The sequence below is a fragment of the Flavobacterium aquidurense genome, from assembly GCF_031458035.1.
GTDB classification, from domain to species: Bacteria; Bacteroidota; Bacteroidia; order Flavobacteriales; family Flavobacteriaceae; genus Flavobacterium; species Flavobacterium aquidurense_C.
On record NZ_JAVDXR010000005.1, the window covers coordinates 57,672 to 115,342 of the forward strand.

General features: G+C 33.7%; 49 protein-coding genes (1 of these 49 only partly in view). 28 read left to right on the forward strand and 21 right to left on the reverse strand.

What is annotated here, in order from left to right; genetic code table 11:
• Positions 1 to 105: 105 nt before the first annotated feature.
• Both J2X17_RS09530 and J2X17_RS09535 read left to right on the forward strand, forming a co-directional pair.
• Complete coding sequence (locus J2X17_RS09530; RefSeq protein ID WP_310296887.1) at positions 106 to 1,017, forward strand: AEC family transporter; 912 nt, start codon at positions 106 to 108, stop codon at positions 1,015 to 1,017.
• A gap of 112 nt (positions 1,018 to 1,129) precedes the next feature.
• Positions 1,130 to 1,768, forward strand: a complete 639-nt coding sequence (locus tag J2X17_RS09535; RefSeq protein WP_026984920.1) for a peroxiredoxin — start codon at positions 1,130 to 1,132, stop codon at positions 1,766 to 1,768.
• A 102-nt stretch (positions 1,769 to 1,870) separates the two neighbouring features.
• On the opposite strand, the gene J2X17_RS09540 is transcribed toward J2X17_RS09535, so the two are convergent.
• The 3 genes from J2X17_RS09540 to J2X17_RS09550 form a co-directional block, all read right to left on the reverse strand.
• Positions 1,871 to 4,108: a cation:proton antiporter domain-containing protein gene (locus J2X17_RS09540; RefSeq protein ID WP_310296889.1), complete on the reverse strand. Its 2,238-nt coding sequence runs from the start codon at positions 4,106 to 4,108 to the stop codon at positions 1,871 to 1,873.
• A gap of 308 nt (positions 4,109 to 4,416) precedes the next feature.
• On the reverse strand, positions 4,417 to 5,763 hold the full coding sequence (gene purB, locus J2X17_RS09545; protein WP_310296891.1) for an adenylosuccinate lyase: 1,347 nt from the start codon (positions 5,761 to 5,763) through the stop codon (positions 4,417 to 4,419).
• A gap of 160 nt (positions 5,764 to 5,923) precedes the next feature.
• Positions 5,924 to 6,634 carry an SIR2 family NAD-dependent protein deacylase gene (locus J2X17_RS09550; RefSeq protein WP_310296894.1) on the reverse strand — a complete coding sequence of 237 codons (711 nt, stop codon included), beginning with the start codon at positions 6,632 to 6,634 and terminating at the stop codon, positions 5,924 to 5,926.
• Between the two features lie 101 nt (positions 6,635 to 6,735).
• On the opposite strand from J2X17_RS09550, the gene J2X17_RS09555 reads away from it, so the two are divergent.
• The gene (locus J2X17_RS09555) at positions 6,736 to 7,107 is read left to right on the forward strand and encodes a hypothetical protein (protein ID WP_310296897.1); all 372 of its coding nucleotides are present in this window, start codon (positions 6,736 to 6,738) and stop codon (positions 7,105 to 7,107) included.
• 64 nt (positions 7,108 to 7,171) lie between these two features.
• Complete coding sequence (locus J2X17_RS09560) at positions 7,172 to 7,834, forward strand: TrmH family RNA methyltransferase (RefSeq protein WP_310296899.1); 663 nt, start codon at positions 7,172 to 7,174, stop codon at positions 7,832 to 7,834.
• Positions 7,835 to 8,030: 196 nt separating this feature from the next.
• Here J2X17_RS09560 and J2X17_RS09565 read toward each other — a convergent pair whose 3' ends face one another.
• From J2X17_RS09565 to J2X17_RS09595, 7 genes are all read right to left on the reverse strand, one after another.
• Positions 8,031 to 9,626 (reverse strand): PepSY domain-containing protein, encoded by a 1,596-nt coding sequence (locus tag J2X17_RS09565; protein WP_310296902.1) that lies wholly within the window; start codon positions 9,624 to 9,626, stop codon positions 8,031 to 8,033.
• Positions 9,627 to 9,803: 177 nt separating this feature from the next.
• Positions 9,804 to 11,963, reverse strand: coding sequence for a TonB-dependent receptor (locus J2X17_RS09570; protein ID WP_310296905.1), 2,160 nt, complete (start codon positions 11,961 to 11,963; stop codon positions 9,804 to 9,806).
• A gap of 102 nt (positions 11,964 to 12,065) precedes the next feature.
• Positions 12,066 to 12,410, reverse strand: coding sequence for a hypothetical protein (locus tag J2X17_RS09575; protein WP_310296907.1), 345 nt, complete (start codon positions 12,408 to 12,410; stop codon positions 12,066 to 12,068).
• Between the two features lie 588 nt (positions 12,411 to 12,998).
• A complete protein-coding gene (gene secA / locus J2X17_RS09580) occupies positions 12,999 to 16,340 on the reverse strand; it encodes a preprotein translocase subunit SecA (RefSeq protein WP_310296909.1) in 3,342 nt (1,113 codons plus the stop codon).
• 87 nt (positions 16,341 to 16,427) lie between these two features.
• A complete protein-coding gene (locus J2X17_RS09585; protein WP_007138072.1) occupies positions 16,428 to 16,649 on the reverse strand; it encodes a DUF2795 domain-containing protein in 222 nt (73 codons plus the stop codon).
• 238 nt (positions 16,650 to 16,887) lie between these two features.
• Positions 16,888 to 17,457 carry a cob(I)yrinic acid a,c-diamide adenosyltransferase gene (locus tag J2X17_RS09590; protein ID WP_310296912.1) on the reverse strand — a complete coding sequence of 190 codons (570 nt, stop codon included), beginning with the start codon at positions 17,455 to 17,457 and terminating at the stop codon, positions 16,888 to 16,890.
• Between the two features lie 97 nt (positions 17,458 to 17,554).
• Positions 17,555 to 18,241: an ABC transporter ATP-binding protein gene (locus tag J2X17_RS09595; protein ID WP_310296914.1), complete on the reverse strand. Its 687-nt coding sequence runs from the start codon at positions 18,239 to 18,241 to the stop codon at positions 17,555 to 17,557.
• Positions 18,242 to 18,533: 292 nt separating this feature from the next.
• Here J2X17_RS09595 and J2X17_RS09600 point away from each other — a divergent pair, with 292 nt between their 5' ends.
• Positions 18,534 to 19,193 (forward strand): hypothetical protein, encoded by a 660-nt coding sequence (locus tag J2X17_RS09600; protein ID WP_310296917.1) that lies wholly within the window; start codon positions 18,534 to 18,536, stop codon positions 19,191 to 19,193.
• Positions 19,194 to 19,247: 54 nt separating this feature from the next.
• Here the strand turns inward: J2X17_RS09600 and J2X17_RS09605 are convergent, their stop codons facing one another.
• The 4 genes from J2X17_RS09605 to J2X17_RS09620 all read right to left on the reverse strand — a co-directional run bounded on the left by J2X17_RS09605 (position 19,248) and on the right by J2X17_RS09620 (position 23,431).
• Positions 19,248 to 20,039 carry an O-methyltransferase gene (locus tag J2X17_RS09605; RefSeq protein ID WP_310296919.1) on the reverse strand — a complete coding sequence of 264 codons (792 nt, stop codon included), beginning with the start codon at positions 20,037 to 20,039 and terminating at the stop codon, positions 19,248 to 19,250.
• Between the two features lie 111 nt (positions 20,040 to 20,150).
• Positions 20,151 to 20,693 carry a hypothetical protein gene (locus J2X17_RS09610; RefSeq protein ID WP_310296922.1) on the reverse strand — a complete coding sequence of 181 codons (543 nt, stop codon included), beginning with the start codon at positions 20,691 to 20,693 and terminating at the stop codon, positions 20,151 to 20,153.
• Between the two features lie 247 nt (positions 20,694 to 20,940).
• Positions 20,941 to 21,417 carry an FKBP-type peptidyl-prolyl cis-trans isomerase gene (locus tag J2X17_RS09615; RefSeq protein WP_310296925.1) on the reverse strand — a complete coding sequence of 159 codons (477 nt, stop codon included), beginning with the start codon at positions 21,415 to 21,417 and terminating at the stop codon, positions 20,941 to 20,943.
• A 151-nt stretch (positions 21,418 to 21,568) separates the two neighbouring features.
• Entirely contained in the window at positions 21,569 to 23,431 is a 1,863-nt protein-coding gene (locus J2X17_RS09620; protein ID WP_310296928.1) for an ABC-F family ATP-binding cassette domain-containing protein, read from the reverse strand.
• 625 nt (positions 23,432 to 24,056) lie between these two features.
• Here J2X17_RS09620 and J2X17_RS09625 point away from each other — a divergent pair.
• From J2X17_RS09625 to J2X17_RS09645, 5 genes are all read left to right on the forward strand, one after another.
• A complete protein-coding gene (locus tag J2X17_RS09625; protein WP_310296931.1) occupies positions 24,057 to 24,887 on the forward strand; it encodes a helix-turn-helix domain-containing protein in 831 nt (276 codons plus the stop codon).
• Positions 24,888 to 25,104: 217 nt separating this feature from the next.
• Complete coding sequence (locus tag J2X17_RS09630) at positions 25,105 to 25,578, forward strand: Dps family protein (RefSeq protein WP_310296934.1); 474 nt, start codon at positions 25,105 to 25,107, stop codon at positions 25,576 to 25,578.
• 118 nt (positions 25,579 to 25,696) lie between these two features.
• Positions 25,697 to 26,518 carry an alpha/beta fold hydrolase gene (locus J2X17_RS09635; RefSeq protein ID WP_310296937.1) on the forward strand — a complete coding sequence of 274 codons (822 nt, stop codon included), beginning with the start codon at positions 25,697 to 25,699 and terminating at the stop codon, positions 26,516 to 26,518.
• 144 nt (positions 26,519 to 26,662) lie between these two features.
• A complete protein-coding gene (locus J2X17_RS09640) occupies positions 26,663 to 27,574 on the forward strand; it encodes an alpha/beta fold hydrolase (protein WP_310296940.1) in 912 nt (303 codons plus the stop codon).
• Between the two features lie 69 nt (positions 27,575 to 27,643).
• Complete coding sequence (locus J2X17_RS09645; protein ID WP_310296942.1) at positions 27,644 to 28,093, forward strand: RidA family protein; 450 nt, start codon at positions 27,644 to 27,646, stop codon at positions 28,091 to 28,093.
• A 115-nt stretch (positions 28,094 to 28,208) separates the two neighbouring features.
• Here the strand turns inward: J2X17_RS09645 and J2X17_RS09650 are convergent, their stop codons facing one another.
• On the reverse strand, positions 28,209 to 29,177 hold the full coding sequence (locus J2X17_RS09650; RefSeq protein ID WP_310296945.1) for a helix-turn-helix domain-containing protein: 969 nt from the start codon (positions 29,175 to 29,177) through the stop codon (positions 28,209 to 28,211).
• Between the two features lie 96 nt (positions 29,178 to 29,273).
• Here J2X17_RS09650 and J2X17_RS09655 point away from each other — a divergent pair, with 96 nt between their 5' ends.
• Positions 29,274 to 30,602 (forward strand): amidohydrolase family protein, encoded by a 1,329-nt coding sequence (locus J2X17_RS09655; protein WP_310296947.1) that lies wholly within the window; start codon positions 29,274 to 29,276, stop codon positions 30,600 to 30,602.
• Positions 30,603 to 30,860: 258 nt separating this feature from the next.
• Here the strand turns inward: J2X17_RS09655 and J2X17_RS09660 are convergent, their stop codons facing one another.
• A complete protein-coding gene (locus tag J2X17_RS09660) occupies positions 30,861 to 32,042 on the reverse strand; it encodes a hypothetical protein (protein WP_310296950.1) in 1,182 nt (393 codons plus the stop codon).
• Positions 32,043 to 32,240: 198 nt separating this feature from the next.
• Positions 32,241 to 33,212, reverse strand: a complete 972-nt coding sequence (locus J2X17_RS09665; RefSeq protein WP_310296953.1) for a T9SS C-terminal target domain-containing protein — start codon at positions 33,210 to 33,212, stop codon at positions 32,241 to 32,243.
• Positions 33,213 to 33,342: 130 nt separating this feature from the next.
• Between J2X17_RS09665 and J2X17_RS09670 the strand changes: the two genes are divergently transcribed.
• The 15 genes from J2X17_RS09670 (at position 33,343) to J2X17_RS09740 (ending at position 46,455) form a co-directional block, all read left to right on the forward strand.
• Complete coding sequence (locus J2X17_RS09670; protein ID WP_310296955.1) at positions 33,343 to 34,752, forward strand: undecaprenyl-phosphate glucose phosphotransferase; 1,410 nt, start codon at positions 33,343 to 33,345, stop codon at positions 34,750 to 34,752.
• Between the two features lie 25 nt (positions 34,753 to 34,777).
• Positions 34,778 to 35,968, forward strand: a complete 1,191-nt coding sequence (locus J2X17_RS09675; protein WP_310296959.1) for a DUF5009 domain-containing protein — start codon at positions 34,778 to 34,780, stop codon at positions 35,966 to 35,968.
• Positions 35,969 to 36,074: 106 nt separating this feature from the next.
• Positions 36,075 to 37,259, forward strand: coding sequence for a BamA/TamA family outer membrane protein (locus J2X17_RS09680; protein ID WP_310296962.1), 1,185 nt, complete (start codon positions 36,075 to 36,077; stop codon positions 37,257 to 37,259).
• 30 nt (positions 37,260 to 37,289) lie between these two features.
• Positions 37,290 to 38,453, forward strand: coding sequence for a glycosyltransferase family 2 protein (locus J2X17_RS09685; protein WP_310296964.1), 1,164 nt, complete (start codon positions 37,290 to 37,292; stop codon positions 38,451 to 38,453).
• 84 nt (positions 38,454 to 38,537) lie between these two features.
• Positions 38,538 to 39,863, forward strand: coding sequence for a dihydrolipoamide acetyltransferase family protein (locus tag J2X17_RS09690; RefSeq protein ID WP_310296967.1), 1,326 nt, complete (start codon positions 38,538 to 38,540; stop codon positions 39,861 to 39,863).
• 194 nt (positions 39,864 to 40,057) lie between these two features.
• Positions 40,058 to 40,828 (forward strand): 3'-5' exonuclease, encoded by a 771-nt coding sequence (locus tag J2X17_RS09695; protein ID WP_310296970.1) that lies wholly within the window; start codon positions 40,058 to 40,060, stop codon positions 40,826 to 40,828.
• 93 nt (positions 40,829 to 40,921) lie between these two features.
• Positions 40,922 to 41,533 (forward strand): fumarylacetoacetate hydrolase family protein, encoded by a 612-nt coding sequence (locus J2X17_RS09700; protein WP_310296973.1) that lies wholly within the window; start codon positions 40,922 to 40,924, stop codon positions 41,531 to 41,533.
• The gene (locus tag J2X17_RS09705) at positions 41,533 to 41,877 is read left to right on the forward strand and encodes an Hpt domain-containing protein (protein WP_310296976.1); all 345 of its coding nucleotides are present in this window, start codon (positions 41,533 to 41,535) and stop codon (positions 41,875 to 41,877) included. The genes J2X17_RS09700 and J2X17_RS09705 overlap by 1 nt, the downstream gene beginning before the upstream one ends.
• Positions 41,878 to 42,099: 222 nt before the next feature.
• Positions 42,100 to 43,353 carry a CinA family nicotinamide mononucleotide deamidase-related protein gene (locus J2X17_RS09710; protein ID WP_310296979.1) on the forward strand — a complete coding sequence of 418 codons (1,254 nt, stop codon included), beginning with the start codon at positions 42,100 to 42,102 and terminating at the stop codon, positions 43,351 to 43,353.
• 71 nt (positions 43,354 to 43,424) lie between these two features.
• Positions 43,425 to 43,661: a 50S ribosomal protein L28 gene (rpmB, locus tag J2X17_RS09715; protein WP_007805815.1), complete on the forward strand. Its 237-nt coding sequence runs from the start codon at positions 43,425 to 43,427 to the stop codon at positions 43,659 to 43,661.
• A gap of 27 nt (positions 43,662 to 43,688) precedes the next feature.
• Positions 43,689 to 43,871 carry a 50S ribosomal protein L33 gene (rpmG, locus tag J2X17_RS09720; RefSeq protein ID WP_017495179.1) on the forward strand — a complete coding sequence of 61 codons (183 nt, stop codon included), beginning with the start codon at positions 43,689 to 43,691 and terminating at the stop codon, positions 43,869 to 43,871.
• Positions 43,872 to 43,944: 73 nt separating this feature from the next.
• Complete coding sequence (locus J2X17_RS09725; protein WP_121329246.1) at positions 43,945 to 44,097, forward strand: DUF4295 domain-containing protein; 153 nt, start codon at positions 43,945 to 43,947, stop codon at positions 44,095 to 44,097.
• Positions 44,098 to 44,264: 167 nt separating this feature from the next.
• The gene (gene ftsY, locus J2X17_RS09730) at positions 44,265 to 45,218 is read left to right on the forward strand and encodes a signal recognition particle-docking protein FtsY (protein ID WP_310296988.1); all 954 of its coding nucleotides are present in this window, start codon (positions 44,265 to 44,267) and stop codon (positions 45,216 to 45,218) included.
• A gap of 519 nt (positions 45,219 to 45,737) precedes the next feature.
• A complete protein-coding gene (locus tag J2X17_RS09735) occupies positions 45,738 to 46,178 on the forward strand; it encodes a hypothetical protein (RefSeq protein ID WP_310296990.1) in 441 nt (146 codons plus the stop codon).
• Entirely contained in the window at positions 46,159 to 46,455 is a 297-nt protein-coding gene (locus J2X17_RS09740; RefSeq protein ID WP_310297593.1) for a DciA family protein, read from the forward strand. The genes J2X17_RS09735 and J2X17_RS09740 overlap by 20 nt, the downstream gene beginning before the upstream one ends.
• 165 nt (positions 46,456 to 46,620) lie before the next feature.
• Here J2X17_RS09740 and J2X17_RS09745 read toward each other — a convergent pair whose 3' ends face one another.
• The 3 genes from J2X17_RS09745 to bshC all read right to left on the reverse strand — a co-directional run bounded on the left by J2X17_RS09745 (position 46,621) and on the right by bshC (position 50,205).
• A complete protein-coding gene (locus J2X17_RS09745) occupies positions 46,621 to 47,040 on the reverse strand; it encodes a nucleoside-diphosphate kinase (protein ID WP_026984871.1) in 420 nt (139 codons plus the stop codon).
• Between the two features lie 184 nt (positions 47,041 to 47,224).
• A complete protein-coding gene (locus J2X17_RS09750; protein WP_310296994.1) occupies positions 47,225 to 48,496 on the reverse strand; it encodes an acyltransferase family protein in 1,272 nt (423 codons plus the stop codon).
• A 119-nt stretch (positions 48,497 to 48,615) separates the two neighbouring features.
• Positions 48,616 to 50,205, reverse strand: coding sequence for a bacillithiol biosynthesis cysteine-adding enzyme BshC (gene bshC, locus J2X17_RS09755; protein WP_310296997.1), 1,590 nt, complete (start codon positions 50,203 to 50,205; stop codon positions 48,616 to 48,618).
• A 267-nt stretch (positions 50,206 to 50,472) separates the two neighbouring features.
• Here bshC and J2X17_RS09760 point away from each other — a divergent pair, with 267 nt between their 5' ends.
• A complete protein-coding gene (locus J2X17_RS09760; RefSeq protein WP_310297000.1) occupies positions 50,473 to 51,750 on the forward strand; it encodes an MFS transporter in 1,278 nt (425 codons plus the stop codon).
• 57 nt (positions 51,751 to 51,807) lie between these two features.
• On the opposite strand, the gene J2X17_RS09765 is transcribed toward J2X17_RS09760, so the two are convergent.
• On the reverse strand, positions 51,808 to 55,851 hold the full coding sequence (locus tag J2X17_RS09765; protein ID WP_310297002.1) for a DUF7948 domain-containing protein: 4,044 nt from the start codon (positions 55,849 to 55,851) through the stop codon (positions 51,808 to 51,810).
• A 121-nt stretch (positions 55,852 to 55,972) separates the two neighbouring features.
• On the opposite strand from J2X17_RS09765, the gene J2X17_RS09770 reads away from it, so the two are divergent.
• Positions 55,973 to 57,671 carry the 5' portion of a B12-binding domain-containing radical SAM protein gene (locus tag J2X17_RS09770; protein WP_310297005.1) on the forward strand. Its footprint extends 506 nt past the window's final position, so the window shows 1,699 of its 2,205 coding nt (coding positions 1-1,699); its start codon is at positions 55,973 to 55,975; its stop codon lies off the right edge, out of view.

Consider the following 57,671-nt stretch of genomic DNA (forward strand, 5'->3'; position numbering starts at 1 on the left):
ATGTTACAAATGTAAAGTGTTTTATTGAACAAAAAAAATATTTTAACGAATAATTTATGTCTCTCAACAATTTAGAAATCCCTATTTTTGTCGTGAACCTACGATATGAGCAACTTTATTCAGATATTCTTCTTTTTGTTTTTGGGATTGCTTTTGCAAAATGTAAAGCGATTTCCAACACATATTTACAAAAGCATCAATAAAATTGTCATTTATATTTGCTTACCCGCCATCACTTTATATCATATTCCGAAAATAAAATGGAGCAACGATTTATTGTTTCCGATAGGAGCGGGCTGGATTAGTTTTTTACTCGCTTTTGTTTTCTTTCATTTTTTAGGAAGGAGATTAGGTTGGTCCAATAAACTGATTGGGTGTTTGGTTTTGACAGCAGGATTAAGTAATTCTTCTTTTTTAGGGTATCCGATAGTAGAAGCTTTATTCGGAAAAAAAGGTCTTGAAACTGCTGTTTTAGTAGATCAACCAGGGACATTTGTTGTGGTTTCGACTTTGGGAGTTTTTGTGGCCGCTTTTTATTCGAAAGGAAGTCCAGATGCCTGGAGTATTTTTAAAAAGATAATTTTCTTTCCGCCTTTCATTACTTTTATTGTAGCGTGTTCGATGAATGTTTTTCAATACGATTTAGAATTAAATCTTCAATCTGCATTATTGAAAGTTGGAAGTTTGGTTACGCCTTTGGCTTTGTTTTCGGTTGGTTTACAACTTACTTTCGATAGAAAAAGCCAGCATTGGAAATTTCTGCGACTTGGGCTATTCTTCCGATTAGTCATAACACCATCCATTATTTTTGTTTTATATGTTTTCGTTTTCAATCAGCATTCTGAAGCTATCAAAATAACGGTAATCGAAATAGCAATGGCACCCATGATCACGGGAGCGATTTTAGCATCGACTTATGGCTTAAAGCCAAAATTGAGCAGTATGATGATTGGTTTTGGAATCCCGATTTCTTTCGTAACCCTTGCTATTTGGTACTTTATCGTTAGTTTTATTTAGAGTGGCTGTAGTTACTTTTACTCATTGGTGTTAAATTGATAGAAAAAGTAGAGTTTAGTTTTTTTTAATTATATTTTTTAAGTAATTTTAGATGAACTAAAAAAATATAATTATGTCAACATTAAGATTAGGCGATATAGCTCCGGATTTTCATGCAGAAACCACCGAAGGACCAATCAATTTTCACGAATGGCTTGGAGATTCATGGGGAGTTTTATTTTCGCATCCATCAGATTTTACGCCTGTTTGTACTACAGAATTAGGAACAGTGGCCAATTATCTTCCGGAATTTACCAAAAGAAACACAAAAGTTATCGCTTTGAGTGTTGATGGTTTAGAGTCGCACAAAGAATGGATAAAAGACATCAATGAAACTCAAAATACAACAGTTAATTTTCCGATCATTGCTGACGAAGATAAAAAAATAGCAACTTTATATGATATGCTGCACCCAAATGCAAGCGATAAATTTACAGTTCGCTCTGTTTTTGTAATTGGTGCCGATAAAAAAATCAAACTAACTTTAACGTATCCGGCCTCAACAGGAAGAAATTTTGACGAATTGCTTCGTGTTATTGATAGTTTGCAATTAACAGCAAATTACAGCGTAGCAACTCCCGCAAACTGGAAAGACGGTGAAGATGTAGTAATTACTCCGGCGGTTCCGGACAGTGATATTCCGGCTAAATTTCCAAAAGGACACACGCCAATAAAACCGTATTTGCGTATGACGCCGCAACCGAATAAATAAGGTTCTAAGATGCTAAGGTTCTGAGGCACTAAGGTTCTAAGATTTTCTTAAAGAGAGGTAAAACCTCAGAACCTTAGAATCTTAGTCCCTTAGAGCCTTTTCCTAAGTTCTCTTCATCAACTCACTCATTCTTTTTTTATCTCCTACCACCCAGATAATATCGTTTTTTCCTAAGATGATATTCGATTCAGGATTTAAGATTCGATTTCCGTTTCGTTCAATTCCAACAACCATTCCGCCGGTTTTTCCTCTAAACTGACCAATGCTTTTATCGATGAATTCTTCTTGAGAAACTTCTAGTTGGCGTAATACAATCTCAGATTCTTCTACTGTTTTTGGAGCTTCAACTTCGTTCTGATTTAAATATTTAGAAAATTCAGTCACTTGTGCATCAGTACCAATTACACAAACTTCATCGCCAGGAAATAAACGTTCGTTTTTAGTAGGGATAGCGATTGTAACATCACCACGTTTTATATAAGCAATATTAATTCCGAGTTCCTCACGGATTCGTAATTCTTCTAATGTTTTTCCAGCCAGATTCGATTCTCTTCCAATATCAAAAAACGACATATGACCGTCCCAAGGCATTAAATTGGCGTAACGTCTGTCCATTTTTTTGTTTTCACGATCGTTTAGATTTTTCAAAAAGTGACTTTCAATTCTATGGTATTGTTCGTTTAGTTTTTTCGGAAAAATCTGATACACCGCAATCGCAATAATCAAAGCAACAAACGCAACCAAAGGCGAGAAGAAAATATTCAGTAAAAATCCAATAAAAAACAACCCCAATCCCATTCTTATCAAAATTAGCATCAAAAGTGCGCCACGATATTTTCGTTCTTCCCAAAGTAATTCTACTTCTTCATCGGCAACGCGTCGTAATGATAGCGCCCATAAAAACGGAGCAATAATTATCAAGGTTATAAGTGCTGCCAATGTATTTCCAAATCTTGTCTCAGCCACTAGCGGTGCAACAAATTTTGCTGATAACAAAATAACCGCCGTTATAATAATGGTATGTAGTATAATTTGAATGATATACGCATTTAGCACTTTTTGCCAAATACTTACTGATTTTATAGCTTGTGCATTCACGCTATAACGATTAATGTTTTTAACCCATTTTTTAGGTAATTTTCGCTCCAGAAAATTAGAAAAAGGAATGGCGTATTTTACCATAAACGGCGTTGTAAATGTTGTAATGGCAGAAACCGCAACGACAACCGGATATAAAAATGAACTCGTTACATTCAGCGTCATTCCCAGAGTTGCAATAATAAACGAGAACTCTCCAATTTGCGACAAACTCATTCCCGTTTGCACCGATTGTTTTAAAGGCTGTCCCGCAAGCAGTGCCCCAATTGTCGAACTTATAGATTGTCCCACAATAGTGACAAGCGTTAAAATTGCAACTGGAAGCGCATGCGTATAAAGCATTTTTGGGTCTATTAGCATTCCGACAGAAACAAAGAAAATCGCCCCAAATAAATCTTTTACGGGTTTTATTAAATGCTCGATGTGTTCCGCCTGTGTAGTTTCGGCAATAATAGAACCCATTATAAAAGCGCCTAAAGCGGGTGAAAATCCAACATTTGAAGCAAGGCTAACCATCATTAAACAAAGTGCTAACGAAATAATTAACAGCATTTCATCTGTCAATAAATGTTTTGTCTTTTTTAAAATCGTCGGGATAAAAAAGATTCCGCCAACAAACCAGGCAGTCAAAAAGAAAATCAGTTTTAAAACCGACATCATCAATTCGCTTCCTGAAAATTGCTGGCTTACCGCAATCGTCGAAAGTAAAACCATCATTAAAATCGCTACAATGTCCTGAACAATAAGCGATCCGATAACAATTCCGGCAAACTTTTGCGCCTTAACACCCAATTCATCAAACGTTTTTAAAATAATTGTAGTAGAGGAGATCGATAAAATCACGCCAAGAAAAATACTATCCATCGATTTCCAGCCCATCCATTGCCCGACCAGATACCCAATAATGACCATGGTAATAATTTGGGTAATCGCCGTAATCGAGGCCGTACCGCCGACTTTCATTAATTTCTTAAAACTAAATTCGAGTCCCAAACTGAACAAAAGAATAATCACACCAATCTCAGCCCAGACTTCCACACTTTTCATTTCGGTGATCGAAGGGAAAAAATCAAAATGATTTCCTGCCAAAAAACCAGCAATCAAATACCCTAAAACCAAAGGCTGTTTCATTTTTTTAAATAATAAAACAGCAATTCCGGCAGTGATCAGGATTAATCCCAAATCACTAATTAAAGGTCTCAAATGGTGTGTAGTTTCTGCAGCAGCGTATAAGGCAATCATAAAGAGGAGTTTTTTGTTCAGGAGCTAATCCAGCTTTCCATTGCAAGCTTTTATTCAAAAAACATATTTTTAAAGCAGTTACAGGAGCTTCTGAAATTTATCCCGACACTTCGGGAGTCGCTCTGTACCCGCAAAAAAATATAGTTTTTTTCACAAAAGGCTTTCCATTACAAATGAAATTCACTGAACTCCTATAAAAATAAAAGTTAAGTGAAGTAATCTGAGCTAATTTCCCAATCGGGTTTACAAGCAATAAAAAAAGCTATCGTTAAAGATAGCTTTTTTTGAGAAAATATTTTAGGGTTTCTTTAAATTCCTGTGAAATTTGCAGGTGTTATCTGCATTAATTCTTCTTTAATAGCGTCAGAAACTTCTAAAGTCGCAATAAAATTATGAATAGCTTTTTTGTCAATTGCTTCATTCGTTCTTGTCAAACCTTTCAAAGCTTCGTACGGATTTGGATATGCCTCACGACGTAAAATTGTCTGAATAGCCTCAGCAACAACTGCCCAGTTTTTTTCTAAATCTTCAGCAAATTTTGATTCGTTTAATAACAATTTGTTTAAACCTTTCAATGTCGCTTCAAAAGCAATAATAGTATGTCCGATTGGAACTCCAATATTACGTAAAACAGTACTGTCAGTTAAATCACGCTGTAATCTTGAAATTGGCAATTTAGCTGCTAAATGTTCAAAAATAGCATTTGCAATTCCTAAATTTCCTTCAGAGTTTTCAAAATCAATTGGGTTAACTTTATGAGGCATCGCAGATGATCCAATTTCGCCCGCTTTGATTTTTTGTTTAAAATATTCCATTGATACATACGTCCAGATATCACGGTCTAAATCGATGATGATATTGTTGATTCTTTTTAAAGCATCAAAAAATGCAGCAAAATGATCGTAGTGTTCAATTTGAGTTGTTGGAAAAGAGTGGTGTAAACCAAGATCAGTTTCAACAAACTTAGTTCCGAATTGTTTCCAGTCGATTTGTGGGTATGCTACGTGATGTGCATTGTAGTTTCCGGTTGCACCACCAAATTTAGCCGCAAACGGAATGTTGAACAACAAACGCATTTGCTCTTCTAAACGCTCTACAAATACCAAAATTTCTTTACCCAAACGAGTAGGAGAAGCCGGTTGTCCGTGTGTACGGGCTAGCATCGGGATGTCTTTCCATTCTACACTTAATTCTTTTAATTTAGAAATTAAAGTAATTAAAGATGGCATATAAACTTTCTCAAAAGCTTCTTTTGTAGAAAGCGGAATAGCGGTATTATTAATATCCTGAGATGTTAATCCGAAGTGAATGAACTCTTTGTATTGAGATAAGCCTAATTTTTCAAAAGCGTCTTTGATAAAGTACTCCACCGCTTTTACGTCGTGGTTGGTTACTTTTTCAGTTTCTTTAATCCAAAGCGCATCTTCAGTAGAGAAATTTTTATAAATGTCTCTTAAACTGTCAAATAAATTTGAATTTACAGCTGCAAGCTGTGGCAAAGGCACTTCGCATAAAGCAATAAAGTACTCGATTTCAACCAATACACGGTATTTGATTAAAGCTTCTTCAGAGAAAAAAGGGGCTAATGAAAGGGTTTTGCTTCTATATCTTCCGTCGATTGGTGATATAGCATTCAATTCGTTTAAAGTAGTCATTGTTTATGTTGTTTTTCGAAAGGCACAAATATAAACAGAATTTGCGGATTTACTAGACAAAGATCAAACACTAATTTCACTAATTGTCACGAAAAATGCCCTTACATTACTGTGAACAACATTAGTACATTCTAGTATTCAATTTTGTGAGATACTAAAATTAGTGTAAATCCGTGAAATTAGTGTTTGATTTTAATCGTTCTCGTAATTCCGCAACTCCCTCTGAAGCAATTTTAGCAATAATTTCCACTTTATTTTTAATATTCGGAATTGCAATTGGCTTTGGATCAATATAAAAAACGGGTGTAATGCTGTAAGTATAGGATATCAGTCCAGCGGCAGGATATACTTGCAATGACGTTCCAATCACCGCAAAATAATCGGCAGTTTCTGTAATTTCAATTGCTTCTTCAAGAGCGGGAACATCTTCGCCAAACCAGACAATATGTGGTCGCAATTGATGTCCGTTTTCATCCAGATCTCCAGTATATAAATCTTCGGTCCAATCGAGGATATGATTTCTATCTTGAACACTTCGCACTTTTAGTAATTCGCCATGCAAATGCAAAACTTTTGTGCTGCCTGCACGTTCATGCAAATCGTCCACATTTTGAGTAATAATATGAACATCGAAATCTTTTTCCAACTCGGCTAAAATCTTGTGTCCTAAATTGGGTTCTACTTCTTTTAATTGCTGACGTCTTTTGTTATAAAAATCTAAAACCAATTCTTGATTTTTACGCCAGCCTTCAGGAGTTGCTACTTCCATGACATCGTGTCCTTCCCACAAACCATCGCTGTCACGAAATGTTTTAATGCCGCTTTCGGCACTGATTCCGGCTCCGGTTAAAACGACTAATTTCTTTTTCATTTTATAAAATTTTAATTCTTTATGGAATATACAGCGAAATTAATTGACATATTAAATGGAAGATATGGTTTTTTCTTACTTTTATATTCTAATTTTATCAAATGAAAAAGCTGTTTTTATTATTGCTGTTTTTAATGAGCACGATTCTTTTTGCTCAAACCAAAAATAAAAATTTATTTTGTGCTGATAGTACAATAACGTCTTTTTCATTTTTGAAAGCAGCACCATCTTCCAGTATTGATTACAAAAAACTGCTTAATTTAACAGTAGCATATTCGATTTATAATCCAAAACCCGGATTTGAACCAACGAAGATAAAATCACAGCACTATTATTCTTTAGCCAATACTAATAAATTACTTAAAAGGGAAATGAGCAATATAGAACCTGAACCAATTTTCCCTGATCAGGAGAAACAGAAATCATTTGGACAAGCAATTTTTGAAGGTGTTCTGGATTCTCTTTTGGATTAAAAAATAAAAATAAAGCAATCAATACATTTCTTTAAAATGTATTTTTGCGACAAATAACACTAAAATGATTGATTTAGATTACCTTGCTTTTCTTGAAAATATACTGACTGATAATCGTAAAGAGAAATTCCTAAAAGTTCTCGGAAACCGCACCAAACATTTTACAATAGTGGTGGAGGATATTTTTCAGATGCATAACACAAGCGCTGTAATGCGTAGTTGTGAGGTTTTTGGAATTCAGGAATTAAATGTTATCGAGCAGCGATATGGAAAACGAATCGATAAAGAAATTGCGATGGGAGCCCAAAAATGGGTTGATATCAATAAATTTGATTCGGTTACGAATTGTATTTCCACTTTAAAAAATCAGGGTTATCAAATTATTGCGACCTCACCTCATGAAAATGATTGTTTGATGGAAGATTTCGATATTACGAAACCGAGCGCCTTGTTCTTCGGAACAGAAAGAGACGGTTTGTCTGAGGAAATTCTGGAAAAAGCAGATGGTTTCCTGAAAATACCGATGGTTGGTTTTACCGAGAGTTTGAATATTTCAGTTTCTGCGGCAATCATCATCCAAAACCTTACGAACAGATTGCGAAATTCTGATGTCAAATGGCAATTATCAGACGAAGAAATTCTCGAAAAACGTTTGGCTTGGGCTAAGAATTCAATTAAAGATATTAAACGAATCGAAGCGCGTTATTTTGAGGAAAATCCTAGATAACATTTGTTTGTCAGGTTGAGCGAAGTCGAAATCCTATCTATAATTTTTAATCTCGCAAAGCCGCAAAGTCGCAAAGTTTTTATTTCACGCTGATTCTGCAGATTTAGGCAGATTTAATTTTAATAACGATCTGCTTAAATCATTTTAAATCTGCGTGAAACAAAATAAAACTTTGCGACTTTGCGAGATTTTTTCTTTACTTTCTTAAAAACAAAATAAATCCTAAAATACTAACAATCAAAATAGTCAAAGCAGCCAAAACCATTGTTAGATCACGAATATTTTTTCCTGCCCAATCCATGAATAAAAATTTGTGGAAAATCGCAAACGAATACCCTTCAACCATATCTGAATTTTTAACAACAGCAGCTAGTCTTGAAGTTCCAGTTTCAATGAAATAAGTTGTTTTTTGTGGAGTGTCGTACGCCAATTTTACAACAGGCAATCTTTTGTTTACAAAACCATATTCTCTGCTATTGAAATCAGTTAAGACTTTTGATTCTAATAATTTGGTATCTTCCAATGCAATTTTTGGTTCGTCAGAGCTTTCAGCCATTTCGCAGCAAGCGGCTTTTGGAGCGCCATCTGTAAAATAATAAGCCAGAAACTCGGCATATTGAAGATCTATGTTAGGTGTGATTTTATTCGTTACGGCGTTGATATAAATCACTTCTGATTTTTTATCATCTTTTTTATTCCATTTCGAATTTGAATCGGTTTTTGGAGTTTTAAACTTTTCTTTTTCCAATAACTGGCAGCGGAAATAAGTCGTATCATTCAAAGAGATAATGCTTGCATTTTGAAAACGTGTCCAGTCTAAATCTAAAGCATTATTTTGTATCGGAATTTCTTTCGTTTCAAAAGTTGGTTCGTAAACCATTTGCGATAAAGTGTACGGAGTCCATTTTGTGGTGGCATGATAAGCACCGCTAAAAGCAAATGTCAAAGTGAAAAGTGATACCCAAATCCCAATTTGGCGGTGGTATTTTCTAAGTCCTTTTTTAGGTGCTAAATTATCAGTTTTTTTGAATTGCTTCCAAAGTAAACCATAAATAAGAATACCGCTCAGGGCAGAAAATCCAATAATAGATAACAAGAAAATCATCGTAATAATTCGGATACTATTATTCGTAATCGCATCTACAAACGACCAATTATGAAAAGTATCGAAAAACCAAATAAACCATTGTCTTGAAGTAGGATTGTAAGTCGCTAATTTGCTGGAAGAAGTTTCTACATAAACTTCCATAGTGTCCGGGCGATCAAAACTCAGTTTGTAAACGGGTAAATAACGATTTACATATTTGTATTGTGAAGTGAATTCGGTAACAATTTCGCTCTTTTTGACAGCACTTTTTTGATCATCTAAAAAATAACGCGCAAGCCATTCCGCATATTTTTGATCTCCGTTTTCAAGTTTTTTTGCGTTTGAAGTATCAAAATATAATAAATCACCTTTGATGTTTTTTACCTGATAAAAAGTAGCGTTGTCAAAAGAAACGATTCTGAAATTTTTGAATTCGCTGATGTTGTTTTTTTTCAAAACTTCCTGAATCGAAAAATGCAATTGGCTTTTGTCTATAATTGGCTGTTCCAGTTTTTCATGGGCAATTTCGGGTTTGAAAAAGTGCGCCATAAAAGGATGCATCAAACCAGATAATGTCCAGAAGATTACCGGAATAATCGTAACTAAGCCAATAACACGATGCCATTTGTACATGTGCTGCTTGATTTTCTTGACAAACTTTGAATCTTTCTTTTTAGACTTTTTCTGTTTTATTTCTTTGCTCATTGTTAGGTTTTTTAGCCCCGATAGAGCCGATATCTTTTTTATGGCTTTTTCTGCCATAAAAAGATAAAGGCGAAAGCGGGATTAGCTTCTAATAATTATTATTTTATTCTGCCACAGATTAAAGGATTAAAATGATTTTTGTTAATCTGTGTTAATCTGTTAATCTGTGGCAAAAACTTATTTTTTTAATGAAAAATTATATTGTATTCCGAATACAAAAGTTCTGGGAGCAGCTGCCGTATATGTTGGCTGCGCGTTTGCTGTATTGGCTCTCGTAACATTATAAGCATATAATTTGTCGGTTAAATTGAGTACGTTTCCGTAGACTTCAATTCCTTTCCATTGATAACCAATTCGGGCATTGAAAATATTGTAACCATCATATTTTACGGTATTAATCTGATCTTGATAATAACTTCCAACAAGTTGCCATTCGATAGAAGTTCTTAGATTTGGAAGCCAGTTTGGATAATAACTCAACTCCGAATTTCCGGACCATTTTGGCGCTGATGGCATTTCTTTTCCGTTTAAATCCTGAACCGGATCAGATGGTTTGTCTGAAAGTTTAAAATCGATGTAAGTGTGCTGTGCGTAAGTTCCGCCAAGACGAAAGTTAATTTGTTTTGAAGGGCGATATGTCGCTCCAAACTCAATTCCTTTATGACGCGTTTCTCCAGCTGAGCGATAATCTGTGGAATTATCCGCAAGTTTGATATTTAAAAGTTCGTTTTTTCCTTCCATATAATAGAAAGCGTAGTCGAAATTTAATTTATTTTGAAGTAAAGAAAGCCATCCACCAACTTCGTAATTATTGAAAGTAGCTGGTTCTAAATTATAATAGAAATCTGCAGGAACGTCGGTTGTTCCGCCTGTTCCGGGTTTTGTTCTGAAAATCGAGGTAATTCCCGGAGGTGCAAATCCTTGTGAATAATTTCCGTAAAAACCAGCAAATTCAAACGGATTGTAGTTTGCACCGGCTTTAAAAGTCATTTTGTCGTAAACTTTACTTCCGGTAGAATTGTCTAAAGCATTATCGTAATTGACTTTCATGTTGTCATAACGTCCGCCAACTGTGACTACTAATTTTTCTATCGGGTTAAAACTCAATTGCGCATAACCTGCCGTGTTGAAAATATCTGCAGTGTAATCTGCTAATTTTGAATCCGGATGTTCAGCAATAATTTCATAAGAATCTACCGTTTGTTGTCCCGGTACTCCCGGATTTAAATTGGCTTTCAAATCGATTACATATGCCCAATACGTAACTGGAGAATAATCATATAAAGCTCCGGCAACCAGTTTGGTGTTTAAAAAATCGAATTTTTGAGTATGCTGCCCGATAGCGCCATAACTTTTAAAATTATTCGAATTAACTTCGCCTGTTGCTGTTGTTGGATTGACGGTTGGACTCCATTTAATTCCGTAAGAAGGATTTTGACCTAATTTATTGTCACGTAAATAAGCCGTAATATAACTGCTTGAATTACTGTTCCAATCGTGTTCTAATGTTAATCTAGTTCGTAAAGCATCGGATTTTCTATAGGTAAAATCTGAAGTGCTTTTGTAAGTTCTGTTGTTAAATGCTTCTTCGTTAACAGTTCCACTCATGTCTGAATAATATTTTCCATACATGGTGTTGCTGATTAATCTGGTTGAAGTTGAGATGTTGTAATCTATTCTCGCATTTAGATTATCCTTATTGTAATCAGAGTAAGTCATCCAGCCATTTTCCTGTAAACTTGAAATTCCGGCAATATGAAAACCCACTTTTCCAATCGTCGCACCGCCTGCCGCCTGAAATCTTCTGTAACCATAATTGTCGGCCTGAACTCCAAATTTAAATTCAGGATCAACAGGTGGTTTTACTGAAATTAAATTAATCGTTCCGCCAACAGCTTCCGGACCGTATAACGAAGAAACCGGACCTTTAACCACTTCAATACTTTGCAAATTATATTGGTTTATTTCCAGCAAAGCATTATGATTGAAGATGCCCATTGGTCGAATTGGCAAACCGTCTTCCAGATATAAATAATACGCATTGGTTGTCATTGGCTGACGAATCGACATCATGTGTTGTTCGTTTCCTAAATTAACCATCAAAACCCCCGGCGTTTTATTAATGATTTCGTAAACCGCAGTTGCTTTGGTTTCGTTAATGGTTTTTGCTGTTATCTTACTTATGGCAACGGGAGTTTCTTTTCGTAAAGTTGCAGTACGATTGGCAGTTATAAATACATTTTCAAGTTCCTGAGATTTTGTCGTATCCTTTTTTACCTCATTTTGAGCAAGAACACATTGCCCTACGATCAATAGGGTAAAGTATATTTTTTTCATTTTTAAATTATATAAATTCTAAAAAGTAACATGTCTTTCTTCCTGACGTTAATCCAGGAAAAAAATCTTCTCAATTATGAAATTGAAAAGTGCAGCTAAAATTTATATAAAATAGGATGGAGGGTGAAAAGTACTATTTGAAACCGATATTGGTTTTTCATCAAATGAAGCAAAAAGTTTTGCTGTAGATTCGATAGGAGTGACTAATTTGAAATTAGCTGCAGGCGTGTTTTGAACGTAAACAACTTCTGCTTTTTCTTTCAGGTTGTTTTGCATTTTCTTTTCGTTGTCGGCGTATTTCTTCAAACTTTTTTGAAGTTCGCATCGGCCGTTACAAGAATTAAAAACCATTTTTCGCTGTACACAGATGGTTTTTGAAATTTCTTCCTGATTTAATTTGAATGAGGTATAAACAAAGAAGCTGCCAAATGATGGCACTAAAAGCATACAGGAAAGAAATATGATTAAAATTCGCTTCAAAGCTTTGTTTGTTGTTTACGGTTGCAAAAGTACAGTTTATTCATTTTAGAAAGAATTTTTTTTTGAGTTTTCCAAAAAAGTTTCCAGTCTGAGTTTTCAGTCACAGATTTGAAGAAAGTGGTTAGGTACTTTGACAAAGAGTTGCTAACATTTTTTTGCCACTGATTTTCACAGATTAAAAAAGAGTTAGATGGAATTAAAAAAGATTAATTCTGTAAATCCTTGAATCTATGGCTTTATTTTTTTAACACATAGTAACATGATTTTTCTTTGTAGGTAAAGGCGTTTCACTTGTTTAAAAACACAGAGCTATGTGTGAAAATCTAGATTTTTTAAAAGTCATCTTTTTGAAAGTTTAAAATCTATGTATCTATGTGTTAAATTTTTTAAGCTGTGTTTTTTGCCACTGATTTTCACAGATTAAAAAAGAGTTAGATGGAATTGTAAACTCTAAACTATTTTAAAAGACAAAACCCGACAGGTTTTAAAACCTGTCGGGTTTGATGTATATAAATTTAGAATACCAGTCTGTAAACTGTGACTTAAAACTGCGACTTATTTAACAAGAACCCAAGCGCCAGAAGCGATTAAAATTTCTGCTTTTTTAAATTTCATTTCTTCAGTTTTACCTGTTGCAACTTCCTGAACTGTTACAGTATCATTACGGTTGATTTTAGGCATATCTCTCACAATTGTTTCAGTAACCTGACGTTGTTGTGTTTCTCCTGCTTCACGGTTGATGTCTTCACTGTTTGGAATTTCATCTTTGCTTAATTTGAAGTTTTCTTTTTGACGAACTTCTCTTGCTTCGTGAATTTCAGGAACGTTTTGAGCTGGTAAATCACCCTTGAACAAGAATGAGATAACTTCTTTATTAACGTTTTCTAACATTCCTCTAAACAAATTGAAAGCTTCTAATTTATAGATAAGCAATGGATCTTTTTGTTCGTGAACTGCTAATTGAACAGATTGTTTCAATTCGTCCATTTTACGTAAATGCTTTTTCCAAGCCTCATCAACAATAGAAAGTGTGATGTTTTTCTCGAAATCAGCAATTAACTGAGCACCTTCGCTGTCATATGCTTTTTTCAAATCAGTTACAACATTCAACGTTTTAATTCCGTCAGTAAATGGAACTACGATACGCTCAAAATGATTGTTTGGCTCTTCGTACACTCCTTTAATGATTGGAAAAGCTTCTCTTGCGCTTCTTTCTGTTTTCTCCGTATAGAAAGCTAGAGTTTCTTTGTATATTTTTCCTGTGATTTCGATATCAGTTAATTTCAGGAAATCAGCTTCTGAAATTGGAGATGTGATAGAGAAATAACGAATTAAATCAAATTCGAAATTTTTGAAATCGTTAACCGGTTTCGTTTGACTTACAATTAATTCGCAAGTATCATAAAGCATGTTTGCAATATCAAGTTTTAAACGCTCACCAAATAATGCGTGACGACGGCGTTTGTAAACTACTTCACGTTGCGAGTTCATAACGTCATCATATTCTAATAAACGTTTACGAACACCAAAGTTGTTTTCTTCTACTTTTTTCTGAGCACGTTCGATAGATTTAGTCATCATAGAATGCTGAATAACTTCACCTTCCTGTAATCCCATTCTGTCCATTACTTTGGCCACTCTTTCAGAACCAAATAAACGCATTAAGTTATCTTCAAGAGAAACGTAGAATTGAGAACTTCCCGGATCTCCCTGACGTCCTGCACGACCACGTAACTGTCTGTCTACACGACGAGAATCATGACGCTCTGTACCCACGATTGCTAAACCTCCTGCAGCCTTAACTTCTGGAGATAATTTAATATCGGTACCACGACCTGCCATGTTGGTTGCAATGGTTACAACTCCGGCTTTACCTGCTTCTTCTACAATTTGAGCCTCTTGTTTGTGCATTTTTGCATTCAAAACGTTGTGTGTAACGCCTCTCATTTTCAACATACGGCTTAATAATTCTGAAATCTCTACAGAAGTTGTTCCAATTAAAACTGGTCTTCCTGCTTTTGATAATTCAGTTACATCTTCAATTACAGCATTGAATTTTTCACGTGTTGTTTTGTAGATATAATCTTCTTTGTCCTGTCTTGCGATTGGACGGTTGGTTGGAATTTCAACAACATCCAATTTATAAATCTGCCATAACTCTCCAGCTTCTGTAACCGCTGTACCCGTCATACCACCTAATTTGCTATACATTCTGAAATAATTCTGTAATGTAACTGTTGCAAAAGTTTGTGTAGCAGCTTCGATTTTCACATTTTCTTTAGCTTCAATCGCCTGGTGTAAACCGTCAGAATAACGACGGCCATCCATGATACGACCTGTTTGCTCATCGACAATCATAATTTTGTTGTCCATGATCACATATTCTACATCTTTTTCAAATAAAGCATACGCTTTTAAAAGTTGAGTTAAAGTGTGGATACGCTCGCTTTTTACTCCAAAATCCTGGAATAATCTTTCTTTAGCTTCCGCTTCAGCGTCTTTGTCAAGTTTTTGTTTTTCGATGGCAGCAATTTCAGTTCCGATATCCGGAAGCACGAAAAAGTCTGAATCAGTATCTCCTGAAAGGTATTGGATACCGTTGTCAGTCAATTCAACCTGATTGTTTTTTTCTTCAATTACAAAATACAAAGCCTCATCAACTTTATGCATTTCGCGATTGTTATCCTGCATGTATTGATTTTCAGTTTTTTGAAGCAATTGTTTAACTCCTTCTTCACTTAAAAATTTAATTAATGCTTTGTTTTTAGGTAAACTTCTGTAAGCTCTTAACAATAAGAATCCACCTTCTTTAGTATTTCCTTCTTTGATTAATTTTTTAGCTTCTGCCAAGAAACCATTTGCTAACTGACGTTGTTGTGCAACTAAGTTTTCGATTTTTGGTTTCAATTCATTAAATTCATGACGATCTCCTTGTGGAACTGGTCCTGAAATAATAAGAGGTGTTCTTGCATCATCAATTAATACAGAATCGACCTCATCGACAATTGCATAATTGTGTTTTCTCTGCACTAAATCACCTGGCGAATGTGCCATGTTATCTCTTAAATAGTCAAAACCAAATTCGTTGTTGGTTCCGTAAGTAATATCAGCATCGTAAGCTTTTTTTCTTTGTTCTGTACTTGGCTGGTGATTATCAATACAATCAACAGTTAAACCGTGGAATTCGAATAACGGTGCTTTCCATGTACTATCACGTTTTGCTAAGTAGTCATTCACAGTTACTAAGTGAACACCATTTCCAGTCAAGGCATTTAAGTAAAGAGGAAGAGTAGCAACCAAAGTTTTACCTTCTCCTGTTTGCATTTCGGCAACTTTACCTTCATGTAAAACCATACCACCAATTAACTGAACATCATAATGAATCATGTCCCAGGTAATTTCTTTACCAGCGGCATTCCATTTATTTGCCCATGTTGCTTTATCACCTTCAATCGTAACGTATGTTTTTGTAGCTGAAAATTCGCGGTCTTTTGGAGTTGCAGTAACTTCAATAAAAGAATTGTCTTTAAAACGACGTGCTGTTTCCTTAACAACAGAAAATGCTTCCGGAAGAATTTCCAACAAAGTTTTTTCTGAAATTTCGTAAGCTTCTTTTTCAAGAGCGTCAATAGCATCATAAAGATCTTCTCTTTTATCGATGTCTTCGATGTTTTCTACTTCTGCTTTAAGCGAAGTAATTTTAGCATCTTTCTCAGCTCTTGCTTCTTTAATTCTTTCTTTAAAATATACGGTTCTAGCTCTTAATTCGTCGTGAGACAAACCCATTAAGCTGGTTTCGAATGTTTTAATTTTGTTTAAATAGGGCTGTAATGCTTTGACATCTTTTTGTGACTTATCGCCTACAAAGACTTTTATGATACTGTTTATAAAACTCATGATTTGTTATATTTCTATTTTATGTAAATGTGTATTTGAACCAAAAAAAAAGCCTCTATGATGAGACTTTTTCCTTTGGTTTATTTTTTAATATTCATCCTCATTCCAAAGATAATCTTCGTCTGTTGGATAATCAGGCCAAATTTCTTCCATTGATTCATATATCTCCCCTTCGTCTTCGATTGACTGAAGGTTTTCTACTACTTCTAATGGAGCACCAGCTCTAATAGCGTAGTCAATAAGTTCGTCTTTGTTAGCAGGCCATGGGGCATCACTTAAATAAGATGCTAATTCTAATGTCCAATACATCTGTTATCTGTTTAGTTTGTGCAAAAATAAATTTTTTACTGAAAAAGACAAGTAAATTTTGATTTATTTTAATAAAATTTAAGAACGTCCTCTTGAAATTCCAAAAAATAAATTCCAAATTCCCAAAAAGGAACCTAAAATTGCCAAAATTGGGAAATTTCTATATTATTTAAATTCGCAGAATTTTTAATTTTTCCTTGGAATTTGGGATTTTAAAAAATTGGAATTTAAAGAAAATTTATTTCCTCGGAATCCATTTCACTTCCTCCGCGTTTAAGTCTGAGGACAACTTCCGTGCCAAGACAAAAAGGTAGTCAGAAAGTCGGTTTAAGTACTTGATTGCTATTTCAGGAACGTGCTCATTATGGCTTAAATGTACTGCTAAACGCTCGGCACGACGACAAACACAGCGTGCGATATGACAATATGACACAGTTTGATGACCTCCTGGTAAAACGAAATGAGTCATTGGCGGAAGGCTTTCTTCCATTTTGTCTATTTCGTTTTCTAATAGTTCAATATCAGAATCAATTATACCCAGATTTTTCAATCTAAGCTCACCATTTTTTAAAACTTCTTTTTCTGCCGGAGTTGCCAAAATGGCGCCAACGGTAAAAAGACGATCCTGAATTTCGATTAAAATGGTTTTATAATGAGAATCAATTTCCTGATCGCGAATAAGACCTATATAAGAGTTCAATTCGTCAACAGTTCCATAACTGTCAATACGAATATGGTCTTTAGGAACGCGCGTACCTCCAAAAAGAGCTGTTGTTCCTTTATCTCCGGTTTTTGTATATACCTTCATTGTTATTTTAGATTGTAGATTTATGATTTTAGATTAAATACTGGAATCTAAATTTAAGATTTACAAAAATCTAAAATCTAAAATCAGAAATCTAAAATTATTTAGTAGTGTCACTTTCAATTAAACCGTCTCGCAAACGAATTACACGATGTGCATAGGCGGCAATGTCTTCTTCGTGTGTTACCAAAATTACGGTGTTTCCCTGAGCATGTATGTCTCCAAAGAGTTTCATAATCTCTACAGAAGTTTTACTGTCTAAGTTTCCAGTTGGTTCATCGGCCAAAATAATAGAAGGTTTGTTAACCAAAGCGCGGGCAATGGCAACACGCTGGCGTTGTCCTCCGGAAAGCTGATTCGGCTGGTGATCCATTCTGTCCGCAAGATTTACTTGTTTCAGAACTTCTACTGCACGTTCGTTTCGATCTGATTTAGAATATCCGGCGTAAATCATTGGTAACGCAACATTATCTAAAGCAGTGGTTCTTGGCAAAAGATTGAAAGTCTGAAATACAAAACCTATTTCTTTATTTCTAATTCCCGCCAATTCATCGTCTTTCATTTGGCTGACATCTTTTCCGTTTAAAACGTAATGACCGGATGTTGGCGTATCCAAACAACCTAATAAATTCATTAAAGTCGATTTTCCGGATCCTGATGGACCCATTAAAGCTACATATTCTCCCTTGTTGATTTCTAAATCTATTCCTTTTAAGACATACACGATTTCATTACCAAGTACAAAATTTCGTTTAATGTCGGTTATTTTAATTAATGGATTTGCCATTTCGTTTTACAATTTTGGTTTTAAAAGTACAAAACACTTTTCAATAATCATGAGTAGCCTGTAATTGGTTTTTGTTACAAAAACATCTTTTGGTTTACAGGCCTATTAAATAATGAGCATATATTTTTTGAATTAATTATACTTTTTTTGATTTATTTTATAAAATTATCATTATTCCACGAATTTTACATGTTTAAAATCTTTTTAATATTAAAAACATGGTAATGATGTAATTTTTGATATTAGGTTATTAGATACATTTGTTAATGTATTAATTAAACAATCAATAATTATGAAAAACATACAATTATTATCAGGAATTGCATTAATTGCATTAAGCTTTACATCGTGTAAGGACGAAAAACAAGAAAAAGCTCAAAAGACAATTGACTCTTATGTAACCTATGTCGATTCAGTGAAAAATGTAAATGCTGACAACTTAAAAGAAAATTGGAAAGATGTCGAAGCAGAATATGACAGACGAGCAGAAAACGCTCAGTTAGCTTTGGCAGATATTAAAGACAATACTGCTGAAACTGAAAAAATTAATGCAAGTAAAATTAAGTACGAGGAATTTAAAAACGAAATGACAGCCGCTTTTACCCCACCAGCTCCAAGTCCTAAACAACAATTGCGTAACGCTTTGTTTGGTGAAGGAAAAATTGGAGACGATATGAGTTTTTCATGGGTAAACGCTCAAAATATTCATAGTGTTTACCAACAATTTGTTCATACAGTTGAAGATCACAAAGATAGTTATTCTCGTGAAGACTGGGATGAAATCAAATTATTGTATGAAGCACTTGACAGCCGAAAAAATACAGTTGAAAAAGAAGGTTTGTCTGGTGAAGACAATAGAAAAATTGCTGGTTTAAAAATGAAGTTTGCTCCAATGTATACTGTTAACAGAATGGGAGCTAAATCTGAAGAAAACAAAGAAGCTAAAAAATAATTAAGCAAAATTGAATTAGTAAAAAAAAGACAATCAGAAATGATTGTCTTTTTTTTATGCTCTAATTATAAAATGTTCTTTTTCCTGTTCGTATCTGAAGAAAACGAATCCCCATTGAAAAGTATCAATTGTAACTTTTACTTTCGGGTGATTTTTAATGATTTTCCAAGCCTCTTCCATTTCTAAAGACCAATGGATGTCATCAAAAATCCAAACAGTATCGTTATCAATCGTTGGTAATAAAAGTTCAAAATAGGCCAAAGTTGCTTTTTTCGAATGATTGCCGTCGAAGTAGATTAGATCAAAGTTCTCAGTCTCAGTTTTAAGTCTCAGTTGAATGTCCTGGAAATATTTTTCAAATTCTGTGACGATTGAATTTACATTGTTGAAATTGAATTTTTGCAATTGCAATTGACATTGATTCGCAGTTTCCGGACAACCTTCTAACGTAATTACTTTTGCTCTGGGATTTCCTAAAGCAAGGGCAGAAGTAGCTAATCCTAATGAGGTTCCAATTTCAAGAATGTTTTTTGGTTCAAAGTAATTCGTTACACGGAATAATAATTCGGCACGTTTTTCAGAAATACCAGCCGTTTTGGCAATTTTAGCAATCTGCCTTTTATTCGATTTAAAAACTTTGGAGCCCGCGCCAAAATCGGTTACTTCAATGAAATTTTTGTTTTTAAGTAATGATTTTCTATAGTTTTTTAGGATAGCATATTCTGGTTTAGACTTTTTATCGTAAAAACATTTAGTCAGTAAACTAAAAACAAATGGCGAATGTACTCCATGTTCATTTTTGGAGTTCCAAAGAAATTTTAAATATGATTTAATCTGAAATAGCATAGTCTTATTTACAAGAGAGCGCGAAGATACGAATCAGAAATTGAAATAATTTAACGAAAAAAGCCTAATCTCATATTTAGATTAGGCTTTTGTATAATAGAAAAGTGATGTTTATCTGTAGATATTCACACCATTATTTGCTCTCCATTGTTGCTCAAGATATTCAGCATCTTCACTATTACGTGGATGAACGCCTAAAACAACATGACCGTCTTTTATTCCGGATTCGTATATTTTTGCTCTGTCTTCAGGAATTCCAGAACCAACAAGAGCTCCAATTAAACCACCTGTAATTCCACCTGCACCAGCACCAGCTAATCCTGCAGCCAACGGGCCTGCAACAATTAATCCTAAACCAGGAATTACAAGACTCGTTCCTAATGCAGCAACAACTCCTACAATTGCACCAATTGTTCCTCCAATTGCAGAACCTGCTCCGGCTGTTTCAGCAGCTTTTGTTCCAAGTTCAGAATGATCATCTTTGTCTGAATAATATTTTTTTCTGGTTTCATCTGACATGATAAGGTTAATTTCATCTTTTGTATAACCTCTTTCGCTTAAATTATCGTAAGCTCTTTCTATGCTGTCACGATCTGAAAACATTCCTGTTAAGACCTGACGTTTTGTTCCATCGGGATTATGTAAATTTTCCATCTTATATGAGTTTTATATTGTGAATTCGTTTTCACTTAAACAAAGCTCGGAAAACAGTTATAATATTATTTACACAATTTTTTTAAATCTTTACATAATGAAATTTAGGTATTTATAAAATAGGTAATACTTTAATACTATTACTTCAATATTAGATAGTACTCTATTATTTGAAGATAAAAAAAAGTCCACAATAAAAATATGTTTTATTGTGGACTTTTAATATTTGAACGAATGAGATTCTTCTCTACTTATTTACAGAAATTAATTTCACATCAAAAATTAGTACAGAACCTGCAGGAATAGGACCGACATTTTCACTTCCGTAACCAAGATGTGATGGAATCAAAAGAATTCCACTTCCTCCTTCTTTAAAGTAAGGGATGCCTTCTGTCCAACCTTTAATTACCTGATTTAATCCAAAAGAAATTCCTGCATCTTTGCTTTGGTCAAATATAGTTCCGTTTGTATAATAGCCTTTATAAGCTACAGTTACATTAGAACTTGCGGTTGGCTGAGCACCTGTCCCCGGATCATTAATAACGTAATATAAACCAGAATCACTTCTTTTTGCTATTAAGTTGTTTTTGGCGATATAATCAACGATTTCTTTTTCATTTTCAACAGTATAATCTGTTTTTGGTGGTACTTGTTCAATTTTTGGATCATTTGCGCAAGAAATAAAAAGTGTCATTGCAACTAGGGTAGATAAAAGGTGTTTCATAGTATTTTATTAAAATGTTTCTTTTTAAAGTGGACTAATATAATAAATTATGTTTTCTTGTTTCACAGAGATTCACAAAGAAAACACAAAGATTCACAAAAAAAACTTAGTGTAACTCTGTGTTTTCTTTGTGAATCTCGGTGTGATAACTTTATCCGTCAATTTTAGCCGAAAGCTCAAACCAGCGTTCTTCTTTTTGATCTATTTTATTGATGATATTTTGAAGCTCGTTTGCTTTTTTCTCAATATCGGCATCGGCAACTTTTCCATCTGAGAATAATTGTTCGATTTTAGTTTTATCAATTTCCAGATCTTTAATTTCTCGTTCTAGTTTTTGATATTCTTTTTGCTCATTAAAAGTCAGGTTTCCTGTTGGGTTATTTTGTTTCCAGTCTTTCTTTTCGGCTTTGTTTTCTTCTTTTTGAGCAACATCGGCACTGTCTTCATAAGCTCTGAAATCAGAATAGTTTCCTGGGAAATTTTCGATTTCGCCTTTTCCTCTAAAAATAAATAAATGATCAACAATTTTATCCATGAAATAACGGTCGTGCGAAACCACCAATAGACATCCCGGATAATCTAAAAGGAAGCTTTCTAAAACATTTAGCGTTACAATATCTAAATCGTTTGTTGGCTCATCCAGAATTAAAAAGTTAGGATTCTGAATTAAAACCGTACATAAATATAAACGTTTCAATTCGCCACCACTTAATTTTTCGACAAAATCGTATTGTTTTTTAGCATCAAAAAGAAAACGCTCCAATAATTGTGAAGCCGAAATCATTCTGCCTTTTGCTAGTGGAATAAATTCACCGTATTCCTTTATAATATCAATTACACGCTGATTTGGTTTCGGATTGATTCCGCTTTGTGTGTAATAACCAATTTTAATGGTATCACCTTTAACCACTCGGCCACTATCCAGCGGAAGGGTTCCAGTTAGAAGGTTTAAGAAAGTCGATTTTCCGGTTCCGTTTTTACCAATAATTCCGATACGCTCTCCACGCTGAAAATCGAAACTAAAGTTGTCTAAAATAACATGATCCTTGAATTTTTTTGAAATTTTGTGAAGCTCGATAATCTTACTTCCCATTCTTTCCATATTGATTTCAAGCTCGACTTTATTTTCACGACGACGGCTTTGAGCTTTTTCCTTGATTACATAAAAATCATCTTGGCGTGATTTTGATTTTGTAGTTCTCGCTTTTGGCTGACGGCGCATCCATTCTAATTCTTTTACAAATAAGTTTTTGGCTTTGTCAACACTTGCATTTTCAGAGGTAATTCGCTCTTCTTTTTTCTCTAAATAATAAGAGTAATTTCCTTTGTATTGGTATAATTTCCCGTTGTCCAATTCGATGATTTCATTACAAACACGTTCTAAAAAGAAACGGTCGTGTGTAACCATAAACAAGGTGATATTTTCTTTGGCAAAATAACTTTCCAGCCACTCGATCATTTCAAGATCTAAGTGATTTGTTGGCTCATCTAAAATCAATAAATCAGGACGATTAATTAAAATGATAGCCAATGAAAGACGTTTTTTTTGTCCACCCGAAAGATTTTTTACTTTAAGTTTAAAATCCTCTAATTTAAGTTTAAATAAAATCTGCTTGTATTGCGTTTCAAAATCCCATGCGTTATGCTGATCCATTCCGTCAAAGGCTTTTTGATAAGCTTCTTCGTCGTTTGGGTTTTCAAGCGCTTTTTCGTAGGCTTCAATTACTTTTAGTGTTTCATTGTCAGAGGCAAAGATGCTTTCTTCGATTGTTAACTCTTCTTGCAGATTATTATCTTGAGAAAGAAATGCCATTCGGATTCCTTTTCTCAAAACTACTTGTCCTGTATCCGGCTCATCCAAACCGTTAATAATACTCATAATGGTGGTTTTTCCAGAACCATTTTTAGCAATAAAAGCGATTTTTTGGTCTTTGTTGATTCCGAATGAGATGTTGTCAAAAAGCGTTCTTTCGCCAAACGACTTCGATATATTTTCTACAGAAAGGTAATTCATTTTTTAATTTGTTTAAAATCAGATATTTACAATGTTTTTAAACACGCAGGTCTCTAATCAAGTCTTTGGCTCTACATGAGCTATTTTTCTTTTATTTTAGCGGCAAAGATACCCTTTTGAACGTAACAAAAAAAGATAGCGCTATGCTATCTTTTACTTTGAATTTTTAATAGTCCGCTGAGCTTGTATCTCTTTCGATTACTAGAGGGGCTGTAAGCTTTCATTTTGCCTTCGTTTTCATATTTACCTATGGTAGTTTGGTGTTTAATCACAAAATCCAATGCTGTTGATCTCCTAATTCACATTTAAAGTGAACATTTAATTCAATGTATTTGATGAGTAAAAATTTAAGCACAATGTTTTGTTTGTTAATATTATAATTAATATTTAAAAATCTATTAAGTGCTAATTTGTAGTGGTTAATTAAAATTGGAAAGTGGTAGTCAATTGACCGTTTTTCCCAGTTAAATCCAGTTTTTATAATATGACATGGTGAAATAGTAAATTAGTAATTAGCCTACATAATCATTATATATTTTAGCGCTAGGGAGTTTTTTTAGCTAATTTTTCCCCATTTTTGTAGCGCCCTTAATTTCAAAGTAGTTTCTTTATTACACAACAACATATGCTAAAAGAGTTTTCATACAAACAATTCGGAAATTTACAATTTAAACAGCAAAAACTTGAAGAAGATACGCTGGTTAAAATCGAGAATCATATCAAGATCTTATTTTTACCTAAAGATTGTAAAATCCAAGTTGATTTTCAGGAATTTCAAATAGAAACGGATTCCTTGCTTTTTTTAAATCCAAAAGTGATTATAAAACCTAATGAAACTGAATTTGGAGGCGAGTTGTTATTACATTTTAACCGAGATTTTTACTGCATCGAAATTCACGATCAGGAAGTTGCATGTGATGGCATACTCTACAATAATGTTTTTGAAATTCCATTTATTCAATTAAATGAGGAGCAATCGGCAGATATTCAAAATATAATTCGGGAAATACAATCTGAAATGAAAGATGAAGATTCAAACACTGAAGAAATGTTGCGAATACTATTAAAACTCATCATTCTCAAATCCACCAGAATATGGAAACAGCAACATTTGTTATCTGATAATGACAAGCAATCAGATGTTCAATTTCTGAGAAAATTCAGCAAACTGGTAGAACAACATTATAAAACACATCATACTGTTGCCGACTATGCAGAGATGTTATTCTTAACTCCAAAAAATCTGAGCAAGAAAATAGGTTTGTTAAGTAAGGATACGCCAAATGACATCATAAAAAACAGAATCATTCTTGAAAGCAAGAGGCTGTTAGCTCATACTGCAATGACTGTGAAAGAAATAGCTTTTAGTTTAAATTATGAAGACGATGCCTATTTCATTCGGTTTTTCACAAAGAATACAGGTATTTCACCTTTGTCATTTAGAAAGCAATTCTAGTATTAAATTGAATATTTCATTAAAGTGTGGTTTTTACAGCCGCACTTTTTTTATGTCAAAAATCTAAATTGACAATAAAATTCATTCGTAAACACTATAAAAAAAAACTTTTTAAGCAAAAAAGGAAAAAAGTGCAATTCAAGGCGAAAAGCATCCATTGTTGTCCTTTGTCATTTGACGCAACTTTGCAATATCAAAATAACAAAAACAATTCATCATGGTAATAAATATTGGAATAAACGAAAAAAACAGAAAACACACAGCAGACGAATTATCAAAAATATTAGCGAATGAATTTGTGCTTTTTACAAAAACAAAAAATGCCCATTGGAATGTTGAAGGTGCTGATTTTTACGACAAACACAAATTTTTTGAAGAACAGGCAAATCAGTTAGATGGTTTTACTGATAGTGTAGCCGAACGTATTAGAACATTGGGATATTATGCTCCGGCTTCTTTAAAATCGTATTTAGAATTAACTCAATTAGCAGAACCAAAACAATTTAAATATGATAGCCAGTCTTTCATTAAAGAATTGCTTTCTGACAATGAAACCATAATTAATCATTTAAGAGGAAACATAAACATTTTTGCAAATGATTATGAAGATCTTGGAACAAGTGACTTCATTACAGGTCTAATGCAAAACCATGAAAAAATGGCTTGGCTTTTAAGAACCTTGTTAAAATAAGAAAAAACAAGAAAGGGAAAAAAGTGCAGTTCAAAGAGAAAAGCATCCATTGTACCACTTTCGAATTTACAACAACTTTGCAATATCAAAATAACAATAACATTTAAAAAATAAAATCATGAACAAATTCACAGTAAAAGACGGAACAGAAATTTATTTTAAAGACTTAGGAGCAGGACAACCAATTTTCTTTCACCACGGGTGGCCATTGTCATCAGATGATTGGGATGCACAAATGATGTTTTTCTTAAATCAAGGATACAGAGTAATATCTCACGACAGACGCGGACATGGTAGATCTACTCAAACATTCAAAGGGAATGACATGGACACTTACGCTGCTGATGTAGCCGAATTGACTGAATTCCTAGACTTAAGAGATGCAATCCACGTTGGGCACTCTACAGGAGGAGGCGAAGCAATACGATATGCGGCTCAATATGGTAAAGACCGCGTTGCGAAAGTAGTTCTAATCAGCGCCATTACTCCATATATGATTGCAGATGAAAGAAATCCAGAAGGTGTGCCATTATCAGTATTTGATGATATCAGATTCAATACTTTAAACAACAGACAACAATTTTATCAGGACCTTACTGTACCTTTTTATGGTTATAACCGCGAAGGTGCAAATGTAAAAAAAGGAATTCAGGACAATTGGTGGAGACAAGGAATGATGGGTGGCATTAAAGCTCATTACGACTGTATCAAAGTTTTTTCTGAAACTGATTTTACCGAAGATCTTAAAAGTGTTGAAAATCCAGTTTTGGTTCTTCACGGTGATGATGACCAAATTGTTCCTTACGCAACTACTGCCGTAAAAGCAGCTGAACTTTTAAAAAATGGCAAACTTATCATATATAAAGGACTGTCTCACGGTATGCCAACTACTGATGCTGACACTATCAACAAAGATATTTTAGAATTTGTACAATCATAATAAATAACAATTTAATGCTTGGGAAAAAAGTGCAATTCAAAGAGAAAAACATCCATTGTAACGCTTCCCAAATTATGACAACTTTGTAATATAAAATAACAACATAATTAAAACCAATAATTAACAACTTTAAAAATTTATAAAATGAAAAATTTAATCTTATCAATCGGACTTTTTACAGCTCTATTAATTAACGTGCAATCTTCTGCACAAATAAAAAGAACTCCTGCTTCTTATGGAAGAGAAGAATACATTGAAGTAGAAAAAAATGTAAAACTTCACGTAACTGACCTTGGAGAAGGACAAGCAATAGTTTTAATTCACGGATGGCCATTAAGCGACGCCATGTACGAATACCAATATGCTTATTTTGTTGAAAAAGGATACCGTGTAATAGGAATTAGTTTAAGAGGTTTTGGACAATCTGACAAACCAGGAGGAAAATACAATTATGATGTTTTTGCAGATGATATCAAAGTGGTTCTGGACAAACTAAAAATTGAAAATGCAACTTTAGGAGGTTTTTCAATGGGTGGTGCAACAGTAATTCACTATGTAGCAAAATATAATGCAGCTCACATTTCTAAATTAGCTTTATTCGGAGCAGCTGCACCAATCTGGACAAAAAGAGCAGATTTCAATTATGGTAATTGGACTAAAACAGATGTAGATGGTTTGATTGCTTTGAATAATACTAACAGACCACAACTTTTGGAGAATTTTGGACAAATATTCCCAGCTAATGCAACAAGCGTTTCTCCTGGATATGGAGCATGGTTAGGAACAATCCAAGCACAAGCGTCTCCTTATGCAATGGCTGAAGGCTTAAAAACTTTAAGAGACACTGATTTGCGTGATGATTTGAAAAAGATAAAAATTCCAACTCTTATACTACACGGCAAATTAGACAAAATCTGTTCTTATGATTTGGCAGAGCAAATGCACTCACTAATTTCAAACTCTACATTGGTTCCTTTAGAAAAAAGCGGTCACGCATTATTCATCGAAGAATTAGAAAAATTCAACTCAGAACTTTTGAATTTTATTAAAAAATAAGAACCAATTTAAGAGGTTAATCTACAAAAGGATTAGCCTCTTTTTTTTAAACTCAAAATCAAATACATCATGAAAAAAATAGTTTTTATTCTAGTAGTCCTGATTTTGTCATCCTGTAGCAATATGAAAAAAATAGTTAGAACAAATCATTCCAATTTACCAACATCAATTGGTCCGTACAGTCATTCTATAGCTTATAATGATTTGATATTTGTTTCCGGACAAATAGGAATAGACCCAAAGACAAATGTTTTGAAAGAAGATATTCAAGCACAAACCATTCAGATTTTTGAAAATTTAAAAGTCATTCTTAAAGACAACCATTCCGATTTGAATCATGTTACTAAAACGACAATTTTTATTACCGACATGAACCAATTTCAAGTAGTTAATGAAATATATGGAAGTTATTTCAAAGAAGGTTTTCCAGCTCGAAGCACCATTCAGATAGCTGCGTTACCTAAAAATGCCAGTGTTGAAATAGAATGTATTGCTGTTCAGAACAATCATGCCAGATAAGGTACAGCAATGCGGGGTTCAGTTTCTTAGAAAATTAGACGCAACAAATACATTTAAATTAATGTATTTGTTTTTTTTATTTTTCCCTTTCGGTTAATACCTAAAATCGATAGTTTTAATTAACCTGCCTTTTTTGAAACGATTTAGGTTTGATTGCATAATGTTCCTCAAAAACTTTTGCAAAATGACTTAAATTAGAAAACCCCAAACTATAGCCTACTTCTGACACTGTCATTTTGTTTTCTTTTAAAAGACGGGCTGCTTCCCTAATTCTAAATTTTTGGTAATAGCTAAAGAAACTATCGCCAAATATTTGTTTAAATAATCTTTTGAACTTAGACTCACTCATACCTATGCTATTCGCAAAATCTTTTAGGACTGGTGATGTATGAAGCTCGCTTAAAACTTGGTCTCTGACTTGATAAATTTTGTGAACATCATTTTCATTTAGTGCGTGGACTTTGGAATGTCCTCTTTTAAAAAGCTCTTTTAGCGTTAGACATATTAATTCTTCTGCTTTTATTTTAAAATAAAACACACTCAATGAATCTGGAATATCTGATTCCAAAATTTCTAACGCCACCTCCTGGATTTTTGGAGAAACCAACTCTTCAAATAGAATTGTTTGTTCGCCGTCAATTAGATTTCTAAATATTTCATTATCATTATTCAAATCTAAAAAACTCAATAAACTACCAGTGTCAATTCCAATAAATATAGATTTGAATTTAGTCTTTGCAGGATAGAAGGTTTCAAAATTTAATTTCCCTTTTAAAACTTGAATAGTTGGTAAATCATTTGATGCAGACTTTATTTTAGAATTCAAATCTGGAAAAATGTTATTGTATGAAAAAAGAACTTTATTCAGTGTGTTTTGATTCCCAAATCTTTTAGCCAGGATACTATCATTAATTTCATAAACGCTTACAATCATATCAATCGAATTAGCTAACCGAAACCCCCTTAAATAACCAACTCCTTTATTTTTGGGTATCTTCAGGATTCCATTCTTAACTTCAGAACCTAATAAATTGGCGAAACTTTCTAAAAAACCTGCTTCTTTTTTTACATTTACCTCTATCATATTTGACCATTTACAGCTATTATGTTGTCAAATATAGCTATTATAGCTCTTATAGTTAAAATATCTTTGTGGTATAAATTTTAAAACTCAAAAAAAATGATTAAAAGTAAAAAAACAGCTATTGTGAATACTAATGTATTTGATGGAAATAGTGTATTGGGGATTAAAACAGTATTATTTGAAGATGGAAAAATTGTAAAAATATTTGATTTCACACCACAACAATCAGAAACAATTGATGTTTTTTTTCCAAATAATACTGAAATAATTGATGGTACAGGTACTACTTTACTGCCAGGACTAATTGATGCCCATGTACATACTTCAGAAGACTCACTTGCAGACGCATTAAAATTTGGGATAACTACTGAATTAGAAATGCAAGGCGGTATGACAAAAAAAGGCCGTGAAATGCAAATAAAAGATTGGAGTAATGTAGCTGATGTTCGTTCATCAGGAATGGCTCTTACTGCTCCCGGAGGACATCCTGACGAATTGATCCCTAAAGAGGAAGGCATACCAAGTTTTATCTTGAAAAAGATGGAGAAAATGACAGAGCAAGAAAAACAAGATTTTATATCTTCTTTCGCTGAGAGAAATAAAGAAGAGGGTGTTAAATTGGATGTTACAACCATCGAAGGTGCTGTGCAATTTGTAAACCGACAAATGGAAAATGGGGCTGATTATTTCAAAATAATGATTGAAGAAGGAACTGTTATGAATGCACCAGGTTTACCAATGATAAAACCTGATGTACTGAAGGCAGCAGTTGATGAAGCTCATAGATTAGGTAAAATTGCAATTGCACACGTATTAACAGCTGAAGCCGCAAAAACGGCAATTGAGGTAGGTGTGGATGGGCTTGCTCACTTATTTATAGACAGACCTTCCTGGACTCCAGACCTGATAAAATCCATTGCAGAGAAAGGTATTTTTGTTACGCCTTGCCTGGTACTAAATTCATCTATAATTGGCAACTCCGCTTGTCATATTGCTCAGGACGAAAGGGTTGAACCCAAGCTAAACCAAGATTGGAAAATGACTATGTGCTCTTGTTTCAATACTTTTCCATCAGGTAATATGGAGGATAATTATAATAACGTAAAAGATCTACATGACGCAGGTGTGGATATACTAGTGGGTACAGACGTATCAGTGCCAATGGCACATCTTGGAGGCCTTGCTCATGGAGTAAGCGTACATCATGAAATGCAACTTTTGGTTCAGGCAGGCTTAACCCCTATTGAAGCATTAAGATCAGCGACGTCAGTCACTTCAAAAAGATTTAGTTTAACTGATAGAGGTATTATTGCAGAAGGGATGAGAGCTGATTTACTTTTAGTAAAAGGCAATCCAACCGAAAATATTGCTGATACTTTATCTATAGTAGGTATATGGAAGCAGGGTAAATCTTGTCATAAATAATTTAGTCATGATTTTACAAAATCCAGTCATAGACATTCATAATCAGGTTATTTTTCAGAACTATGTCAAGATTTTGAATTTGCCTTCAACCATCAAAAAAATATATCGCAGATTTCCTGAAAACTGTAAATTCAATTAATTCCTAACAAATCGAATAATTACATTATTTTTTGAAATTTTAATATTTCAGAATATATCATTAAATATCTTTTTTAGCACCCTATTAGAGACCTTATTAGATTTGTTGAAAAAGCAAAACTAAGAGTTCCTTTTAGGGTTTTTGTTTTTTAACTCATTGTATTTCTTCAGATACAAATCGGCAGATTTTATTTTATTTTCTGATCTTAAGGCAATAGAATAGCGATAATAATATTCGGGTTCTACATCACCAATGAAATTATTAAATAATTTTTCATAGTATTTATGCGCATTTTTCAGGTCATTTTTAAAATAATATGAATCAGCAATCGTTGTTAATATTTCTACAGATTCGTATCCTTTTTCAGCAACTCTTTTATAAGTTTCTATGACATCAATACTAATAAAAGATTTGTTTTCAGAGTTGTCTGTAACATCTAATTTACTAGCATTTGCAATTGTAGCGACATTATTTAAATTTTTAGTAAGATTGGCAGATTGTATTTTTTCAATTCTCGCACTCAAGGTTGCACTTTTTAATGCTTCGCTTCTTGTTAGCGTGGGAGCTTTTTGTTTACTTTTAGCAGGTTGTAGTTGCCGAGTTAGTTCATCTTTTAGAATGAAAAAAGATTTACTTTCAGAGCTTTTTGTTGCAGATAATTTTCTGGATTTTTCAATTTTGGCACTTTTATTTAAATTGTTCCCAAGATTATAAGAATGTGATTTTCCAATTCTTGAATTTAGGGCTGTCCATTTTAATTTTTTTGGTCTTTTTAATGATGCTGCAATTCTTTTGCTTTTGGCAAGTTGCTGTTGTAGGTTTAATTCCTCTTTTAACGTAGAAAAAGATTTGCTTTCAGGGCCCTCTGTACTAGTTAATTTACTGGATTTTTCAATTTTAGCGATATCATATAAATTATTATCAAGATTATCGAATTGTGATTTTGCAATTCTGGCATTTAGAGCTGCCTTTTTTAATTCTTCAGCTCTTTTTAGAGATGAGGCTATTCTTTTGTTTCTGGCAAGCTGTCGTTGTATGTCTAGTTCATCTTCAAATACTGGAGTTACTATTCTTTTGCCTTTTGGACCTAAACTGTAGGTCGAAATTAATTTTTCGTTTGTAACATTATAAGTTCTTTTGTTATCACCAAATTTTGTTGGAACAATTTCCTCTACATGGTAATATTTTATTTTTTTCTCTGAGGTCTCCAATTTATCAACCGGTAAAGCGTTTTGTGCCCAGGTAGAGGATAAAAATGTATTGATAATTATACTAAAAAAAATCAAGATTTTATTTTTCATGATGATACTTAATGCATTTAAGTTGCTTATTAAATTATATTAACTAATTGCTTTTGAGTAGTGTATGCTTTTTTGCAAAATTCGCGCAATTATTTTAATTAAAAGATTGAAAGAGACACAAAAACAATAAATTAAGTCCAATGTTGATTTGGTAGTAGTGTCAAAAAAAAGTAATTTTTTTTAAGTGGTAAGCTTAAATTAGTGTGATTTAGGGAGAAAGGAGCTCAAAGCTGAACTTAAATCAAAATAATGAATCTGCTGTGCAACATTTAGAACAGGTTTTCTAATTAGCGCTTCATTTGTAAGATAATAATGAATGCCATCATTCGTGGCAATACCCTCTATTTGATGAAAAGAAAGCTGTAGGGCTATTCTGCGTTTATTTCCGGACAGAAAATTATTGCTTTCAAAATCATATAATAAATACAAAAATGGTCTGCCGAATTTAGAGTAACCGCAAAGTACAATAAGTTTTTTCGATTCTAAAAAAGTTGCACCCGTGACCAGACCTTTTGTGTTCAGCGATTCTTTAAAACGCGCAATATGATTTCCGGATTGATTGGGCAAAACATAAATACTTGTTTTGGACGATTGCCATTGCTTGGTGAACAAATAAATACTGTCATTAGAAACGATAAAAGCTTCACAGTCGAAGTTAGTGGTGTTTGGTTTTTTTGGAGTAAAGTCGGTTTGGTCAGAATAGGAAAAGGAAATAGTCGCTATAACTGGTTTTTCTTCTGAAAATGATCTTTTTTCAATTTTCAAAATTTTTAAATCTGTTCGATTTCCATTTGCATTATTTCCGAAGTCTCCAATATAAATAAAGGAACTGTCTTGAGTGATTTCTTCCCAATCATGATTGGTAATTTGATCCAGAATAATTTTTTTTTGAATTTTCCCTAAAGAATCTAATCCATAAATAGTCTTGTCGTGATCGTCATTATGTGTCCAAAGTAAATTATCAAACGATATTAAACCAGAAGTTTCTTTGATGGAGTCACTTAATTTGAAAGATAAAATGGGTTTTATTTTTATGGATTCATACCTGCAGCTTCCGTCGTTTATTGTAGCATATGGATTGTAATTTTTCGCAAGCGAATCTGTGCAGCCGGAAATTTGTGCATGAATTGCGGAAGACATTAAGAAAAAAAACAAAAGAATTCTTAGCATTGTCAGCACTTTAAAAGTTCAATAAGATAAAAGTAAAGTTTTAAAAGAATTAATTTTGAGATTAGTAGGAAAATGTAATTAAAATGGTATTTTGCGTTATAAATTTTTTGTGCAAATAGCAGTCTCAAAAATGAAAATTTTACAAAAATTAGCGCACTATCGTTTATCTCGTTATTCTAAATTGCTATTTGTGCTTTGGGATATTGTATTGTTAAATACGGCTTTAGTGCTTTCTGCATTGGTTAGGTTTGGAGACTTGGAGATGCTTTCTTTAAAAGATGAAAAAACGGTTTCATTATTAGCTAATTTAATTTGGATTGGCTTGTTAATGACTAAAGATTCGCATAGAATAATAAGAATAGAATATATAGAATCAATATTTAGAAGAACTATAAAAAAGATTTTGATACATGTTGCTATTTTGGCCTTTTTCGTTGTCTTTTATAAATATTCAGATATTTCCCGACTCCGAGTATTGTATTTTTATTTGTTCTTTTTCGGTTTATTATTGATTTCGCGATACACTTTAATGAAGATATTAAAATACATTAGAGCTAAGGGGTATAATTTTAAAAAAATTATAATTGTCGGTGCCAATGAAACCGGTGAAAGTATGCGAAAAATATTGGCTAAAAATTTGACGTATGGTTATAAATTTTTAGGCTTTTTTGATGATGATTTGAATTCTGGTTTTACTCCAATTTTAGGGAAATTTGATAATGTAGAGCAATTTATAATTGAAGAAGAGGTTGATGAACTCTATGTAGCCCTGCATATTGATAAAGTTGAAGTTATTAATAAATTGGTTAAAATTTGCGAACAAAATATGGTGCGGATTAAATTCATTCCAGATTTTCAATTGTATACCAAATCAAGTAAAGTTGAGGTTACTTTTTATGAGAATACACCTGTTTTAATGTTTCGTCCTGAACCTTTAGAGCTGGCAATAAACAGGCTGACTAAAAAAGTATTTGATATTTGTTTTTCAGCTGCTGTTATACTGCTTGTTTTTCCATGGCTCTTTCCTATTATTATGCTCATTATAAAATTAGAGTCTCGCGGACCTGTTTTTTTTAAGCAGGATCGTTCAGGCAGGGATAACAGATCATTTGTATGTTTTAAATTTAGAAGCATGTATGTAAATGATTTGGCTCATGATAAACAAGCAGGAAGAGGCGACAGTCGTGTGACTAAATTTGGGGCTTTCATGCGAAAAACAAGTATAGACGAACTGCCACAATTTTTTAATGTTTTTATGGGTGATATGTCTGTTGTCGGACCAAGACCTCACATGATAAATCTTGCAAAAGAATACGGAGAATTAATTGGGAATTATTCCGTTCGTCATTTTGCTAAACCCGGAATTACTGGCTGGGCGCAAGTAAATGGCTACCGAGGCGAAACAAAGGAGCTTATCGATATGCAAAACAGGGTGGAATATGATATTTGGTACATTGAGAATTGGAGCATTTTATTAGATTTAAAAATAATAGTAAGAACACTTATTAATGTTTTTAAAGGAGAAGAAAACGCTTATTAGTAAATTTTATCAATAATATCGCTTTATGAAAATTAAACAGAATTTGTATAACAGCAGAATTGTTTCTATTGATGCTTTACGCGGAATTACCATTTTTGTAATGATTTTTGTGAATGAACTGGCCAGCATCAAAAACGTTCCGCAATGGATGAAACACATGCCGGCAGATGCTGACGCAATGACTTTTGTTGATGTGGTATTTCCATCCTTTTTATTTATTGTCGGAATGTCAATTCCGTTTGCCTTTAATGCAAGATTAATTAAAGGTGATAGTGCCAGAACGATTTGGACTCATACTTTAAAACGGGCATTAGCTTTAATAATCATAGGTGTCTTTATGGTAAATGCTGAATATGGTTATGATGCTTCAAAAATGCTAATTGCTCCCGCTTTCTGGGGACTTTTAGCTTACGCAATGCCAATTCCGATTTGGAATAAATATGCTAAAGATTTTCCGGTTTGGATAAAAAATACCTTGCAATATGGCGGAATGCTGGTTTTAATAGCGCTTTACTTTCTATACGTTCAGGATACAGGAGAAATCGGAATGACTCCAAAATGGTGGGGAATTCTGGGTTTAATTGGTTGGGCATATCTTTTTACAGTAGTTTATTATTGGCTGGTTAATGGCAAATTATGGGCGATGATAACTTTTCTGGTAATTTGTGTTGTTGTAAATGCTTTGAATTTAACAGAAGGTTCATTAATTCAGCAATTATCCTGGCTTAGTTTTATTGCCGGACATTTAACGCACGCCGCTTTGGTAACAGCCGGAGTAATTATATCATTATTATTTTTTGATCGAAAAATTACTGCTAAAATAAATTGGCCGGTAATTGGTTTTGCAATCTTGTTTTTTGCGACTGCACATTTCCTAAGACCCTATTACGGAATTTCAAAAATAAAAGGAACGCCGTCATGGACAATGTTCTCAGCAACAATTTGTACAGTGTTATTTTACTTTCTTTATTGGTTAATGGAAATTAAAAAACAAACTAAATGGAGTAATTTCTTCATGCCGGCAGCCGCAAACCCTTTGTTGATTTATATTTTGCCGGGTGTTATTTATTATTTTAATCTGGCTTTCAAAATAGAAATTATACCGGAATATTTCCGTGAAGGTATCGCGGGAATTATTTGGAGTTTGGTCTTTTCAACAATTATGTTATTTGTAATGAAAATTTGCAACAAATATAAAATTCAATTGCAGCTTTAAAAACTGTAATAGGTTTTAAGTGGAGTGATCTGAAACCTGAAACTTTTTTTAATATTGTCTCAATAAAATTCTAAATTTGTAAGAATCCATTCTTAAAGGCTTTTTAATGAATAGTTTAAAAATCAAATTTATCTTGTTTATTTTTTTTATTTCACCATTTTGTTTCTCGCAAAATGATAGTACATCTGTGGAAAGCAAAGATATTTTAGATGTTATTCGAAAAATTTTCAAAAAAGACGATTCAATAAGTGCTCGAAAAGATAGAAAACTAGCTTTCTCATTATTGCCTGTCCCGATCGGAGCCAATTCTTCAAATGGACTGGTTGTCTCTTTTTTAACTACGTTTTATTTAGGCGAAGACCATGAGGCAACCAATATGTCGCAAGTTTCTTTTTCGCCCTATTTTAGTTTCAATAAGCAATTTGTTTTTCCAATTCAGTCCTATATTTATACAAAAGATAATGAATGGGGTTTTATTGGAGATTACCGCTTTCTTATTTATCCACAGCTAACATACGGATTAGGCGACCACAATACAAATGAAGAAATGTCGAATTTAGATTACCAACAATGGCGTTTTTACCAATTTATTACCCGAAAAGTAGTTGGGAATTACAGATTAGGAATTGGATTTCTATATGATAATTATCAAAATATCTCTGAAGAATCATATATAGACGAAGACACCGACTATGTAAAATATATGAACGGAGATTTTTCAGATGAAACTTCCTTTGGCTTTGCTTTTCAGGGTTTGTATGATTCCAGAAAAAATATTATTAATCCGGAAGAGGGGCTTTATGTCGAAGCCGATTTAAGAATAAATACAAGCGGTGTAGATGGAAAAAAATGGCAATCGTTATATTTTGATGCCCGTAAATATCATTCGTTTAGAAAAGATAAGCATCGTGTTTGGGCATCTCGTGCTTTTTATTGGTCTACTTTTGGAGGTAAACCTCATTATCTTGATTTACCAAGTATCGGTTGGGATCGCGACGGAAAAACAGGTCGTGGTTTTACCAAAAACAGATATCGAAGTAATGCCTTGATTTATTTAGAAACCGAATACAGAACTGATATTACCCAAAATGGTTTTTTTGGAGCCGTTTTTTTTGGTAATATTTCGTCAGTTTCAAAGTTGGATACTTATCAATTTGACAAATGGCATCCCGCAATCGGAACCGGAATCCGAATTAAATGGAACAAGAAAAACAATAGTAATTTGGCTTTAGATTACGGAGTCAGTAAAAACGACTGGTCTTTGCGATTGGGATTAACAGAAAATTTCTAACTTTCCAAAAAATCAATAGCCCGTTTTTTCATGCAATTATCGGTAATTATCCTTAATTATAATGTGCGTTACTTTCTGGAACAATGCGTTTTAAGCGTTCAGGAAGCAATTACTGCGCTTGAAGCAGAAATAATTGTTGTCGATAATAATTCAACCGATGATTCCTGTTTGATGATGCAGCAACGCTTTCCAGGTGTAAAACTCATTCAAAACAAAGAGAATTTTGGTTTTCCGAAAGGAAATAATATTGGAGTTTCTGAGGCAAAAGGAAAATATATCTGCATTTTAAATCCTGATACAGTTGTTGCTGAAGATACGTTTATTAAAATTTTGGCTTTCGCCGAAAGGCAAGAGAACCTCGGAATTATTGGCTGTAAATTAATTGACGGAACAGGAAATTTTCTGCCCGAAAGCAAACGCGGAATTCCGACTCCCTGGGTTGCTTCTACGAAAGTTTTTGGTCTGTATAAACTTTTTCCCAAATGGAAACTCTTCAATCAATATTATGCTCAGCATTTAAATGACAATGAAACTGGAAAAGTCGAAATTCTCGTTGGTGCTTTTATGCTAATGGAGCGTGATTTATACAAGCAACTTCAAGGTTTTGATGAAGATTGTTTTATGTATGCCGATGATATCGATTTGTCATATCGTGCTTTACAGAAACAGAAGTCAAATTATTATTTTCATGAAACTACAGTCCTGCATTATAAGGGAGAAAGTACAGTGAAAGACGAAAAATATATGAAGCGTTTTCAGGAAGCAATGAATTTTTTCTATATGAAACATTTCAGGAAGTCATGGTTTTTTTCGGCTTTTATTCGAATCGGAATTATGATTTTTTCATTTATAAAAATGTTTCAGGGAAAACCAAATGCAAAACCAGTACCCGAAAGTTATATTTTTTACTCTTCAAATAAAATTTTGTCTGAAAAATTACCCGTTATTTTAAAAAATAAAGTTCGCTTTTTAGATTTCAAAAAAGAAAAAATGGTAAATTCGTGCCTGATTTTAGGGGGCGATAAGGGTGAGATAATTTTGGATAATCACTATGTTTCATTCAAAAAATGTATCAAAATCATAGAAACTCTTAAAGATAAGAGGATTACTTTTAAGATTTTCCCCAAAAATGCCAATTTTATTATTGGAAGCGATTCGCGAAATGATAGAGGGCAAATTGTAAAAATCAAGTAAAAAATTATATTAAATGTAATTTATATTTAAAATATTCATTAATTTCGCAATCAGAAAATAAAAATCACCCTTGAGGTTAACAATATGGCAAGATTTGAATTAAAGCTTCCTAAAATGGGAGAGAGTGTCGCTGAAGCAACTATTACCAACTGGTTGAAAGAAGTAGGAGACAAAATTGAAGCTGATGAAGCTGTACTGGAAATTGCAACTGATAAAGTTGACAGTGAAGTGCCAAGCGAAGTATCAGGAGTTTTAGTTGAACAATTATTTGGAAAAGATGATTTAGTTCAGGTAGGGCAGACCATTGCAATTATTGAAACTGAAGGTGATGCGCCAGCTACAACAGTCGTAGAAGAAACGAGTGCTCCGGCAGAAGTTGCGGCAATCGAAAAAACAATAGAGTCAGCACAGGAAATTGTATCAGCTCCACAAGATTTCTCAGGATCTGATAAATTCTTTTCTCCTTTGGTGAAAAATATTGCGAAAGAAGAAGGGATTTCTATTGAAGAACTAGATAATATTCAGGGTTCAGGAAAAGACGGCCGTGTAACAAAAGAAGATATTTTAAAATATATAGATGATCGTAAAGCTGGTGTAGTAACGCCAAAAGCTGCTGAACCTGCTAAAACGGTTGAACCGGTAAAAGCTACGGAACCAGTAGTTCAAAAAAGCCAGCAAGCAGTTCCGGTTTCTGTCAATGGAGGTGATGAAATCATTGAAATGGATAGAATGCGTAAACTGATTTCAGGATACATGGTAGCTTCTGTGCAAACTTCGGCTCACGTTCAGTCATTTATCGAAGTTGATGTAACGAATATTGTAAAATGGAGAGAGAAAGTTAAAACGGCTTTCGAAAAAAGAGAAGGTGAGAAGCTGACTTTTACTCCAATTATGATGGAAGCGGTTGCAAAAGCATTAAAAGATTTCCCTGGAATGAATATTTCTGTTGATGGCGATTATATCATCAAAAAGAAAAATATAAATTTAGGAATGGCAGCAGCCTTGCCAAACGGAAATTTAATTGTACCTGTAATTAAAAATGCAGATCAATTAAATCTTGTTGGAATGGCAAAAGCGGTTAACGATTTAGGAAACCGTGCAAAAGCTGGAAAACTTAAACCAGACGATACACAAGGCGGAACTTATACCGTTACCAATGTGGGCACATTTGGAAGTGTCTTCGGAACGCCAATTATCAATCAGCCTCAAGTTGGGATCTTAGCTCTTGGTGCAATTCGTAAAGTACCGGCAGTTATTGAAACTCCGGAAGGTGATTTCATTGGAATTCGTCAAAAAATGTTCTTGTCGCACTCTTACGACCATAGAGTTGTAGATGGTGCTTTAGGAGGAAGTTTTGTAAAAAGAGTAGCTGAATATTTAGAAGCTTTTGATGTAGACAGAGATTTCTAAATCAATTAAACATAAATTCAAAACCCGGAAGATTTGATAATTTTCCGGGTTTTTTGTTTTGAGAAAAAATCCGTAACAGAATCTTTTTTTAAGTTTAAAATGCAAATTATTGTCCATTTTAGTTAAAAAAAATAAAGAATAAGAAGGGAAATTTGGTTTTAAAAATTACATTTGTAATCTTATAAAAATTAAAAATGGAACTCAAACTCAACAAACCAATCTGCTTTTTTGATCTTGAAACAACCGGCATTGACATCGGAAAAGATCGAATCGTAGAGATTTCAATATTCAAAGTTTTTCCAAACGGAAATAAAGAAAGTAAAACTTGGTTGGTGAATCCGACAATTCCAATTCCTCCTCAAACAACAGCTGTTCATGGAATCACTGATGAAAAAGTGGCGAATGAACCTACTTTTATTGAATTGGCTCCTCAAATTCATAATATGATCAAGGATAGTGATTTAGGAGGTTTCAATTCAGATCGTTTTGATATTCCGTTATTGGCTGAAGAATTACTTCGCGCCGGAGTTGATTTTGATATGAAAAACAAAGTTTCCGTGGATGTACAGACTATTTTTCATAAAATGGAAGAACGTACTTTAAGTGCGGCATTGAAATTTTACTGCGGAAAAAGTTTAGAAAATGCTCACTCGGCAGAAGCAGATACCATGGCGACTTATGAAATCCTAAAAGCGCAATTAGACCGTTATCCGGAATTAGAAAATGATATGAAATCATTGTCTGAATTTACAACCCGTAAAAAAATTGCTGATTTTGCCGGTATGATTGCTTTTGATGCAGACAATGAAGAAATTTTTACCTTTGGGAAGCACAAAGGCGTAAAAGTAGATAAAGTCTTAGAGTCGGAACCAGGGTATTTCAGCTGGATTCAAAATGCCGATTTTCCATTGTATACTAAAAAGGTTTTGACAGCCATTAAGCTAAGAAAGTTAAATACAAAATAAAGGTTCTGAGGGGCTAAGGTTCTAAGATGCTAAGGTTTTTTGCATAGTTTCTTAGAATCATAGTTTCTTAGAAGCTTAGCAACTTAAAAAAAAATGAAGATAATTTGTATCGGTAGAAATTATACCAATCATATTGAAGAATTAAAAAACGAACGTCCGACAGAGCCGGTGATATTTATGAAACCGGATTCGGCAGTTTTGTTAAAGCAGCATCCGTTTGTAATCCCGGAATTTTCTGAGGAGATTCATCACGAAATTGAAATTATTGTAAAGATTAATAAAGTAGGAAAGTATATCGAGCCTAAATTCGCACATAAGTATTATGACGAAATTAGCGTTGGTATCGATTTTACAGCCAGAGATTTACAGGAAAAGCTAAAGGCAAAAGGATTACCATGGGAAAAAGCAAAAGCATTCGACGGTTCTGCAGTAATTGGAGATTTTTTGCCAAAAACTGACTTTGTTTCAATGGAAAATCTTAGTTTTGAGTTAACAAACAATTCTCAAACAGTGCAACAAGGCAATACAGCCCTCATGCTCTGGAAAATTGATGAGCTAATTGCGTATGTTTCGCAATATTTTACGCTTAAAATTGGAGATATTATTTTTACAGGAACGCCTGCAGGAGTGGCAGCGGTCAAACCAAACGATGTTTTGGAAGGCTTTTTAGAAGAAAAAAAATTATTTAGAATACAAGTAAAATAATGGCTTTAAAATATAACCTTTCGAAAGTGTACGCGCTTTCAGACAATGATCCTGAATTTGTAAACGAAATTCTGAAATTATTTGTTACTGAAGTTCCCGAAGATTTAAAACAAATCAAAGAAGGAATCAAAAAAAAGGATCATAAATATGCTTACGCTTATGCCCATAAAATAAAACCTACTTTAGACCTAATTGGTTTAAATGTGGCTTTTGAAGAAATCCTGCAAGTTGAAGCGTGGACAAAAGCAGAAGGTAAAAAGAAAGAAATTATCGAAACCTTTAAAAGTATTAAAGTTCAGGTAAAAGAAGCAATCAAAGAGATCAAAAAAGACTTTGACCTATAATTTGGGCGTGCCTCTATTTTTGCCCTTTTTTAATTTAGGTTAAAAATAAGGTCGGTCCCGAGACTTCGGGAGACTATATCTTTTGTTTCGGAAAATTTTAGTTAAAGAGCACTTTTTGTTTGTCACAAAAGGATGTCATTTCTATCCTCACGCAAATCGTTCTAACAATAACCTACTTTCTAATAATGACTTACAATCTGGTAAGTAAAAAAATACATTTACATGAAAGCAACTATTATAACAATTGGAGACGAAATTCTAATTGGTCAAATCGTCGATACAAATTCGGGTTTTATCGCTAAATCACTAGATAGAATCGGAGTCGAAATACACGAAATGATTTCGATAAGCGATGATAAAAAACACATTCTGGATACTTTTGCACAATTGCAAAATAAAGTCGATGTTGTAATTATTACTGGAGGTTTGGGACCCACAAAAGACGATGTCACAAAAAAAACTTTCTGTGAATATTTTGATGATGAACTGGTTGTGAATCCTGAAGTTCTGGCGCATGTAACCCAATTAATAGAAGGATTTTATAAAAGGCCAATTTCACAAGTTAATAAAGATCAGGCTCTTGTTCCGTCAAAATGTACAGTGTTGCACAATCAGGTAGGTACTGCGCCCGGAATGTGGATGAAGAAAGAAAACACTGTTTTTATTTCGCTTCCAGGAGTTCCTTATGAAATGAAATACTTGGTTGAAGAGGAAGTAATTCCTAAAATAATTCGTGAATATAAACGTCCGTATATCATTCATAAAACCATTCTTACTTACGGTCAGGGAGAAAGTATGGTGGCAGAGCGTATTGAAGACTGGGAGAATAATCTGCCGGATTTCATCAAATTGGCGTATTTGCCAAATCCCGGAAGAGTGCGTTTGCGATTGACGGGAAGAGGCACTAATAAAGAAGAATTAGAAGCAGCAATCGAAGAAAATGTAAAATCTTTAGATGCGATAATTCACGATATTATAGTGGGTTATGAAGAAAATGAAACCATCGAAACTGTAATTGGAAAATTTTTAACGAAACAAAATAAAACAATATCAACCGCAGAAAGTTTTACAGGCGGAAAAATTGCGTCGCTTTTAGCAGCTGTTCCTGGAGCTTCAAATTATTTTAAAGGAAGTGTCGTTTCGTACGCAACAGAAGCAAAAGTGAACGTTCTCGGTGTGTCACAAGATTTAGTAGATCAATATTCGGTCGTTAGTGCTGAGGTTGCCTCGGCTATGGCTTTGAATGTGAAAGAGATACTTAAAACAGACTACGCAATTGCAACAACCGGGAACGCCGGACCGACAAAAGGTGATTCAAATGCAGAAATTGGTGCTGTTTTTATCGCTTTGGCCACCCCAACTGATATAATTGTTGAAGAATTTAACTTTGGCCAACCACGTGAAAAAGTGATAGATAGAGCGACGATTAAGAGTTTAGAAATATTACAGAAAGAAATTTTAAAAAATGTGCATTAATTTTTTGCTACAATGGTTTATTTTTCTTTTCTTTGCACCCTGATTTTGAATAACGATAAAAGATAAGTATAATGTCAAGAGTTTGTGACCTTACAGGTAAAAGAGCGATGGTAGGAAATAACGTTTCTCACGCTATGAACAAAACTAAGAGAAAGTTTTCTGTAAACTTAGTTAAAAAGCGTTTTTATCTTCCAGAAGAAGATAGATGGATTACTCTTAGAGTAGCAGCATCTACGATAAAAACAATTAATAAAAATGGAATTTCTGCAGTTTTGAAAAAAGCGCAGTCAGAAGGATTTATCAAATAATCTTTTCCTAAATAAATATATAGCAAGATGGCAAAGAAAGGTAATAGAATCCAGGTAATTTTGGAATGTACTGAGCACAAGACTTCTGGTGTAGCAGGAACTTCTAGATACATTACAACTAAGAACAAAAAAAATACTCCGGATAGATTAGAGATTAAAAAATTTAATCCAATCTTGAAACGCGTAACTGTTCACAAAGAAATTAAGTAATAATTAGAGATTTTTATAAGTCTCAATGGTTTTGCCATTCGAGTTTTATAAAAGCTTCAATAACATTTGAATCATGGCAAAGAAAACCGTAGCATCGTTACAAACATCTTCTAAGAGATTGTCAAAAGCCATCAAAATGGTGAAATCTCCTAAAACTGGTGCATATACATTCGTAGAATCTATTATGTCTCCTGAAGAAGTTGATGAATTCTTGAAAAAGAAATAATTACAATCACACTATATAGAAAAGCTACTTTCATTCGGAAGTAGCTTTTTTATTTTTTATATTTGTCTAAAATTTAAAGAAGCCTGCCTAATTTTAGCTTTCTTTGAATAGTAAGGATTATTTAGATTGAAAAATCATGTAATCAAAAAAACTAACAACCTATAAAAATGAGTTTTTTTAAAAAATTATTCTCCACTGATAAAAAAGAGACTTTAGACAAAGGTCTTGAAAAATCAAAAACTACTTTTTTCTCAAAGTTAAGCAAAGCCGTTGCCGGAAAATCAAAAGTCGATGACGACGTTTTAGATAATCTGGAGGAAATTCTGGTTGCTTCTGATGTTGGTGTAAACACAACTTTGAAAATTATTACAAGAATCGAAAAACGCGTTGCTGAAGATAAATATTTAGGAACAGATGAGTTAAATCAAATTCTTCGTGACGAAATAGGTGCATTATTGTCTGAAACCAATACTGGCGAAGCAACTGAATTTGAAATTCCGAAAGATAAAAAACCATACGTTTTAATGGTAGTTGGTGTTAATGGAGTTGGAAAAACTACGACAATCGGTAAATTGGCTTATCAATTTAAAAAAGCAGGTTATAAAGTGGTTTTAGGTGCTGCAGATACGTTTCGTGCTGCTGCAATAGATCAATTGCAAGTTTGGGCAGATCGTGTTGATGTGCCAATCGTAAGACAAAATATGGGAAGTGACCCAGCTTCTGTGGCTTTTGATACTTTACAATCTGCCGTAGCTCAAAATGCGGATGTAGTTATTATTGACACTGCGGGACGTCTTCATAATAAAATTAATTTGATGAACGAGCTTACGAAAGTGAAGCGTGTGATGCAGAAAGTAGTTGCTGATGCCCCTCACGATGTTCTTTTAGTTTTAGACGGTTCAACAGGTCAAAATGCTTTTGAGCAGGCAAAACAATTTACAGCAGCAACAGAAGTAACTTCATTAGCGGTAACAAAATTAGACGGAACTGCAAAAGGGGGCGTTGTGATTGGTATTTCAGATCAATTCCAGATTCCGGTAAAATACATTGGAGTTGGTGAAGGAATTGAAGATTTGCAAGTCTTTAATAAATACGAATTCGTAGATAGTTTTTTTAAATAATATTCAGGTAATTAAATGAATTTTTCTTCTTTAAAAAATGTAACGCCTGTTACTTTTTATTTCGCAAGTGTTGTATGTTTTGTTTTAGCTAATGTGCTTAAAGATAAAAGTTTAGCTTTTTATTATATCTTATTGGTTTTAGGTTTAGGTTTGTTTTTTGCAGGTATGCTTAAAAGAATCCGCACTAAGAAATAATCTAATTATAGGAATTCTGTAAAATTAGTTTCATTTATTCGGGGTATAATAAAAGGATCATTATCTTCCTGCTTTTTGAGACAATCTAATCGAATCTTCCAACGCGACGGGAACTGTTACTGTAGTTTTTTGTTGCGTTTTTCATTTAATAAAATTTATGAAAATATTTCTTTTGAACGATATAAAGTTAACTTTGTATCTCACAAAATTTCTTTTGAAAACTGGAGTCCTAGCCCCGATGGGAGCGGTATCCTTTTTCTGGCTTCTTTAGCCAGGAAAAGATATAGCGGACAGCGGGAATCAGCTCCTTATAAACATTATTATATGAAAAATACTTTTATGATTTTGGTTTTGTCGCTTTTGTTTGTTAGCTGCAAGCAAGAAATTAAACCGGCAGATATTGCAAAACTGAATGGCTATTGGGAAATTGAAAAAGTAGTTTTTGATGAGGGAGAAGTGAAGGATTATGGAATGAATGAGAATTTTGATTATTTTCAAATTAAAGGAACCAAAGGAACCAGAACAAAGGTTATGGCACAACTTGACGGCTCTTTTTTGACCACAAATACATTCGAAAATGTTTCTGTTCGATTTACTGATAAAGGAACTTTTTTGGATTATAAAACAGATTATGCGAAGTGGAGCGAAGAGTTAATTTCAATTTCGGACAAAGAGTTTGTTGTTAAAAACGCGCAGCAAAAAGAATATCATTATAAAAAAGCAGGACCACTAAACATATTAAATGATGGCAAAGAGACTAAATAATCAAAGTTCGATTGGCGATGTTTTGCACCAGATTATTCAGGTGAATAAATTACAGCCCGGAATGGATCAGATTGATGTAAAAGAAGCGTGGAGGCAGCTGATGGGAAATGGTGTGAACACGTATACTAAAAACGTTGTTTTGAAAGGGAGTACACTCTATGTCGAACTTGGATCTGCCGTTTTAAGAGAAGAATTAAGTCATGGGAAATCTAAAATCGTGAAAATGATTAATGAGGAACTGGGGCGTGAAGTGGTGAAGGAAGTTGTTTTACGCTAGACTTCTTAGATTTTTAGACTGACTTAGACATGTTAGATTGTTAGAAAGGATAAAAGTTTATTTATTTAAAAAAGAAACCCACTTCATAGAAGTGGGTTTCTTTTTATTAAGATTTTAGGAAATCTAAGTTAGTCTATAATTCTAACAATCTAAGATGTCTAAAAATTAAAACTGCTCTCTTCCAGCAAAATGGAATGCACCTTCGATAGCTGCATTTTCATCGCTATCAGAACCGTGAACTGCATTTTCTCCGATAGAAGTTGCGTATGCTTTACGTATAGTTCCTTCAGCAGCTTCAGCTGGATTTGTAGCTCCAATTAAAGTTCTGAAATCTTCTACTGCGTTGTCTTTTTCTAAAATAGCAGCAACGATTGGTCCGCGTGACATAAATTCAACTAATTCTCCGTAGAAAGGTCTTGCAGCATGTACAGCATAAAATGCCTGAGCGTCAGCTACAGTTAATTGAGTTAATTTTAGTGAAACGATTTTGAAACCTCCGTTTGTAATCATTGCTAAGATGTTCCCGATGTGTCCGTTTGCTACAGCATCTGGCTTAATCATTGTAAAAGTTCTATTTGTTGCCATTTTCGTGTTTTTAAATTTTGTGCAAAAGTAGACTTTTTTTATGAATTGATTTTAATAAATTCATAATTTAAACATCATGAATTGGCGTTTTAGCAAGGAAAAATGCTAAATATTGAATTATGAGATTTGAATATAAAAAAAAGACGCACTGCTGTGCGTCTCTACGTGATATATTGATAAGAAATTAGACTTTGAAAATCAGTTTGTTTTTGTAGAATATCCATAAAATAAATGTCCAGATTGCCACATATACTAAAGCACCTGCTAATGAAGCCGACATTGGATTACTGAAAAATGGTGCGATTCCGAAGAAGTATAGATAATTTAAAAGATTTATTTTTTCTTCCGGATTGTGTGGATTTTGAAATTCAATCATAACCAGAGCTTGCGGAATAATTTCTGATGCAAAAAACACAATCATAGGATTGACGCCCCAAATTAAAAATAGTTTAAAACCTTTTTTATAATCGGCAATATCGATTACATAATATAAGATAGCTAAAACTGTTGTCGCTAATCCGGTTGTATAAAGCACATAACTGCTGGTCCATAATGATTTGTTTATCGGAAAAAAGATATTCCAAAGTAGTCCGGCAACAATAAGTGTGACTCCGGCAATCGCCATTTTTTGAGCTTTTTTATTTTTTGTGATTTCACGCTGCAGTATTTGACCAATCAATAAACCGACAATTCCGTTTACGATTGATGGAATTGTACTTAGAATTCCTTCCGGATCCCAGCTTACAGTTTCCTGATACATATGTCCTTTTAACAAAATGCTGTCAACCCATGAAGCTAAATTGGTTCCTTTTTCAAGGTTTGCAGCACCAATTCCGGGAACAGGGATTAAAGTCATAATGGCCCAATAACCTAGCAATAAAACTACTCCTGTTATGATTTGTGTTTTTTGAGTGGTTTTTAAATATAAAAGCGAAACCACAAAATAAACAATGGCTATTCGTTGTAAAACACCTGGTAAACGGACATCATGATAGGCTTCAATTCCACTATAAGCTAAAAAGAGGTAAATAATCAGAATGGATAAAGCCAGGGTATTTTTGACTTTTGAACTAAAATTGCCCATTAAGGCATAACCCACAGCAATTGTAATTACTAAACGACCGATTAGAAGTGCAATTCCGTCAAGGCCAAAAAGCTGTATTTTGGCGAAATAATTAAAGAATATTCCGAGACAGAACATTCTTAAAGAGCGAATAAATATTTTATTGAAAGTTGTATCATCCCAGTTTTTACCTGGCATTGCAAGTGGAACTGCAACTCCCATAATAAAGATAAAAAAAGGAAAAACTAAATCGGTTGGCGTACACCCATGCCATTCGGAATGTAAAAGTGGTGCGTAAACATGGCCCCAATCACCCGGGTTGTTTACAATAGTCATTAATAAAATCGTTAATCCTCTGAAGACATCTAATGAAATCAAGCGCTCTCTGGTCATAGTTTTTGGTAATAGGTTAGTTTTTGTTTTAAAAGTTACTATTTGGTTTGAGAGGCAATAATTTCAGAAGAGGTGGTTATTTATTCTGATGATTATTACTTTATTTTTATGTGTTTGTTTTAAATCGTTATGATATTAAAATTCGTTTCTAATGGTTTTAATTTCTGAATTAAAAGCGGAATCAATTGTTCTCCTTTTTCAATATAGAATTCTGAAAAATTAGATTGACGCTCCTGTAAACTTTGATTTGGAAATAGCTCAAATTGTAAATCTGTAACACGTTGCAATTCGTTATCCAGTTTTCTTTTTTGCGCTTTTAATAATCGTTTTTCAAGGTTTTCCAATCCTTTTTTCTGTTTTACTTCCTGTGCTTTTACTGCTCCGGTAAATGATTTGTCGGTTTGCTGGGCAAGTTCATAAAGATATTCAAATTGTTTTGTTAGCGTGTCCTTTTGTGGGGTTAAATCAATTGGAAACGCTGATAATTTGTGCGTAATTGCATTGATCAAATTAGCAGGTTTTGTAAATAAATCAGCCCAGCTTAATTTTAATTGGTCTGCTTTTTTAACTTGTTTTTCAGTTGTTAAAAGTACAGAGTTTCGAACTAGAAGCATTGGGAAAGTTATATTTACAGCTTCAAAAAATGATTTTAATTCTAACCAATACGCAATTTCTCCGCCTCCTCCAATGTAGCATAAATTAGGCAAAATTATTTCCTGATACAACGGACGCATAATCACATTTGGACTAAATTTCTCCGGATTCTTTTCCAATAATTTTAGAATTTCTTCTTTAGAAAACGAGATTTTAGTATTGTTAATGATGTACTTGTCATTTTCGAATATTATTCGTTCGCGCAAATCATCTTCAATATAAAATAAATTGATTTCGCGTGGATTTACCTGAACCGTGTAATCTTTAAATTGCTCGATGGTTTTTTGAACGGTTTTAAACGAAGTTTGCTCTTCAAGTTCTTCTTTTGCAAAAGGAATGAAAGCTTGTTTTAAAGCTGCATCATCTGCATCTAAAATGACTAAACCATAATTAGCGAACAAACTATTGGCTAAAAAACGAGTTGCATCGGCTAGATTTTCGTGCTTTAAATAAGCATCTTCAAAGAGTTTTTTAAGAACATTTGCATTAGTGCTTGATCCTAATTCTTTTGAATATATTTCAAAAAATTCAGCTAAACCTTCTGTCGAAAGCCTTCCGACAGGACCAGTACTTTCTTTATTCCACCGAAACTTTTTTCCTTTAAAGTTAAAATAATTTATCTCTTCAAAATCATGATCCTCAGTGGCCATCCAATAAATCGGAACAAAATTATACGATGGATATTTCGATTTTAATTCTTTGGTTAAATTAATTGTAGAAATGATTTTATATAAGAAATACAACGGTCCGCTAAACAAATTTAATTGATGTCCGGTAGTAATTGTAAAAGTACATTGATGAGATAAAAGCGCTATATTTTGTTTTGTCGCATCTGAAATTTCAATGTTTTGATATTGCTTTTTTAAAGTTTCAACTAACGGAATTCTGTTTGCGTTATCAAAGTTTGCCTGTTTTTCAGTGATTTGTTTTTCGAAGTTTTCCAATGTTGGAAAATGATTGTACAGCTGTTTTAATTCTGATTTTTGATCTAGATAATCTTGCATTAACTTAGAAAAATATCCTGAGGTTTGATAGCTGATACAGTCGGTAGGCATAATTTTAAATTTATTTTTGATAGCTGTAAATTTAATGAAAATAAATAGTTAAAAACGGTTTTAACTATTGCTTATGATTTGATTTTTATTTTTGAATTTAAAGACTTTGTAATCAGGTTTTTATTTTTCGGGTTAAAGTTAATGTCTGAAAGTGATAATTTAGATAATTTGTTAAAAATAAATAGTCTTCTAAAACTTATTTGGTTAAAGCTGAATTATTAATAATGAAATTCTATTTTTGCAAGTAAAAAAGTTATATCTATTTTCATGAAAAATACCTCTAATCAGGAGAATTCCTTACGACATGTTCTTTTTGGTAGCTTAATCGGTACTACAATCGAATTTTTTGATTTTTATATTTATGCCAATGCAGCGGTATTGGTTTTTCCACAATTATTTTTTCCGGGAACCGATAGTACAAGCTCTACGCTTCAATCGTTGGCTACGTTTTCGATTGCCTTTTTGTCGAGACCTTTAGGATCGGCAGTTTTTGGACATTATGGAGATAAAATTGGACGTAAAGTCACCTTAGTTGTGGCCTTATTAACAATGGGATTGTCGACGATAGCGATAGGTTTTTTACCAGGTTTTGCAAGCATTGGTATCGCTGCTCCAATTTTATTGATGTTATGCCGATTTGGACAAGGAGTTGGTTTAGGAGGCGAGTGGGGTGGAGCTGTTTTATTGGCAATTGAAAATGCTCCTCCACATAAACGTGCCTGGTACGGAATGTTTCCGCAATTGGGTGCGCCAATTGGTTTACTGCTTTCTGGCGGTACATTTTTAATTTTAACAGATACGATGAGTAGTGAAGCTTTTATGGATTATGGATGGAGAATTCCGTTTATCGCCAGTTCCTTATTGGTAATTGTTGGATTTTATATTCGTTTGAAAATTAGCGAAACACCGGCATTTGAGAATTCTAAATTAGAACAAAAAGAAGTTAAAGTTCCGTTTTTTACTTTGCTGAAATCATACCAAAATCAGTTAATTTTCGGGACATTATCTGCAGTAACAACCTTCTTAGTTTTCTACTTAATGACTGTTTTTACACTAAGCTGGGCTACTTCCGACTTAGGTTTTAGTAAAAGAGATGCATTATTAATCCAGTTGCTTTCAGTATTGTTTTTTGCCTTTTTTATTCCAATCTCGGCTTTAGTAGCTGATAAAATTGGTCGCCGAAAAATATTAATTATCACTACTGCTTGTATTGCTGTTTTTGGTTTTTTCTTCTCTTATTTTCTTAATTCAGGAAGTCCTGTTTTGGTTACGGCCTTTGTTTGTATCGGAATGTCTTTAATGGGATTCACTTACGGACCTTTGGGAACTTTTTTATCAGAGTTATTCCCAACTACTGTTCGTTACTCAGGTGCTTCGCTGACATTTAATTTGGCAGGAATCTTAGGAGCAGCATTTGCGCCAATGATCGCTATTTGGCTGGCAAGTACTTACGGATTAAATTACGTTGGTTTTTATCTGACCGGAGCAGCTTTGATATCCTTACTTTCGTTTTTAGTGATTTCTAAAAAAGTGCATCAGTTTTAATATTTAGATAAATAATATAAAGAAAGACCGTCTAAATTTTTAGACGGTCTTTTTTTATTATCTCTTTAAACTAAAGTGTCCTCTAAATTCGGTTCCATTTAATCGGGTAACAATAAACCAATAATCAGATGCCGGTGCATTTTGACCAATATACGTTCCGTTCCATGAAGTATTAGGCGAAAGCTCCTTTATGAATTTGCCATATCGGTCAAAAATCCTGATTCCTGTGTTTGGAGCTAAATAAGCAAAATCGAGTGTCCAGGTATCATTATAAGTATCATTGTTTGGTGTGAAAAACTTAGGATAAGGCAGTTCATCAACAAAATTGATACATTCTGCCGTTGTAGCAGCGAGAATTTTAATGGTTACCGGTGTTCTTTTACTTTCACATTCATTTGCTGTTTCCGAAGCATAATAGGTAATTCCGTTTTCAAGAGGAGTAGCTTCTGAAAGTTCTGTTCCTGCGTTAAGATCATTATACCATTTTACATTGTCTCCGGAAATTTTAATGTTTTTTATTATTGCATTTTCCTGAAAGCAGAAAGTTTGTGGATCATCGGCCAGTGGCGATTTTGTATCATGGATAGTAATAGTAAACATTAGTCTTTCACTTTCACAGCTGTTAAGGGTTTGTGTTGCGTAGTAAGAGCCATTTTTGAGCAAATTTGTGCTTGCCAGAACATTTCCGCCTGTTAGAGCATCATACCATTTAATAGAAGTTCCTGTGATTTGAATATTATCTAAAGTTGCATTTTCATATATACAAAACGATTGTTCTTTCTTTCCTGTAGGTAATGGTGTATCACTAACTTTTACTAAAACCGGAGTTCTTTCGCTTTCACATCCTGTAGTTTGTGATACATAGTAAGTCACATTATTTTCTAACAAAGTATTACTAGGTAAAGATCCTGCTGCAATATTTGAACTGTACCATTTTAGATTTTGTCCAGAAACCTGAATGTTACTTAGTGTTGCCTTTTCATTTTTGCAATAAGCTCGACTATTAATTTCAAGAGGAGCATCAGGAGTATTTCCTACGGAAACGGTAACCCCAAATCTTGGACTTTCACAACTGTTTACGGTCTGCGATGCATAATATGTTTTTCCGTCCTGAAGACTTTTCGTCGTTGTTAAAAGTGTACCATTTGAAGCCGAATCATACCATTTTATAAGATTTCCGTTCACTTGAATATCTGCAATTGTCGGGTTTTGTCCCGAGCAAAATGGTTGGTTTGCAGTTCCTGATGGAGGCAGTGTATTTTGAAGATTTATTGTGACAGGTGTTCTTTCGCTTTCGCAGCCGTTTATAGTTTGCGATGCGTAATACGTTACATTATTTTGAAGTACTGTTGTATTTGGTAAAATTGCTCCCGCTGTAAGAGCATCGTACCATTTTTTGTTTTGTCCTGTAATTTGAATATTATCTAAAGTTGAATTAATACAGAAATTTTGAGGTGTAGAAGCAAATGGAATTGGTTGACCAGTAATCGTAACGGTTTGATTTTGTATTGATGTATTTCCATTTCCATCATTAAAACTCCAAACAATTGTATAAGTGCCGGGTAAGCTGTAAGATAATGAATTTGATGTCGTACCTGTAATTGTACCTGCACAGGCATCAGTTGCAGTCGGAATTGTGTTTATAATCGTATGACAATCACCCGTTACAGTTGGGAGAGTAGCAAGATTGGGAATAGGAGCTTCGATGTCGCCAATAATAACATTAATTTTTTGGATACCATCGCAACCACCTGTTCCTGTTATAGAGCAACTATATTCGCCGCTATTAGCAGTTGTTGCATTTGTAATTATTGGATTCTGTTGTGTTGATGTAAAGCTATTTGGTCCAGTCCAGGAATAATTAGTTCCCCCTGAAGCTTTTAGTTCTAAAGTTTTTCCTGTACAGACTGGCGAGTTACTTGTTATTAGTGGATATGTGAGACATTCTTGAAATTTTACTAAAAATGCATCCGCTATATTAGGCGTATAGTTATTTGGCTGGGGATAAAAATTTTGCTGATGTGTTCCAGGAGTTGAAATGCTGGTTAAACTACTAGTGCTTCCGGCAAGATAAATATTGGACTTATCATCAACTTCGGTTATCCTTCCATTATCAGCCATTTCTCCTCCAAAATAAGTTGCCCACTCCCTTTGTCCATTCGTGGTAAATTTCACCAAATACGATTCAATTCCGTCATTTTTAATTGTTTGATAAGCATTCATTGTGGGAAGAAAACCATCTTCTACTCTTCCTGCAAAATAAATGGAACCATTTTTTGAAACGGATCCACCCAACGCCTCAGGGAAAAAATATGATCCCCAAATTTTGAACCCATTTGGATCAAGTTTTATTATTCCTCCACATTTATTTAAATTGTTTGGAATGAAATTTTCTTGAAAAACACCTGGAGTGCTAATATTTGATGTACTGTTTGTTTCTCCAAAGCAATATAAATTATTCGCGGCATCGATTCCAAGATAATAAAATAAATCATTGTTATTTCCACCAAGATATGTACCCCATTTTCTAGTTCCATCAGGAGAAAATTTAACCAAAAAACTATCCTCATTAAGGATTAATTCTTGATATGAGTTGGCAGTTGAGATATTGTTATTACTGCGCGTAAATCCTAAAAAAACAATGTCACCGTGAGAATCTAATTTCGAATCAGAGATGTAATCGTCATTATTTCCCCCATAAAAAGTTGACCACAACCTGATACCATTTTTATCTAATTTTGCAATAAATCCATCTTTTTTACCTGGAGCATTTCCACTAATTGGTTGATGGCCATCTACGGTAGAAATATTTTCAGTACTTAATGTTTCGCCTGATATATAAACATTTTCATTAGCATCAATTACGATGCTATGTAATTCTTCACCATTCATACCACCATAATAAGTTCCCCATTGACGAATACCATTAGTATCAAATTTTGCTACAAAACCATCAAAATAACCGCTTTTAACAGGCTGATGAGTGCCGAATGTAGCTATGTTTGTGGTACTTATACTAGAACCAGCAATATAAATATTATTCAAGTCTGAAACTTTAATTTGCGCAATATTGTCAGCACTACTACCTCCGTAATATGTTCCCCAAAGCCTTGTGCCATCTGAATTAAGTTTGCAGAAAAAAGAATCATTACTGCCACCTGGGACGTAGGCAGTTTGATAAGCCCCTGAAGAAGCAATGTTTTGAGCACTATAAGTAATTCCGGCCATGTAAACAAAATCATCTTTTACAAAAATTGCTGTTGCGTAGTCATAATCTGCTCCGCCATAGTAAGTTCCCCACAATCTAGTTGGTACAGGATCGATAACAATAGTTTTGTCATTTATTGAATTAGCAGAATTAAATCCATAAACATCTTTTTTAATCTTTCTATAATCAACTGAAACTTCTTTTTTATTGTTCCCTTCTTCAATCCAGCTCGCGGGCAATGTTTCTTCCATTTTTCCAAAACGAACATTCATCTGAATTTTATTATCAATCAATTCGGTTTCAGCACCATTGAATTTTAATTGAACGTCAGAGATTTTTCCTTTCGGATGAATTATGAAATTATATTCAACTACTTTTTGAGGATCATTTGGAACCGTAAAAACAACATCAATATTGGGGTAAATATTTTTATATGTAATTTGCTTGTATTCGCGAACACCAGTAATTCCATCGGGTTTGTCCGGAATATTATAATAATTATCAAAGTCTTTTGATTGCTGATCAGTAATTAATTCGACCTGTGGATTTGAGTTTACAAAATCAATATCAATTCTATGAAAAGTATATTCGAGATTATATTCGACTTTTATTTCTTTATCTTTTTCCGAGGTTGGATATGGAAGTGTTTTTGCCGTTGTCGAACTTACAATTGGAGTCTTCGTTACCTCGTAAACATCATAAGAAAATCCGTTTTTTTTAAGTTGAACATTTAATCCATTAGAATTTAATAGATATTTTACGGCTGTATTTGGTTTTCCTTTCTGATCAATAATCTGACCTTTATTTTCTTTAAAACCAATAGATTGATTTTTGTTTTGTGAAAATAATTGAATGGTAAATAAAAATAATAATAAAAGTAATTTTTGCTTCATTTATAATAATTTGGGTCATCGCAAATGTAATTAAATATCTACAAAACAAAACTAAAATTCCTCAGTGAATCTTTCCTTAAAAAGTCTCTAAATATCTCGTATTTTTGCAAAAACATTTCTTTTGAAAACGAAACTCTTCATCATAACGCCGCCTTTTACACAGCTAAATACGCCATACCCGGCGACAGCCTATATAAAAGGATTTCTAAATACCAAAAACATTGAATCTGCTCAGGCTGATTTAGGTATTGATGTGATTTTGGAATTGTTTTCGAAGAAAGGTTTGATTGATTTGTTTCAGGTTTCAGGTTTCAAGTTTGAAGTTACAGGAAACGAAATCTCGGATAATTCTAAGCGTATTTTTGCGTTGCAAGATGAATATGTCAAAACTATTGATGCTGTAATTCAGTTTTTACAGGGGAAAAATCCAACTTTGGCGTTGCAGATTTGTCAGGAAGATTTTCTGCCTGAAGCTTCTCGTTTTGCACAATTAGAAGAACTCGATTGGGCTTTCGGAACAATGGGAACGCAGGACAAGGCAAAACATTTAGCTACTTTATATCTCGAAGATATTTCGGATTTTATAGTAGAATGTGTCGATGAAAATTTTGGCTTTAGCCGTTATGCCGAACGTTTGGGCCGAAGCGCTAATTCGTTTGATGAATTGTACGAAGCTTTACAGCAAGAACCAACTTATATTGATTCGATTTTAATAGCTCTTTTAAAAGCTAAAATCGAAACGGTAAAACCAACTTTCTTTTTAATTTCTGTTCCCTTTCCGGGGAATTTATATAGCGCTTTTCGTTGCGCACAATGGGTAAAACAAAATCATCCTGAAATTAAGATTTCAATGGGCGGCGGTTTCCCGAATACTGAATTACGTTCACTTTCAGACAAACGTGTTTTTGAATTCTTCGATTTTATTACTTTGGATGATGGGGAAGTTCCAATTGAAGAATTAATTTTCAATTTAGAAAATCCAAATTCCAACTCCTATAAAAGAACTTTTTTATTAGAAAATGGAGAAGTGGTCTACAAAAATAATTCTCTAAAACACGATTACAAACAAGCTCAGGTTGGAACTCCGGATTATTCTGATTTGCCCTTGGATAAATACATTTCGGTTATCGAAATCGTGAATCCAATGCACAGAATGTGGAGCGACGGTCGTTGGAATAAACTAACAATGGCGCACGGCTGTTATTGGGGAAAATGTACTTTCTGCGATATTTCATTAGATTATATAAAGGTTTACGAGCCTGTTGCAGCCAATTTGTTGTGCGACAGAATGGAAGAAATGATGCTTCAAACCGGTCAGAATGGTTTTCATTTTGTTGATGAAGCAGCGCCGCCAGCTTTAATGCGTGCTTTGGCTCTTGAAGTTTTACGCCGAAAACTAGCAGTAACCTGGTGGACAAACATTCGATTTGAAAAAAGCTTTTCTAAAGATTTATGCCTGCTCTTAAAAGCTTCCGGATGTATTGCCGTTTCGGGTGGTTTAGAAGTAGCTTCAGACCGTTTATTAAAATTAATCGACAAAGGCGTAACCGTTGAACAAGTGGCAAAAGTAACCCGCAATTTTACCGAAGCAGGCATTATGGTTCATGCGTATTTAATGTACGGATATCCAACCCAGACGATTCAGGAAACCGTTGACAGTCTCGAAATGGTGCGTCAATTGTTCGAAGCTGGAATTCTGCAGTCTGGTTTTTGGCATCAATTTGCGATGACGGCTCACAGTCCTGTTGGTTTATATCCGGAGAAATTTGGTGTTACAAAAGCAACGGAAGCGATTGGAACATTCGCCAATAATGATATCG

Bases quoted from the DNA above. Each gene is read 5' to 3' on its own strand.
- J2X17_RS09680 (WP_310296962.1), top strand. From the start codon at position 36,075: ATGAATAGTTTAAAAATCAAATTTATCTTGTTTATTTTTTTTATTTCA.
- J2X17_RS09540 (WP_310296889.1), bottom strand. From the start codon at position 4,108: ATGATTGCCTTATACGCTGCTGCAGAAACTACACACCATTTGAGACCT.
- J2X17_RS09615 (WP_310296925.1), bottom strand. From the start codon at position 21,417: ATGAAACACCTTTTATCTACCCTAGTTGCAATGACACTTTTTATTTCT.
- J2X17_RS09650 (WP_310296945.1), bottom strand. From the start codon at position 29,177: ATGATAGAGGTAAATGTAAAAAAAGAAGCAGGTTTTTTAGAAAGTTTC.
- J2X17_RS09610 (WP_310296922.1), bottom strand. From the start codon at position 20,693: ATGGAAAATTTACATAATCCCGATGGAACAAAACGTCAGGTCTTAACA.
- J2X17_RS09565 (WP_310296902.1), bottom strand. From the start codon at position 9,626: ATGAGCAAAGAAATAAAACAGAAAAAGTCTAAAAAGAAAGATTCAAAG.
- J2X17_RS09710 (WP_310296979.1), top strand. From the start codon at position 42,100: ATGAAAGCAACTATTATAACAATTGGAGACGAAATTCTAATTGGTCAA.
- J2X17_RS09685 (WP_310296964.1), top strand. From the start codon at position 37,290: ATGCAATTATCGGTAATTATCCTTAATTATAATGTGCGTTACTTTCTG.
- J2X17_RS09750 (WP_310296994.1), bottom strand. From the start codon at position 48,496: ATGACCAGAGAGCGCTTGATTTCATTAGATGTCTTCAGAGGATTAACG.
- J2X17_RS09575 (WP_310296907.1), bottom strand. From the start codon at position 12,410: ATGCTTTTAGTGCCATCATTTGGCAGCTTCTTTGTTTATACCTCATTC.
- J2X17_RS09535 (WP_026984920.1), top strand. From the start codon at position 1,130: ATGTCAACATTAAGATTAGGCGATATAGCTCCGGATTTTCATGCAGAA.
- J2X17_RS09640 (WP_310296940.1), top strand. From the start codon at position 26,663: ATGAAAAATTTAATCTTATCAATCGGACTTTTTACAGCTCTATTAATT.
- J2X17_RS09550 (WP_310296894.1), bottom strand. From the start codon at position 6,634: ATGAAAAAGAAATTAGTCGTTTTAACCGGAGCCGGAATCAGTGCCGAA.
- J2X17_RS09675 (WP_310296959.1), top strand. From the start codon at position 34,778: ATGAAAATTAAACAGAATTTGTATAACAGCAGAATTGTTTCTATTGAT.
- J2X17_RS09765 (WP_310297002.1), bottom strand. From the start codon at position 55,851: ATGAAGCAAAAATTACTTTTATTATTATTTTTATTTACCATTCAATTA.
- ftsY (WP_310296988.1), top strand. From the start codon at position 44,265: ATGAGTTTTTTTAAAAAATTATTCTCCACTGATAAAAAAGAGACTTTA.
- J2X17_RS09625 (WP_310296931.1), top strand. From the start codon at position 24,057: ATGCTAAAAGAGTTTTCATACAAACAATTCGGAAATTTACAATTTAAA.
- J2X17_RS09635 (WP_310296937.1), top strand. From the start codon at position 25,697: ATGAACAAATTCACAGTAAAAGACGGAACAGAAATTTATTTTAAAGAC.
- rpmB (WP_007805815.1), top strand. From the start codon at position 43,425: ATGTCAAGAGTTTGTGACCTTACAGGTAAAAGAGCGATGGTAGGAAAT.
- J2X17_RS09700 (WP_310296973.1), top strand. From the start codon at position 40,922: ATGAAGATAATTTGTATCGGTAGAAATTATACCAATCATATTGAAGAA.
- secA (WP_310296909.1), bottom strand. From the start codon at position 16,340: ATGAGTTTTATAAACAGTATCATAAAAGTCTTTGTAGGCGATAAGTCA.
- bshC (WP_310296997.1), bottom strand. From the start codon at position 50,205: ATGCCTACCGACTGTATCAGCTATCAAACCTCAGGATATTTTTCTAAG.
- J2X17_RS09630 (WP_310296934.1), top strand. From the start codon at position 25,105: ATGGTAATAAATATTGGAATAAACGAAAAAAACAGAAAACACACAGCA.
- J2X17_RS09570 (WP_310296905.1), bottom strand. From the start codon at position 11,963: ATGAAAAAAATATACTTTACCCTATTGATCGTAGGGCAATGTGTTCTT.
- J2X17_RS09690 (WP_310296967.1), top strand. From the start codon at position 38,538: ATGGCAAGATTTGAATTAAAGCTTCCTAAAATGGGAGAGAGTGTCGCT.
- rpmG (WP_017495179.1), top strand. From the start codon at position 43,689: ATGGCAAAGAAAGGTAATAGAATCCAGGTAATTTTGGAATGTACTGAG.
- J2X17_RS09695 (WP_310296970.1), top strand. From the start codon at position 40,058: ATGGAACTCAAACTCAACAAACCAATCTGCTTTTTTGATCTTGAAACA.
- J2X17_RS09655 (WP_310296947.1), top strand. From the start codon at position 29,274: ATGATTAAAAGTAAAAAAACAGCTATTGTGAATACTAATGTATTTGAT.
- J2X17_RS09560 (WP_310296899.1), top strand. From the start codon at position 7,172: ATGATTGATTTAGATTACCTTGCTTTTCTTGAAAATATACTGACTGAT.
- J2X17_RS09725 (WP_121329246.1), top strand. From the start codon at position 43,945: ATGGCAAAGAAAACCGTAGCATCGTTACAAACATCTTCTAAGAGATTG.
- J2X17_RS09705 (WP_310296976.1), top strand. From the start codon at position 41,533: ATGGCTTTAAAATATAACCTTTCGAAAGTGTACGCGCTTTCAGACAAT.
- J2X17_RS09595 (WP_310296914.1), bottom strand. From the start codon at position 18,241: ATGGCAAATCCATTAATTAAAATAACCGACATTAAACGAAATTTTGTA.
- J2X17_RS09605 (WP_310296919.1), bottom strand. From the start codon at position 20,039: ATGCTATTTCAGATTAAATCATATTTAAAATTTCTTTGGAACTCCAAA.
- J2X17_RS09665 (WP_310296953.1), bottom strand. From the start codon at position 33,212: ATGCTAAGAATTCTTTTGTTTTTTTTCTTAATGTCTTCCGCAATTCAT.
- J2X17_RS09600 (WP_310296917.1), top strand. From the start codon at position 18,534: ATGAAAAACATACAATTATTATCAGGAATTGCATTAATTGCATTAAGC.
- J2X17_RS09670 (WP_310296955.1), top strand. From the start codon at position 33,343: ATGAAAATTTTACAAAAATTAGCGCACTATCGTTTATCTCGTTATTCT.
- purB (WP_310296891.1), bottom strand. From the start codon at position 5,763: ATGACTACTTTAAACGAATTGAATGCTATATCACCAATCGACGGAAGA.
- J2X17_RS09645 (WP_310296942.1), top strand. From the start codon at position 27,644: ATGAAAAAAATAGTTTTTATTCTAGTAGTCCTGATTTTGTCATCCTGT.
- J2X17_RS09555 (WP_310296897.1), top strand. From the start codon at position 6,736: ATGAAAAAGCTGTTTTTATTATTGCTGTTTTTAATGAGCACGATTCTT.
- J2X17_RS09590 (WP_310296912.1), bottom strand. From the start codon at position 17,457: ATGAAGGTATATACAAAAACCGGAGATAAAGGAACAACAGCTCTTTTT.
- J2X17_RS09745 (WP_026984871.1), bottom strand. From the start codon at position 47,040: ATGGCAACAAATAGAACTTTTACAATGATTAAGCCAGATGCTGTAGCA.
- J2X17_RS09735 (WP_310296990.1), top strand. From the start codon at position 45,738: ATGAAAAATACTTTTATGATTTTGGTTTTGTCGCTTTTGTTTGTTAGC.
- J2X17_RS09740 (WP_310297593.1), top strand. From the start codon at position 46,159: ATGGCAAAGAGACTAAATAATCAAAGTTCGATTGGCGATGTTTTGCAC.
- J2X17_RS09760 (WP_310297000.1), top strand. From the start codon at position 50,473: ATGAAAAATACCTCTAATCAGGAGAATTCCTTACGACATGTTCTTTTT.
- J2X17_RS09660 (WP_310296950.1), bottom strand. From the start codon at position 32,042: ATGAAAAATAAAATCTTGATTTTTTTTAGTATAATTATCAATACATTT.
- J2X17_RS09585 (WP_007138072.1), bottom strand. From the start codon at position 16,649: ATGTATTGGACATTAGAATTAGCATCTTATTTAAGTGATGCCCCATGG.
- J2X17_RS09530 (WP_310296887.1), top strand. From the start codon at position 106: ATGAGCAACTTTATTCAGATATTCTTCTTTTTGTTTTTGGGATTGCTT.
- J2X17_RS09620 (WP_310296928.1), bottom strand. From the start codon at position 23,431: ATGAATTACCTTTCTGTAGAAAATATATCGAAGTCGTTTGGCGAAAGA.